This is a genomic window from Roseateles sp. GW821-FHT09H10, assembly GCF_059415865.1.
On the sequence record NZ_JBWKOB010000002.1, the window covers coordinates 1,277,688 to 1,333,797 of the forward strand.

Genomic DNA, 56,110 nt, shown 5'->3' on the forward strand with positions numbered 1-56,110 from the left:
GAGGCGGCCGCGCAGGCTGGCCAGCAGGCTCAGGATGACCAGCGGTTCGGCCAGCGTGCGCGCGGTCAGGAAGGGCTCGGTATAGCTGAAGACCCGCATGCCGCCATACATGGGCGACAGCACGGCGACGGCCAGCAGGCCCCAGGGAGCGCAGGCCTTCAGGCCGAGATCGCGCAGCAGAGCCAGCAGGGCGAGGGCGGTGGCAGCCAGCCCCAGCAGCAGCAGGGCCTGGTGGACGAAGGGCAGGCCCCAGAGTTCGTAGAGGGGGGCGATGAGGGCGGAATAGACCGAGAACGAGTCCTGGGAGCCGCCGCTGAAAAAGGGGTCGGCGCGCAGGGCCGGCACGCGGCCGCGGATCAGCGCCTGGGCGCTGTACAGGATGCCGTCGTGCTGCAGGCCCTCATAGCCGCGGGCGAGCAGATACAGGGCCGAACTGGCCAGACCCACCACCAGCGCTGGTCTCGGGATTCTTTGCATCGCAGGAGTTGAGAGTGTGCTTGGCATCCGGCAAAAAAAAACAGAGGCCGAAGCCTCTGTTCCGTCTGCTTCAGCAGATCAAGAGTACGAGTTCTTCTCGATGGCCTGCTTCAGCACGGGGGCGGTCACGTCGGTCGTGATCGTCCAGTTGACGGCGGAGTTGCCCAGCGTCGGCGTGAAGGTGATGGTCTTGCCGCCCAGGTCGTTGCCGACCTTGGTGGCCGACTCGAAGGTCAGCAGGATGACGCCGTCACCGGTGATGGTGGCGCTGGTGACTTCGTTGGTCTTCGTGAACGTGGCGGCGCTGAGGATGCCGGCGTGGTTGCAGTTGGTCAGCGCACCTTCTTCCTGGCCGCACAGCGCGATCGCGTTCTTGAACGAGTCAATGGCGACGATGGCGTTGCCGACCTTGGCCTTGGCCGTGTAGTCCTTGTATTGCGGAATGGCGACGGCAGCCAGGATGCCGATGATGGCCACGACGATCATCAGTTCGATCAGCGTGAAACCCTGCTGGGTGCGTTGCTTCAGATTCATTTATGACTCCCTGAGTTGGAATAGAGGGGAAAAGCCCCCCGAGTTCAACTGCAGGAGTCGTGCCAACTTGTTACGTTTGACCGAAGCACAGAAAACAAAACAGGGGCCGAAGCCCCTGTTTTGGATCAGCTCAGGCAGATCAAGAGTACGAGTTCTTCTCGATGGCCTGCTTCAGCACGGGAGCGGTCACGTTGGTCGAGATCGTCCAGTTGACGGCGGAGTTGCCCAGCGTCGGCGTGAAGGTGATGGTCTTGCCGCCCAGGTCGTTACCGACCTTGGTGGCTGCTTCGAAGGTCAGCGTGATAACGCCGGCACCGGTGATGGTGGCGGTGGTGACTTCGTTGGTCTTGGTGAACGTGGCGGCGCTCAGGATGCCGGCCTGGTTGCAATTGGTCAGGGCGCCTTCTTCCTGGCCGCACAGCGCGATGGCGTTCTTGAAGGAGTCGATGGCGACGATGGCGTTGCCGACCTTGGCCTTGGCCGTGTAGTCCTTGTATTGAGGAATGGCGACGGCAGCCAGGATGCCGATGATGGCCACGACGATCATCAGTTCGATCAGCGTGAAGCCTTGTTGGGCGCGTGCTTTCAGGTTCATGTCAGTACTCCAGCGAAAAGGGGTGTGAGGGAGGAGGGCACTCCCCCTGAATGCAGGGGGCGTGCCAGCTTTTCGAGCACTCCCAAGCGTGCAAAAACGCACGGCAGCGGGGGTTTGGCGCCTTGATCTGACAAAAAACGTCACTTCCGGCTGACGCGTTCTGTCATCAAGACCAGGCTGGCCGAGAAACGTCAGGCAAAAAAATGGCGCCCGGAGGCGCCAGTGGCATCAGAAATCAGGGTCAGAGTGCCATTTCCTGGCCGGCCTGCAGGGCGCTGATGCGGTGCGGGCTGGCCAGGGCCTGCACGCCCTGCATGACGGCCTCGACCTCGCCGGGCTTGATGTGGGTGATGCGCACATCGACGCTGCCGGCCAGCTGGGCCAGTTCATGGCCCAGGTCGGTCGGGCACAGATGCTGGCTGACATGGGCGACCTCGGCCTCGTCGTCGCTGAAGGCGGTCTCGATGACGAGATGGGACAGGCGCAGGTCGGCCAGGCGGCGCCACAGGGCCGGGTTGGGGCCGGTATCGCCGGTGAAGACCCAATGGGCATGGCCGCTGGCCGGGCCGCCATCGACCGCAAACCCCACGGCGGGCACGGTGTGGGCGGCCGACAGCACCTCGATGACGCGGCCGCCCAGGTCGAGGCGGTCGCCGATCTGGAAGGCATGCAGGCTCAGCACCGGGGCTTCGCGGCTGGGCAGGGCGGTGAAGTCGGGCCAGATGACGCCGTTGAAGATGTGCTGGCGCAGGGCCGCCAGCGTCTCGGGCAGGGCGTGGACCTGGATGGGCGGGCGGCCGGCGGCGGCACGCAGGCGCAGCACGGCGTCGGCGAGCAGCGGGATGCCCAGCACATGATCCAGGTGGGAATGGCTGAGCAGGATGTGGTCGATGGCGGCCAGGGCGTCCAGGGGCAGGTCGCCCACGCCGGTGCCGGCGTCGATGAGGACATCGTCGTCGAGCAGGAAGGCGGTGGTCTTGTACCCGGCGGCAATGGCGCCGGAGCAACCCAGGACGCGGATGTTCATGCGGTGCGTGGCTCGGAATTAGGTGCCACGCGTCAGGCGGGGCAGAGCCAAGAATGTACGCACCCGTCCCTGGGGTCGGACGGTCGGATTACCGAGTTGGGGGTGCCGCTATCGTGAGGAAGTCACAGCAGCCGCGAGGCCCGCGGCCGGCGTGAACTTCGGGCGCTCAACCCTGGATGAACTGCATCTGCGTGCCGGCCAATTCGATCAGATCGCCGGTGCGCAATGCAATCGATTCGCCCGTCAGCGGGATGCCGTTGACGCTGGGGCGCTGGCCGCCTTCGACGTGGGCAAAGACGTAGCCGGTGGGGCGCTTGGTGATGGAGGCGACCTGCACGCCGGGCTTGCCCAGCGTCGTGACGACCTTGGTCAGCGCGACCTCGCGGCCGGCGGCGGCGCCGGTCAGCACCTTGATGGAAGCCGGGCCGACGGTCGCGGCACCCAGCCCGCCGAAGGAAGAGCCCAGGCCCAGGTTCGGCGGTGCCGAGCCGGGCTTGAGGATCATGGTCTTCTCGTAGTCGCCACCGTCGTTCAGCAGGAACTTGATCTTGTACTTGCCGATCTCGACGGTGTCGTTGTCAGCCAGCAACTGCTTCTTGATCGCCTTGCCGTTGATGTAGGTGCCGTTGGTGGAGTTGAGGTCTTCGATGAAGACGTCGGCGCCGACCATCTGCAGCACGGCGTGCTCGCCGCTGACCGCGAGATTGTCGATGACGATGTCGTTGTAAGGACGCCGACCCAAGGTGGTCTTGTCCTTGGTGATCTGCACCTCCTTGATCACGACGCCGTCGAGCGAAACCACCAGTTTGCCCATTTATGACCTCAAGTTCTGTTGTTCGTGCCGTGACTCTGCATGCAGGAGCAAATCAATTGCCGCCGCGTCGACCGAAGGGCCACCAGCCCCGCCCTTCGGCACGCTGGCGGCCTTCTGCGCGGGCCAGGATGAGCGCGATGTTATCGCGCCCGCCGGCGTCATTGGCTGCGTTGATCAGCGCACGTGCAGCCTCGGGCAAGGCCGGATTGCCGTTCAGCAGGTTGGCGAGGCTGTCATCGTCCAGCATGTCGGAGAGGCCGTCGGAGCACATCAGATAGGTGTCGCCGGGCTGAACCTCATGCAGATGCAGCTCCATCAGCACCGTGTCTTCGACGCCGACGGCACGGGTGACGAGGTTCTTGTTGCTGGAAAACGCGGCCTCTTCGACGGTCAGCAGGCCGGCGTCGATCTGCTCCTGCAGCAGGGAATGGTCGCGCGTGATCTGCATCAGGCGGCCGGCGCGCAGGCGGTAGGTGCGCGAGTCGCCGACGTGGCCGAGCAGCAGGCCCTCGGGGCGGAAGACGCCCAGCACCAGGGTCGTGCCCATGCCGGCATAGCGCGGGTTGGTGTTGGCGGCATTGAAGATGGCGCGGTTGGCGTTGTCCACGCAGATGTCCATGGCGCGCTTGACCTCGCCGGCCCGGGCCTCGCGGCCGGCGTCCTTGAGCCAGCGGCCCAATTCAGAACTGACGAAGCTGGTCAGCATCTGGCTGGCCACCTCGCCGGCGTTGTAGCCGCCCATGCCGTCGGCCAGCACGGCCAGGCCGGCGGCCTCGTCCAGGGCAACCGAATCTTCGTTGTTGTCGCGCGCACGTCCCACGTCGGTGGCGCTGAAGAACTCCAGGGTCATGGGGTTTGCGGGGGCTCGTGGGGCTCGACGGAAGAGCGGGGATTCTGCCCTGCTTCCCCGGGCGTCAAGCGCAGTGTTTGTGCGAAGGCCGCATCCTGGGGGGTGGTCTCGGGAGGGGCGGGCTCTTCCGCCTGCATGCCCAGCACGAGGATGGCCTCCAGGTCGCGGGCCATCTGCTCGCCACTCGGGTAGCGCAGCTCGGGGCGTTTCTCCAGGGACAGGGCCAGCACCAGGGCCAGGGGTTCGGGCAGGCTGGGGCGGTGGATGCGGATGTCGGGCGCGGGCTCGGTCGCAATCTGTTGCATCAGCCGCGCCATCGACTCGCTCTGGTGCGGCAGGGTGCCGCAGAGCAGCTGGTAGAGCAGCACGCCCAGGGAGTAGAGGTCGCTGCGGCCATCCACCGTCAGGCCGGACAGCTGCTCGGGCGACATGAAGGAGGGCGTGCCCAGGACCAGGCCGGTCCGCGTGCGGCTGCCGTCGCCGACCCGGGCGATGCCGAAGTCCATCAGCTTGAGGCTGCCGTTGACGCGGTCCAGCATGACGTTGGCGGGCTTGATGTCGCGGTGCACCACCCCCTGGCTGTGGGCATAGGCCAGGGCCCGCGCCAGGCGGGCGCCGATCTGCACCACCTCGCGGGCGGGCAGCAGCTGCCCGGCGCGGGTGAAGCTGCTGAGGTCGCGGCCGAGCACGTACTCGAGGGCCAGCCAGCTGTCGTTGCCGTCCTGGCCGGCATCGACGACCTGCAGGATGTCAGGGTGCTGGAGCTGGCCTGCCGCGCGGGCCTCGCGCATGAAGCGCTCGCGCACGTCGGCCAGGTCCTCGGCCGAGAACTCGCGGCTCAGCGCCAGGCGCTTGATGGCGACCTGCCGGCCGGTGGAGCGCTGCGTGGCCTTGTAGACGACCGCCATGGCGCCGCGGCCGATCTCCGCGCCGAGTTCGAAATCGTGCAGATCGGGCGGCGGCGGCACCGCCCTGGCCTGCGGGGACGAGGCGCCCGGCGCCTGGGTCTGCTGCACGGTGGGCAGGGTCGACAGCTCGCTGGGCGGCGCGTCGTCGGCGACGCGGCCGATGAGACGCTGCCAAAAGCCTCCGGACTTGCCGGGTTTGCCGCTGCTAGCCATGCCGCCGATCTTAGGGGGAGGAGCTCTGTCGCGAACGCATCAATCCGATGGCAACCACCAACACGGCGCTGGCAATGCCCACCGTGTAGGCCAGGTCGTGCAGATTGGCGTCGAACCAGCCCTGCAGGGCGGTGTCGGTCACGGCCATCTCGCCGGCCACGAAACCGAGCAGGGCCGCGCCCAGGGTGATGATGACCGGGAAGCGCTGCATCAGCTTCAGCAGCAGGGTGCTGCCGAAGATGATCAGCGGAATGGACAGGCCCAGGCCGATGAGCAGCAGGATGGGCCGCATCGGCGCCGCCGCGGCGCTGGCGGCGGCGGCGATGGCGACGACGTTGTCCAGGCTCATCGCCAGGTCGGCCAGCAGGATGGTGCGCACGGCGGCCCAGAGGCCGTCCACCTCGCCGACCTCGGCCTCCTCGTCGGCCTGGTTCATCAGCTTGACGCCGATCCAGACCAGCAGGGCGGCGCCGATCAGCTTCAGATACGGCAGCTGCAGCAGCTGGATGGCGAACAGCGCCAGGATGACCCGCATCAGGATGGCCGCCGCGGCGCCGCCGATGATGGCGCGGCGCTGCTGCCTGGGCGGCAGCTTGCGCGTCGCCAGCGCGATGACGACGGCGTTGTCGCCCGACAGCAGGATGTCGGCCCAGATGATCTTCAGCAGGGCGAAGAAGAAGGCGGCGTCGAGATGTTCCATCGCGGCAAATGAAAAAGCCGCCGGAGTTGACCCGGCGGCTTGTGTTTCGGGGCTGGCCCGGATTACAGCAGGCCCTTGAGCAGCTTGCCCATTTCGGACGGATTGCGCGTGACCGTGAAGCCGCACTCTTCCATGATGGCGAGCTTGGCATCGGCCGTGTCGGCGCCGCCGGAGATCAGCGCGCCGGCATGGCCCATGCGCTTGCCCGGAGGGGCGGTGACGCCGGCGATGAAGCCGACGATGGGCTTCTTCATGTTGGCCTTGCACCAGCGGGCGGCTTCCGCCTCGTCGGGGCCGCCGATCTCGCCGATCATGATGACGGCGTCGGTGTCCGGGTCGTCGTTGAAGGCCTTCATCACGTCGATGTGCTTGAGGCCGTTGATCGGGTCGCCGCCGATGCCGACAGCGCTGGACTGGCCGAGGCCGATCTCGGTCAGCTGGGCCACGGCTTCATAGGTCAGCGTGCCCGAGCGCGACACGACGCCGATGCGGCCCTTCTTGTGGATGTGGCCCGGCATGATGCCGATCTTGATTTCTTCCGGCGTGATGAGGCCGGGGCAGTTGGGGCCCAGCAGCAGCGTGCGCTTGCCGCCGGCGGCTTCCTTGGCCTTCATCTTGTTGCGCACTTCCAGCATGTCCCGGACCGGGATGCCTTCCGTGATGCAGATGGCCAGGTCTAGGTCGGCCTCGACGGCTTCCCAGATGGCGGCGGCAGCGCCGGCGGGCGGCACATAGATGACGGAGACGGTCGCGCCGGTCTGGCCGGCGGCTTCCCTGACGGTCGCGTAGATGGGGATCTCGCTGAACTTCTCGCCGGCCTTCTTGGGGTTCACGCCCGCCACGAAGGCGTTCTTGCCGTTGGCATAGGCCTGGCAGCCCAGGGTGTGGAACTGACCGGTCTTGCCGGTGATGCCCTGGGTGATGACCTTGGTGTCTTTGTTGATGAAGATGGACATGTCTGATTCCTCTGGGCTGGCTTAGGCGACGGCGGCGACGATCTTGGTCGCGGCTTCGGCCATGGTGTCGGCGGCGATGATGGGCAGGCCGGATTCGGCCAGCATCTTCTTGCCCAGTTCTTCGTTGGTGCCCTTCATGCGGACGACCAGCGGCACTTGCAGGTTCACGGCCTTGCAGGCGGTGATGACGCCTTCGGCGATGGTGTCGCACTTCATGATGCCGCCGAAGATGTTGACCAGGATGCCCTTGACGGCCTTGTTCTTCAGCATGATCTTGAAGGCCTCGGTGACCTTCTCGGCCGTGGCGCCGCCGCCGACGTCCAGGAAGTTGGCCGGCTCGCCGCCGAACAGCTTGATGGTGTCCATGGTGGCCATGGCCAGGCCTGCGCCGTTCACCAGGCAGCCGATGTTGCCGTCCAGGCTGATGTAGGCGAGGTCGAACTTGGAGGCTTCGATCTCGGCCGGATCTTCTTCATCGAGGTCGCGGTAGGCGACGATCTCGGGGTGGCGGAACAGCGCGTTGGAATCGAAGTTGAACTTCGCGTCCAGGGCCATCAGATTGCCCTTGGAATCGCAGTTCAGCGGGTTGATCTCCACCAACGAGGCGTCGGTGTCCATGTAGCACTTGTAGAGCTTGGCGAAGATGTCGACGGCCTGGTCGACAGTCGCACCGGTCAGGCCGATGGCGCCGGCGATCTTGCGCGACTGCGCTTCGGTCAGGCCGGTCAGCGGGTCGATCATCTCGGTGATGATCTTCTCGGGCGTGCTGTGGGCCACCTCTTCGATGTCCATGCCGCCTTCGCTCGACGCGATGAAAGCGACCTTCTGCGTGCCGCGGTCGGTCACCAGCGAGACGTAGAGCTCGTTCTTGATGTCGGCGCCGTCCTCGATGTAGAGGCGGCGGACCTTCTGGCCTTCAGGGCCGGTCTGGTGCGTCTTGAGCTGCATGCCCAGGATGCCTTCGGCCTTTTCCTTCAGGTCATCGATGCTCTTGGCGACCTTGACGCCGCCGCCCTTGCCGCGGCCGCCGGCGTGGATCTGGGCCTTGACGACCCAGACCGGGCCGCCCAGCTTCTGGGCAGCCTCAACGGCCTCCTGCACGGTGAAGGCCGGGATGCCGCGCGGCACCGGCACGCCGAACTGGCGCAGGATTTCTTTGCCCTGGTATTCGTGGATTTTCATGGCTGGGTCTCTCGGGTCGGGAAGTCAGGATTCGGAAACGGCCGGCTCGGCAGCAGCCTGGGGCTGGTGCCAGCGCGGATAGAACTGGGCCACGGTCGCGCTGTCGCGGCGCAGCGCATGGCAGCGGTCGAGCTGGAAGGGCGGGTTGCCGGCGGCATCGCCCTCACGCGTGTCAATGACCGAGCCGGCCATGGCCTGGATGACGGCCGTGGGCAGGATGGTGCAGAGCTCGGTGAGGTGGGTGCAGCCGCGCGTGCCGCCCAGGCGTTCGCCGACGGCCTGGCGGAAGCCCTTCATCAGGTTCAGGCCGATGAGCTGGCGGTAGGCGTTGCCGTGCTCGTTGCAGGCACCGGGGTAGGGCATCCAGAGCGTGTCGGAAGCGGCGGCGGTGATGGTCAGGGTCGCATCCACGGTCAGATGCAGGTGCATCTCGTGAATGGGGTCGCCGGCCTTGCGCGGCACGCCGGCCAGCGGCACATCGTGCGTCTTGGTGTCGGTCAGGCTGGCTTCGACATCGAACAGGCCGTCATCGCGCGCGAACACCTGCACATCGAGGGCGCGGCGATGCAGCGGGCGGCGCGTGATGGACGGGTGGACGGCAGGCATGGAACGGGGGAATGGCGAATCACCCCGGCCTGTGCCGGGACGGGGTCAGCCCGGCTTTTGCAGCGCTGCGCCAGAGGGGCAAAAGCGCTTGTAACCGGGTGAACCCTCGTTTTAGGGCAGGCGGCAATGTAGCACGGAGGGTGAAAACTCCCCCTGCGCACTCGGTCAAGCAGCCCTTAGGCCCTCAGCAAGCGGCGCACCATTTCAGGGGAAAACCCGCGGGCCAGCAGGAAACGCATCTGGCGCGCCTGCTCGGCGGCCTCGCGCGAAGGCTCGGTGCCAAAGCGCTTGTGCCAGACCTCGCGGGCGCGTTCCAGTTCGGTTTCACGCAGATGGGCCTGCTGGCTGGCATCCAGCTTGAGCCCGTGCTGGGCCAGTTCCTGCTGGATGCGCTGGGTGCCGAAGCGGCCGGCGCGCAGATGCAGCCGGGACTCGACGAAGCGGCCTTCGTTCAGATAGCCGGCGGCAGCGAGGTCGTCGAGCAGGGCGTCGACGGTAGCCGCGCCGGCGCCGGCCTCGCTGTCGACATCATCCTCATGGATGAAGCCCGACCCGCCCATCCCCGGAGCCGTCTCGGCAGCCGCCGCCTTCGTGGCCGCGCGCTCGCGCTGCTGGCGCTCGATGCGCAGCAACTTGCGCCGCAGCTCCGTGCGGCTGTGCTCGCGCTGGGCCAACAGGCCGATGGCCCGGGCCTTCAGCGACAGCGGCCCGCGGGTGGCCATGCCTGCCGGATGCGTGCCGGGCCGGTAGCGGCTTACTCCGCGTCGCCGGCGACGTCGCCCAGGGCGGCAACGCCGACCGTTTCGCGGATCTTGTTCTCGATCTCGCGGGCGATGTCGGGGTTCTCGCGCAGGTATTCGCGGGCGTTGTCCTTGCCCTGGCCGATCTTGTCGCCGTTGTAGGCATACCAGGCGCCGGACTTGTCGACGATCTTGTGGACGACGCCCATGTCAACGATCTCGCCCTCGCGGCTGATGCCCTCGCCATAGAGGATGTCGAACTCGGCGGTCTTGAACGGGGGGCTGACCTTGTTCTTGACGACCTTGACCTTGGTCTCGGAGCCGATGATCTCCTCGCCCTTCTTGATCGAGCCGATGCGGCGGATGTCCAGGCGCACCGAGGCGTAGAACTTCAGCGCATTGCCGCCGGTGGTCGTTTCGGGCGAGCCGAACATGACGCCGATCTTCATGCGGATCTGGTTGATGAAGATGACCGTGCAGTTGGTCTTCTTGATGGTGGCGGTCAGCTTGCGCAGGGCCTGGCTCATCAGGCGGGCCTGCAGGCCGGGCAGCTGGTCGCCCATCTCGCCCTCGATTTCGGCGCGGGGCGTGAGGGCTGCGACCGAGTCGATGACGATGAGGTCCACCGAGCCGGAGCGCACCAGGGAGTCGACGATCTCGAGGGCCTGTTCGCCGGTGTCGGGCTGGCTGATCAGCAGGTCCTGCAGGTTCACGCCCAGCTTCTGGGCGTACTGGATGTCCAGGGCGTGCTCGGCGTCGATGAAAGCGCAGGTGCCGGCGAGCTTCTGCATCTCGGCGATGACCTGCAGCGTCAGCGTGGTCTTGCCGGAAGACTCGGGGCCGTAGATCTCGATGACGCGGCCACGCGGCAGGCCGCCGACGCCCAGGGCGATGTCCAGGCCCAGGGAGCCGGTGGAGACGACCTGGATGTCTTCGATGACCTCGCCTTCACCCAGGCGCATGATGGAACCCTTGCCGAATTGCTTCTCGATCTGGGCGAGGGCGGCCTGCAGGGCCTTGGCTTTTTCGGTGTTCAGGGCTTTGACGGGGGCGTCCATGCGGTTCTCCAAAGGAATGTCTGAATTATGGGGCAATCTGTATGTTTGTACAGTGGTTTTGACCCTTGGCCCGAGGCCGCAGCGACCTCAGTGTTGATGAGATTCTGCGGGCCAGGTGGCTCATGGCGTGAGCCAGCCGGCCACCGCCTAACATCGGCGGTGGAGACAAAAGAGCTATGCGCATCCTGATTGCCGAAGACGACCAAGTGCTGGCCGATGGCTTGTTGCGCGCCCTGCGCGCCTCGGGCTATGCGGTGGACCGTGTCAGCTCGGGCACCGAGGCCGACACGGCGCTGGCGACGCATGAGTTCGACCTGGTCATCCTGGACCTGGGCCTGCCGCGCCTGCATGGGCTGGAGGTGCTGCGCAAGCTGCGCGCGCGGGGGTCGACCATGCCGGTGCTGATCCTGACGGCCGCCGACAGCGTCGAGCAGCGCGTCAAGGGGCTGGATCTGGGCGCCGACGACTACATGGCCAAGCCCTTCTCGCTGCAGGAGCTGGAGGCGCGCGTGCGCGCGCTGACGCGCCGCGGCCTGGGCACGGCGAGCAGCCTCATCAAGCATGGCCCGCTGACCTTCGATGCGACGGGCCGCGTGGCCTATATCAATGAGCAGATGCTGGAGCTGTCGGCGCGCGAGCTGTCGCTGCTGGAGGTGCTGCTGCAGCGCGCCGGCCGCCTCGTCAGCAAGGACCAGCTCGTCGAGCGCTTGTGCGAATGGGGTGAGGAGGTCTCGAACAACGCCATCGAGGTCTATATCCACCGGCTGCGCAAGAAGATCGAGCAGGGCCCCATCCGCATCGCGACCGTGCGCGGCCTGGGCTACTGCCTGGAAAAGATCAACTCGTGATGGGGCACCCCGCCGGCCGGGTACAGCCGTCGACCCTCCGTGAGGGTCGGACCTTGCTCGGGAGCGGCCCAGCGCTGCGGCAAAACATGGGGCACCCCGCCGGCCGGGTACGGCCGCCGACCCTCCGTGAGGGTCGGACCTTGCTCGGGAGCGGCCCAGCGCTGCGGTCCGCGTAAATGCCAACCAAGGAAGGCGCCAGCCCCCAGCAGGGCTCGCTGTTCGGCGAGATCCTGGACTGGATGCTCGCCCCGCTGCTGCTGATCTGGCCGATCAGCGTGGCCCTGACCTGGCTGGTGGCCCAGGGCATTGCCAGCCGGCCCTATGACCGCGAGCTGGGCGAGATGGCGCGCAGCCTGGGCCTGCAGGTGGCGGCCACCGAGGCGCCGAGCAAGGGACGGGACCGCTATGCGCTGGCGCCCGAGGCGGCGGCCCTGCTGCGCGCGGACGCCTCCGACACGGTCTTCTATCAGGTCCTGGGCCTGCGTGGCGAGCTGCTCAGCGGCGACGCGACGCTGCCGGTGCCGACCGAGGACGCGCCCGTCGTGCCCTGGGAGCTGCATTTCCGCGACGACGAGGTCGGCACGGACGCGGTCCGCGTCGCCTATCTGTGGATCTCGCCCGAGGGCCAGGCGGGCTCGACCCGGACCATGCTGGTGCAGGTGGCCGAGACCCTGGGCAAACGGGCGCGGCTGACCAACGAGATCATCAAGGGCGTCATCCTGCCGCAGTTCGTCATCCTGCCGCTGGCCGTGCTGCTGGTGTGGCTGGCGCTGGCGCGCGGCATCTCGCCGCTGAACGAACTGCAGCGCCGCATCCGCTCGCGCGAGAGCTCCGACCTGTCGCCCATCGACGAGCAGCGCGTGCCCGACGAGGTCGCGCCGCTGGTGCAGGCCATCAACGATCTGCTGGCGCGGCTGGACTCGTCGATGAGCCGGCAGAAGCATTTCCTGGCCGACGCGGCCCACCAGCTGAAGACGCCGCTGGCCGGCCTGCGCACCCAGGCCGAGCTGATCCAGCGCGAGATTGACGCCGGCCGCGCCTCGCCCGACGAGCTCAAGCGCTCGCTGGCCCAGATCGCCCGCGCCAGCGAGCGCGCGGCCCACATGGTCAACCAGCTGCTGGCCATGGCGCGCGCCGAGGATGCCGAGCAGGCCATGAAGCGCGAGCCGCTGAACCTGGCCGAGATCGCCATCGACACCGTGCGCGATTTCGTGCCGCGGGCGCTGGAGCGGCGCATCGACCTGGGCTATGACGGTGTCGTGCCCGACGACGGCCGGCTGCGCGTGCACGGCCAGCCGGTGCTGATCGGCGAGCTGATCCGCAACCTCGTCGACAACGCGCTGCTCTACACGCCGGCCGGCGGTCTCGTGACCGTGCGCGTCGTCGAGGACCCCTTCGGCCAGGTCGTCGTGCTGCAGGTCGAGGACACCGGGCCGGGCATCGCGCCCAATGAACGCGAGAAGGTCTTCCAGCCCTTCTACCGCTCGCTGGGCAGCGGCGTGGAGGGCTCGGGCCTGGGCCTGGCCATCGTGCGCGAGATCGTGCAGCAGCACGAGGCCGAGCTGACGCTGGACGACACGCGGCTGCGCCGCGCGGCGGGTGGCGAATCGCCCGACGGCCAGGGGCCGGGGGCGCGGTTCACGATCCGTTTTCCGGCTTCGACGCTGGAGCCCAACGCTTCCTGAACAGGGCCTGGACCGGATCGGGCGAGCGCAGCGCCGCTTCCAGCTCGGCGGCGGTCTGCAGGATTTGCGCGCGCCGCTGCGGGTCCGTGATGTCTGACAGGTCGTCGTAGCGGTAGCTGCATGCGCCGGCCATGAAGCAGCGGAATGCGAGGCGGATGTCCTGATCGGCCGGCCCGCCGTCGGGTGCCGTGAAGCGCAGCTCCGCAATCCTCGCTGCGCGCAGACCGTCTTCGGTGGCTTGGGGAGCGACCAACGCACGCCAGGCTAGAGAGATCTGGGTGGCTTGGTACAGCTTGAGCATCGCCTCGGGATGCCCCTGCCTGACAACCTCGGCCAGCGCCTCGCCCAACGCCTCGGCCGACTTGCCCCTGGGATCCTGCAGCTTCAGATAGGCCTGAATGAATTTCTGCCCCTCGGTATCGCCCGCGCCAACGCCCAGGAGCGTCGCGCCGCCCCCTCCTGCTGTCATGTGGCCGCAGCGCGCCATGATCAGCTCGCGAGCGGCCAGACGCCTGGCGTGGTCCGGATGGTTCACATCGGCACGGGTGAGCGGATCCCGGTCGGGATAGAAGGACCAGGAAGTGGCCTCCACGCAAGCCTGGTTGAGCGCACGCACTGCCGCATAGCCACCGATGCGCCGCGCCTGATGAAGTTGCAGCAGCTGCGGAAAGAGGTCAGTCGCGGCGTAAAGATTGCGCCACGACGGAGCGTCGTCGCGGCGCTGGGCCGCATCGCCATTCGCCAGCAAAACTGCCGCCGATGCGGGCGTGCTCGCGGCAACCGGTGCCGGCGCAGGGGCTGCGTGGCCAACCGAACCGTTCGCCGGCAGGGCGTCAATGGACGAGATGTCGGCCGGCCAGTTCGCCCACAACAAGCCGGCTCCCGCCAAGCCTGCCAGAACCCACAGCACCGTCCCGCGCAACTCCGCCATTCCACCCCTTCCGCCTGAACGCCATGACCGTCATGACGTTAGCTGCTGGGTGAGGCGGGGCTGGCTTGGCCCCCATGTGCCTATTCACCTGCGCGTCTGCGCAGGCGTCAGGTCTTCACCAGCTTCTTGACCCGCGCAATCGACATCAGCAGCCCCAGGCTCAGCCCCAGCGTCACCATGGCAGTGCCGCCATAGCTGATGAAGGGCAGGGGCACGCCGACGACGGGCAGGATGCCGCTGACCATGCCCATGTTGACGAAGACATAGGTGAAGAAGGACAGCGTCACCGCGCCGGCCATCAGCCGGGTGAACAGGGTTGGCGCGTCGGAGGCGATCATCAGCCCGCGCAGGATCAGGGCCGTGAAGCCGCCCAGCAGCGCCAGCGCGCCGAGGAGGCCGAACTCCTCGCCGAAGGCCGCGAAGATGAAGTCGGTGGTGCGCTCGGGGATGAATTCCAGGTGGGTCTGGGTGCCCTGCATGAAGCCCTTGCCCGTCATGCCGCCCGAGCCGATGGCGATCTCGCCCTGGATGATGTGGAAGCCCTTGCCCAGCGGGTCCTTGGACGGGTCCAGCAGCGTGCAGATGCGGTGCTTCTGGTATTCCTTCAGCACCGGCCATTTGAGGTCGGGCTGGCAGATGGCGTCCTCGCTGAGTACCAGGGCGGTCGCGCCGGCGGCGGCCAGCACGACGGCCGGCACGATGAGCTTCCAGGGCAGGCCGGCGAAGAAGATCACGTACAGGCCCGCGGCCAGTACCAGGATGCCGGTGCCCAGGTCGGGCTGCTTGGCGATCAGGAAGAAGGGCAACAGCAGCAGCGCGAAGGCGGCGATGAAGTCGGGCCAGCGCAGCAGGCCCTCGCGCTTCTGGAACCACCAGGCCAGCATCAGCGGCGTGGCCAGTTTGAGCAGCTCGGACGGCTGGATCTGCGTGATGCCGATGTTGAGCCAGCGCGTCGCGCCCTTCTTGGTGACGCCGAAGACGGCGGTGGCGATGAGCAGGCCGATGCCCAGCGCGTACAGCGGCACGGCCAGGGCCATCAGCTTGCCCGGCGGCACCTGGGCGACGATGAACATCAGGCCCAGGGCCAGCACCATGTTGCGGGCATGGTCGACGAAGCGGGTGCCGTGGTCATAGCCGGCCGAGTACATGCACAGCAGGCCCCAGCCGCACATCCACAGCATGGCGATCAGCAGCGGGATGTCGAAGCCGCTGAACCAGGGCCGCAGCCGGCTCATCAGCGGCGGGCGTTCGATGACGGTCATTTCGAAGCTCCCGAAGCGGGTGCAGGCGCCGAAGCGGGCTGGCCGGGCAGGGGCACGTCGGCGACCTTGCGCGGCGTGCCGATGGGCGCGAAGGTCTGGCCCAGCTGGGTCTTGGCGATGTCGTCCTCGCTGGGGTACTGGCCCACCAGCAGGTAGTCGAACACCCGGCGCGCGATCGGCGCGGCGGAGGAGGAGCCCCAGCCGGCGTTCTCGACGATGACGGCCAGGGCCACGGTCGGCTGCTCCAGCGGTGCGAAGGCCACGTACAGCGAATGGTCGCGCTTGCGCTCGTCGGCCTTGATGCTGCTGTACTTCTCGCCGGCCTTCAGGCCCACGGCCTGGGCCGTACCGGTCTTGCCGCCGCTCTGGTAGCCGGCGCCCATGAAGACCTGGCGCGAGGTGCCTTCCAGCGTCACGCCGTTCATCGCATTGCGGATGACGTCGACGTCAGCGGGCTTGAGCGGCAGCGGCTCGCGCGCGTCGCTGGCGATGCGGCGCTGCTCGTGCCTGACCACATCCTCGATCTCGCGCACCAGGCGCGGCTTGTAGCGCTGGCCACCCGAGGCGACCGTCGCGTAGGCATTGGCCATCTGCAGCATCGTGAAGCTGTTGTAGCCCTGGCCGATGCCCAGCGAAATGGTCTCGCCGGCGAACCACTTCTGGTTGGCCGGGCTCTTGCGGAAGTAGTTGCGCTTCCACTCCTGCGAGGGCAGCACGCCGCTGACCTCGCCCTGCACGTCGATCTCGGTCCGGCGGCCCAGGCCGAAAGGCGCCAGCTGGTCGTGGATGAGGTCCACGCCCATCTCGTTGGCCAGGCTGTAGAAATAGACGTTGGACGAGGACACGATGGCCAGGCGCATGTCCTTGGGGCCGGGCCTGTCGGTCTCGGGGCTGCCGAAGGTGCGGCCGCCGAAGCTGTAGGTCAGGTTGTCCATGACGATGGTGCCCGGCGCGCGCTTGCCGCTGTTCAGCGCGGCCATGGCCATCAGCGGCTTGAAGGTCGAGCCCGGCGGATAGGTGCCGCGCAGGGCGCGGTTCAGCAGCGGCTTGTCGATGTCCTCGTTGAGTTCGCGCCAGGAGTCGGCGTCGATGCCGTCGACGAAGAGGTTGGGGTCGAAGCTGGGCTTGGAGACGAAGGCCAGCACCTCGCCGTTGCGCGGGTCGATGGCCACCAGCGCGCCGCGGCGCTCGCCGAAGAGCTGCTCCACCAGGGCCTGCAGCTTGATGTCGATGGACAGGTTCAGCGTGTTGCCGGGCGTCGGCGGCTTGTGGTCCAGGCGGCGCACGGCGCGGCCGCCGGCGCTGGTCTCGACCTGCTCGAAGCCGGTCATCCCGTGCAGCTCCTTCTCGTAGGCCTGCTCCAGCCCCAGCTTGCCGATGTACTCGGTGCCGCGGTAGTTGGCGAGATCCTCCTCCTCCCAGTCGTCCATGGCCTTCTTCTCGGCCGTGTTGATGCGGCCGATATAGCCGATCAGGTGGGCGCCGACGTCGCCGAGCGGGTAGGAGCGGAACAGCCGCGCCTTGATCTCCACGCCGGGGAAGCGGAAGCGCTGGGCGGTGAAGCGGGCCACCTCTTCGTCGCTCAGCTTGGTGCGGATGGGCAGGGAGTCGGTGTGCTTGGCCTCTTCCAGCAGGCGCTTGAAGCGGCGCTTGTCGCGGGCCTGGATCTCCAGGACCTGGGACAGGGCCTCGATGGTGGCATCCAGGTCGGTGACCTTCTCTGGGTTGATCTCGAGCGTGTAGGCCGAGTAGTTGCTGGCCAGCACGACGCCGTTGCGGTCCTTGATGAGGCCGCGGTTGGGCACGATGGGCACGACGGCGATGCGGTTGGTCTCGGCGCGCTCGGCGAAGCTGTCGTACTGGACGACCTGCAGCCAGACCAGCCGCGCCACCAGCAGGCCGAAGCAGAACAGCACGAAGGCGACCGCGGCCAGCACGCGCATCCGGAAGCGCGCCAGCTCCTGGTGGAGGTTCTTGAGGACGACCACGGGTGTCTAGAGAGGTCGATGGGCGTCGCGGTCCGGCGCACGTCGTTGCGGCGCCAGCAGCAGCAGGCTGGCGACCGGCCACAGCGCGGCCTCGAAGACCGGCGCCAGCAGCACGCCCCAGCCGGGCCACATGCCGCCCACCAGCATGCGCACGATCAGCGCCAGCGCATGCGCGGCCAGGAAGAGCGGCAGCACCTGCACGGCCTGGGCGAACAGCGGGAACCAGGTCAGGCGGCGGTGCAGGGTGATGGCGCCAAAGCTCAGGCCGCTGTAGGCCAGGGCATGCTGGCCGAGCAGGGCGCCGTCATGCACATCGACGGCCAGGCCGAAGATGAAGGCCCACAGCACGCCGATGCGGCGCGGCTGGTGCACGCCCCAGAAGACCAGCACGACGGCCAGCACGTCGGGCATGCCCGCGATGCGGCCGGCCGGCACCATGTCGATCATCAGCGCGACGACCAGCGTGAAGCCGATGAACCATGGGTTGGCCGGCAGCAGCAGCTGGTCGGCGGCGCGCGGCATGATCATTGGGACGCTCCCGAAGCCTTGGTGGCGGCTTTCTCCGCGGCCTTGGCTGCGCGTTCTTCCTTCTTGGCGGCGCGCACGGCGGCCTTGGTGGCAGCGGCCGATGCAGCCTCCTCCGCCACGGCGACCTCGGCCTCCTTCTTGGCCGACAGGTGGCGGTCCTGCGGCAGCAGGATCAGCACATGGCGGGCGCTGTCGGGCTGGGCGATGGGCGCCAGCAGCACCTGGGCGAAGCTGGAGTCGCCGCGGCGTTCGACGACGCTGACCTTGGCCACCGGCAGGCCGGGCGGGTAGACGCCGTCCAGGCCCGAGGTCGTCATCAGGTCGCCCACCTTGATGTCGGCATTGGCGGCCAGGAAGCGCAATTCCATGCCCGAGCCGTCGGAGCGGCCGGCGGCGGCATTGCGCATCTGCGTGCGGGCGTTCAGCAGCGGAATGGCGGCGTCCTTGTCGGTCAGCAGCGTGACCTCGGCGGACAGCGGATAGACCCGCGTCACCTGGCCCAGCACGCCGGCCTCGTTGATGACCGGCGAGCCGGCCGCGACACCCAGCGTGGCGCCGCGGTCGATGACGACGCGGCGCGAGAAGGGATCGGGGGCCTCGAACAGCACCTCGGCCGGCAGCGACGGCACATTCAGCGAGGGCTTGAGCCCCAGCAGCTTGCGCAGGTGGTCGTTCTCGGCCTGCAGGGCCTCGGCGCGCGACAGCCGCTCGGCCTGGGCGCTGAGCTGGCGGCGGGCCAGGTCCTCGGCCTCCATGGCGCGCTTGGTGCCGCGCAGGTAGTCACCGGCCGTCTCCCAGGCATCCACGGGCGTCAACAGCAGGCGCTGCACCGGGTGCAGCACCAGGGCGAAGGTGGCGCGCACCGGCTGCATCAGCTTGAAGCGGGCGTCCGCCACCATCAGCAGCAGGGCCAGCGCCGAACACAGCGCGAGCTTGGTCAGCGCCGACGGACCTTGGCGGAAGAACGGCGGGGGTGTGCGGTCTAGGGTGCCGAGGGGCATGGCGCGCGCGGCGCTTTAAGGGCTTATTCCGAGGTGAAGATGGAACCCAGGCGCTCCATGCGCTCCAGGGCCATGCCGCAACCCCGCACGACGCAGGTCAGCGGGTCTTCGGCCACCAGCACCGGCAGGCCGGTCTCCTCGCCCAGCAGGCGGTCCAGGTCGCGCAGCAGGGCGCCACCACCGGTCAGCATCATGCCGCGCTCGGCGATGTCGGCGCCCAGTTCGGGCGGCGTCTGCTCCAGCGCGTTCTTCACGGCGGAGACGATCTGGTTCAGCGGGTCGGTCAGGGCTTCCAGGATCTCGTTGGACGAGATCGTGAAGCTGCGCGGCACGCCTTCGGAGAGGTTGCGGCCCTTGACCTCCATTTCCTTGACTTCGCTGCCAGGGAAGGCCGAACCGATGTTCTTCTTGATCGCCTCGGCGGTGGGCTCGCCGATCAGCATGCCGTAGTTGCGGCGGATGTAGTTGATGATGGCTTCGTCGAACTTGTCGCCGCCGACGCGGACCGAGCCCTTGTAGACCATGCCGCCCAGCGAGATGACGCCGACTTCCGTCGTGCCGCCGCCGATGTCGACGACCATGGAGCCCGAGGCCTCGGCCACCGGCAGGCCGGCGCCGATCGCGGCGGCCATGGGTTCCTCGATCAGGTAGACCTCGGAAGCACCCGCGCCCAGCGCCGATTCACGGATGGCGCGGCGCTCGACCTGGGTGGAGCCGCAGGGCACGCAGATGATGATCCTCGGCGACGGCTTGAACGTCTTCGAGTCGTGGACCATCTTGATGAACTGCTTGAGCATCTGCTCGGTCACCGTGAAGTCGGCGATGACGCCGTCCTTCATCGGGCGGATGGCCTCGATGTTGCCGGGCACCTTGCCCAGCATGGCCTTGGCCTCGCGGCCGACGGCCTGGATGGTCTTCTTGCCGTTGGGGCCGCCCTCGTGGCGGATCGACACCACCGAAGGCTCGTCGAGGACGATGCCCTTGCCACGCACGTAGATCAGGGTGTTGGCGGTGCCGAGGTCGATGGCGAGGTCGGTGGAAAAGTAGCGGCGCAGGGAGGCGAACATGGTGTGGCGCGGAGAGCCTCGCCGACGGGGGCGCGGCTCGAAAACGGGGGGCTGAATAAGCATCGAGGCCGCCCGGCCGGCGACAAAATCCGTCGCTGAAGGGGCAGCCTCGAAGGCCATGAAGATGGGCGGCGATAATAACCGATCACCCCCTTCTGAGGCCCGCCAACACTGGCTTTCTGGCTTCAGGCTTACATCTGAAAACCCTTCATGAGCCTCACCCCTGACGACGTGAGCCGCATCGCCAACCTGGCCCGGCTGGAACTGCAACCGGCCGAGTCCGAGGCGCTGCTGGGCAACCTGAACGACTTCTTCAAGATCGTGGACCAGATGAGCGCCGTCGACACCGCGGGCGTCGAGCCCCTGTACACGCCGCTGTCGGCCATCCAGCAGGTGCAGCTGCGCCTGCGCGAGGACGCCGTCACCGAAAGCAACCAGCGCGAGCTCAACCAGCGCAGCGCCCCGGCCGTCGAGGACGGCCTCTTCCTCGTTCCCAAGGTCATCGAATGAAGCCCGTTCACGACATGGGCGTGGCCGAGCTGGCCGCCGCCCTGAAGAACCGCGCCGTTTCCAGCCGCGAAGCCACACAAGCCCTGCTGGACCGCATTGCCGCCCAGGACAAGGCGCTGGGCGCCTTCCTGCACGTCGATGCCGACGGCGCCCTGGCCCGTGCGACCGCGGCCGATGCGGCGCTGGCGGCCGGCAACGGCGGCGCGCTGACCGGCATCCCGCTGGCCCACAAGGACATCTACGTCACGGCCGACATGCCGACGACAGCCGGCTCCAGGATCCTGGCCGGCTACCGCAGCCCCTTCGACGCCACCGTCGTCGCCCGGCTGAACGCCGCTGGCACGGTGTCGCTCGGCAAGCTGAACTGCGACGAGTTCGCCATGGGCTCGGCCAACGAGAACAGCGCCTATGGCCCGGCCCACAACCCCTGGGACGTCTCACGCGTGCCCGGCGGCTCCTCGGGCGGCTCGGCTGTGGCCGTCGCGGCCCGCCTGGTACCGGCCACGACAGGTACCGACACCGGCGGCTCCATCCGCCAGCCAGCCAGCTTCACCGGCATCACCGGCATCAAGCCGACCTACGGCGTGTGCAGCCGCTACGGCATGATCGCCTTCGCTTCCAGCCTGGACCAGGCCGGCCCGATGGCCCGCTCCGCCGAGGACTGCGCCCTGCTGCTGTCCGCCATGAGCGGCTTCGACGAGCGCGACGCCACCAGCGTGCAGCAGCCGCCCCAGGACTTCCACGCCCAGATGCTGGCCGCCCGTGAAGGCGCCGCGGCGGGCAAGCCCCTGGCCGGCCTGCGCATCGGCCTGCCCAAGGAGTTCTTCCCGGCCGGCCTGTCCGCCGACGTGAATGCAGCGGTTCGTGCCGGTCTGGCCGAGCTGGAGAAGCTGGGCGCCACGCTGGTGGACGTCAGCCTGCCGCGTACTGAACTGGCCATTCCGGTCTACTACATCATTGCCCCGGCCGAGGCGAGCTCCAACCTGAGTCGCTTCGACGGCGTCAAGTTCGGCCATCGTGCAGCCAAGTACGAGGATCTTCTCGATATGTACAAGAAGACGCGTGCCGAGGGCTTCGGCCCCGAGGTCAAGCGCCGGATCATGATCGGCTCCTATGTGCTGTCCCACGGCTATTACGACGCCTATTACCTGCAGGCCCAGAAGCTGCGTCGCATGATCGCGGACGACTTCCAGCAGTGCTTCTCGCAGTGCGACCTCATCGCCGGCCCGGTGGCACCCACCGTCGCCTGGAAGCATGGCGAAGGCAAGGACGACCCGACCCAGGCCTATCTGGCCGACATCTTCACGTTGCCCGGCTCGCTGGCCGGCCTGCCCGGCATGAGCGTGCCGGTGGGCCTGGGTGCCGGCGGCATGCCCGTCGGCCTGCAGCTGATCGGCAACTACTTCAAGGAAGGCCAACTGCTGCACACCGCGCACGCCCTCCAGCAAGCCACCGACTGGCACCAAGCTGCCCCGGCGGGGATCTGATATGCCTACATCCAAGCTCATCCGCGGTTATGAGGTCGTCATCGGCCTCGAAAACCACGTCCAGCTCTCCACGCAGAGCAAGATCTTCAGCGGCAGCTCGACCGCTTTCGGCGCCGCGCCCAATACCCAGGCTTCGCCGGTGGACCTGGCCCTGCCCGGCACGCTGCCGGTCCTGAACCGCGCCGCCGTCGAGCGTGCCATCCGCTTCGGCCTGGCCGTCGGCGCCAAGGTGGCGCCGTTGTCCATCTTCGCCCGCAAGAACTACTTCTACCCCGACCTGCCCAAGGGCTACCAGATCAGCCAGTTCGAGATCCCGGTGGTGCAGGGCGGCGCGGTCGAGTTCTTCGTCGGCGACGTCAAGCACAAGGTCAACCTGACCCGCGCCCACCTCGAGGAAGACGCGGGCAAGAGCCTGCACGAGGCCTACCTCGGCCAGTCGGGCATCGACCTGAACCGGGCCGGCACGCCGCTGCTGGAGATCGTCTCCGAGCCGGAAATGCGTTCGGCTCAGGAGGCTGTTGAGTACGCCAAGACGCTGCACGCGCTGGTGATGTGGCTGGGTATCTGCGACGGCAATATGCAGGAAGGCAGCTTCCGCTGCGACGTCAACGTGTCGGTGCGCAAGCCCGGCGAGCCCTTCGGCACGCGCCGCGAGATCAAGAACCTCAACAGCTTCCGCTTCCTGGTCGACGCGGTGAACTACGAGGTCAACTGGCAGATCGGCGAGATCGAGGACGGCCGCAAGATCCAGCAGGCTACGGTGCTCTATAACCCCGACACCGGCGAGACCGACGCGATGCGCAGCAAGGAAGACTCGGCCGACTACCGCTACTTCCCCGACCCCGATCTGCCGCCGCTGGTCATCGCGCCGGAATGGGTGGAGCGCGTCAAGGGCGAGATGCCCGAGCTGCCGTCGGTGATGGCGGCGCGCTTCGAGAGCGTCGATGGCCTGCCGGCCTATGACGCGACCATGATGACGCAGAGCCTGGCCACGGCGCGCTACTACGAGGCCGCCAAGGCCGCGGGTGCGGTGCCCAAGCTGGTCGCCAACTGGGTCATGGGCGAGATCAGCAAGCGGCTGAACGCCGATGGCGGCGAGATAGCCGCGGCGCCGGTTGGCCCCGAGCTGCTGGCCAGGCTGATCGGCCGCATCTCCGACGGCACGATCTCGAACAACGCCGCCAAGCAGGTCTTCGAGTCGCTGTGGAGCGGCGAGGCGAGCGACGTGGACGCCGTCATCGAGTCCAAGGGCCTGAAGCAGGTCAGCGACACCGGCGCCATCGAGGCCATCCTCGACGAGGTGCTGGCCGCCAACCAGAAGTCGGTGGACGAGTACCGCTCGGGCAAGGACAAGGCCTTCAACGCCCTGGTCGGCCAGGCCATGAAGGCGACCAAGGGCAAGGCCAATCCGGCCCTGGTCAACGAGCTGCTGAAGAAAAAGCTCGGGTAAGGGAGTTCGGCCTCAGGGTTTTTCTGAGGCCGATTTCAGCGCTTGGGCGTCGGCGGCGGTGCCGTCGGCGGCAGCTCGCCCAGCGGCGGCAGCGAGCCCGGCGTGGCGCCGGCCCAGAGCTTCTTCAGGCGGGACAGTTCGGCATCGAAGCTCTTGTTGATGCGCACCAGCTCCGCCTTCTGGTTCTCGATGAGCACTTCCTGCGCCTCGATGCTGGCGTCATTGGCGTCCAGGGCTTGCTTGAGCTTGCCCGGCAGCGGCTTGCCCTTGTAGAACTCGGCCTCGTCCAGCAGCGGCTTGCGCTCGACGTTGAGGTCCTTGATGCGGCGCTCCGAGCTGCGCATGGCCTTGTTCGAGTCGTCCAGGGCGGCATTGCGCGCGCGCTGGTGGGCGGCCTCGTTGGGGTAGCGCAGCATCAGCGTGCGGTCGCGGCGGATGGCGTCCTGCTGGGCGAGGCGGTCGGCGGCCGCGCGGCGGTCGGCGGCTTCCTTGGTGGCGCGGTCCTCGGGGCTGAGGAAGGGCGGCAGCGTGCTGCGCTGCGAGCCGTCGGGATTGAGGACGCGCTGTTCACGCGCCACGCATTCGGGAATCGGGCGGTCGCCCGTCAGCTTGCGGCCGTCGGCCGTCGTGCAGGTGTAGATGCCCTTGCCCACAGCGCCCTCCTGGGCCTGGGCGAAGGTGGCGATCAGCAGTCCGACGGCGACGGTCAGTTGGCGCATCAGACCCCGTAACGCTCTCGATAGGCCAGCACGGCCGGGCGATGGGCGGCCAGCTCGGGCGCGCCCTCCAGGAAGGCCAGCAGGTCGGCCAGGCCCGCCACGGCGACGACCGGCAGGCCATAGCGCTGCTGCACCTGCTGCACGGCCGACTGCGGGCTGTCGACACCGCCCTCCGCGGCCTTCTCCTGGCGGTCCAGCGCGATGCTGACGCCGCAGGGCTTGGCGCCGGCGGCTTCGATCATCTGGATGGATTCGCGCACCGAGGTACCGGCGGAGATGACGTCGTCGATGATGAGGACGCGGCCCTTGACCGGCGCGCCGACCAGGGTGCCGCCCTCGCCATGGTCCTTGGCTTCCTTGCGGTTGTAGGCGAACGGCACGTTATGCCCGCGGCGCGCCAGTTCCATGGACACGGCGGCGGCCAGCGTGATGCCCTTGTAGGCGGGGCCGAAGATCATGTCGAACTGCAGGCCCGAGGCGATCAGGCGCTCGGCGTAGAAGCCGGCCAGCGTGCCGAGCTTGGCGCCGTCATCGAAGAGGCCGGCATTGAAGAAGTAGGGGCTGAGGCGGCCGGCCTTGGTCTTGAACTCGCCGAAACGCAGCACGCCCGCCTCCACGGCGAAGGCGACGAAGGACTGGGCGAGGGAGTCGGTGGGCGCGGCAGACATGTAGCAAAGATTCTAGGGGTCAAAAAAACAGGCCCGACCCCTAGAAGGGGCCGGGCCGTGCGTGGTTTTCACCAAGTCGCGGGCGGGGCCCGCTTGTCGTCTTGCGGGTCGCCAACCCGCTGAGTCAGGTGACGGTCAGAAATTGGCCTTGAACTGAACGCCGTAGCTGCGGGGCTCGTTGACGATGCCGGTCAGGTTGTTGAAGTCGATGGCGGCAACGACCTGGCGGTGGTCGGTGATGTTGCGGCCATAGGCGGCCACCTCGTACTTGCCGTTGGCCCAGCCGTAGCCGACGCGCAGGCCGCCTTCCAGGGCCGACTTGGCCTTGTACTCCACGGCCTCGTACAGGAACATGTTGTACTTGTCCTTGTAGGCCCAGTCGGTCAGCACGGTCAGTTCGCCGTTGCCGATCTCGGTGCTGTACTTCAGCGTCCAGTTCCACACCACCTTGGGCGCGCGCGGCAGGTCGTTGCCGTTGATGCTGACCGTGCCCGGCAGCGGGCCGGCCGGGTCACGCACCGTGCAGGCGGCGCCGCAGGGCGCGACGAACAGGCCGGGGTCCTTGATCTGCGTGTCGTTGTACGAGAAGCCCAGCGTCGTGCGCCAGTCGCGGGCAATGATGGCCTGCGCATCGAGCTCGAAGCCCTGACCTTCGGCCTTGGCGGCGTTGACGAGGCGGTTCTGGTTGGTCGTGCCCGAACCTGCGGTCAGCTGCATGTCCTTCACGCGGTACTTGAAGACCGTGCCGGTCACGCGCGCCGTGTTGTCCAGCAGATCGGCCTTGAAGCCGGCCTCGACGGACAGCACCTTCTCGGAGTTGGCCACCGAGATGGTGTCGCCGAACAGCACGCGGCCCTGGATGGACGGTGCGCGATAGCCGGTGGCGACGCGCGCGAACAGGCTGGTCGTCTTGCTCAGCGCATAGTTGCTGCCGACGTCCCAGCTCCAGTTCGTCGACTTCGGATTGGCCAGCAGCGGGCCCACGTTCGCGCCGCCGAACGGCGTCTGCGTGCGCGCGGCGTCGAAGTCCTTCTTGTCGTTGGTGTAGCGCAGGCCGGCCGTCAGCTTCAGCTCGGGCGTGAGCGCGTATTTCACGTTGCCGAATGCGGCCCAGGACTTGGCGTTCTGGTGCTGCACGGCGTAGCCGTTCTGCGTGTCGCCCGCGTTGAAGCTGTCGAAGTTGAAGCTGTCGACCTGCAGCTTCTCGTTGAAGTAGTACAGGCCGGCGATCCACTGCAGCGGATCATTGGTGTTGGACTGCAGCCGGAACTCCTGCGTGGTCTGGCGCAGGTAGGGGATGCCGTCGGCGGTCTGGGCGTCGAACGGGATGTTGGCGGGCTGGTTGCCGTAGTTGGGGCCCGACGGCGGCGCATAGGGAGCGCCGAAGCCGCCGTCGACGTCGCCGCGGCTGTAGAACTTGGCGCGGGCGTGCGACGTGATGGAGTACAGCGACACGCCGGTGAAGTCCCAGCGCAGGCGTGCGCTGACCTCGCTGGACTTCAGCGTCTGCGAGTTGTAGCCGTCGGTGGGGTAGTAGGAGTCGTCGTAGCCGTCGACGAGGTCGTTGGTGCCCTTCTTGATGATGTTGGCGCGGAAGGTGGTGGCCGTGCCGTCGTAGTCGCGGGCCTGGACCTTGAAAAGACCCTCGAAGCCGGCCGTCTTGTACAGCGCCTGCACGCGCACGGCCTTGTCGGTGTAGCCCTCGAGGTCAGCGGTCGCGCCCAGCGTGGCGGCCATCGGGTTGTGCACGCGGTCGTCCTGGCGCTGCACGAGGCCGGCGACGCGCAGCTGCAGCTCGTTGCTGACGGGCACGTTGACGGCGGTTTCCAGGTTGGTGGACTTCCAGCGGCCAAAGCCGATGTTGGCGTAGCCCTCGAACTTCTTGGTCGGCTTGGCCGAGTCGAACTTCATGACGCCGGCCGGCGAGTTGCGGCCGAACAGCGTGCCTTGCGGGCCGCGCAGCAGTTCCACCTGCGCCATGTCGAAGACCGGGAAGCCCTTCAGCGCGATGCTTTCCTGCACGACGTCGTCATAGACCAGGCCGACCGGCTGGGAGGCGTTCATGTCGAAGTCGGTATTGCCCAGGCCGCGCACGTAGAAGCGCGGGAAGGTGCGGCCGAAGTCGGATTCGATGTTCAGGCTGGGCACCTTGCCCGACAGCGCACGCACGTCCTGGCCGCTGGCGTTGTAGGTGTCCAGTTCCTCGGCCTTGATGGCCGAGATGGACAGCGGCACGTCCTTCAGGTTTTCGGCGCGGCGGCTGCCGGTCACGATGACGGCCTCCAGCTGGCTGACGTCCTTCTTGGCCTCGGGCGCCGGCGCGGCCTGGGCAAAGGCGGCCTGCATCGGGAAGGCCGCGCCCAGCGCAAGCGCGAGCAGGGTCAGGGTGGTGCGTTGGTTCGGCATGAGAAATCCTCGGGTTGGCGGGGGGAAAGGCATGCGGGGACGAAAAAATGGGCGTTCGTAACGCCTCTGATTCCTACGGGATCGTAAAGATCACATGACCGTTTGATGATGAAAGCGTGCGGGGGTGTTGTGCATTTGCTGCACTGCGATACTTCCCCAGGTCAACCCTCTCCCTAAATCCGATGCGCTTCATCACGGCCAACCTCAACGGCGTGCGTTCCGCCGCCAGCAAGGGCTTCTTCGAGTGGCTGGACCAGCAGCAGGCCGATGCGGTCGGCGTCCAGGAGCTCAAGGCGCAGGCCGACGTCGTGGAGGCCAAGTTCCGCCACTGCGACAAGCTCGCGGGTCATTTCCATTACGCGGAGAAGAAGGGCTACTCGGGAGTGGGCCTGTACACCCGGGAGGAGCCCAGCGACCTGATCACGGGCCTCGGCATCACCGAGTTCGACAGCGAGGGCCGCTGGGTCGAGAAGCGCTTCGACAAGCCCGGCCGCAAGCTCAGCCTGATCAGCGTCTATTTCCCCAGCGGCACCAGCGGCGAGGAGCGCCAGGCGGTCAAGTACCGCTTCCTGGCCGCCATGCACCCGCATCTGATGGCGCTGAAGGCCGAGCGCGAGTTCATCCTGGTGGCCGACGTCAACATCGCCCACAAGGAAATCGACCTGAAGAACTGGCGCGGCAACCAGAAGAACAGCGGCTTCCTGCCCGAGGAGCGCGCCTGGCTGACGACGCTGTTCGACGATGGCGGCGTCGTCGACGTCTTCCGCACGCTGAACGACAAGGCCGAGCAGTACACCTGGTGGAGCGCCCGCGGCGCGGCGCGCGCCAACAACGTCGGGTGGCGGCTGGACTACCACCTGGCCACGCCCGGCATCGCCGCGCTGGCCAGGACCGAGGCCATCTACACCGGCCAGATGTTCAGCGACCACGCGCCGCTGACCATCGACTACGACTTCAAGCTGTAACGAATACACGGCGTAACCGGCCGCTACGGACTGAGGGTGCCTCCTACATGAGATGACGCTCGACGCCGACGCCGGGCGCGCAGTCAGGGCCATAGAGTGGATTCAGCCGCGGTGGAAATGCCCGGCACCCGCCGGTCGGCATTGCTAGTCGGCCACTGCACTGACTGAAAAGGAGCTTCCCATGTCCACCATCAAGACCGTGACCAGCGCACTGACCGCCGCCTTCCTCGTGACCGGCATCGGCCTCGCTGTCGCCCAGACCGAAGACCAGCAGCAGCCGACGGATCCCGTGGCCGCCGCGACCGCAACGCCGCTGAGCGAGCAGACCCCGGCCGATCCGAACGCCGCACCCGTGGATCCCAATGCCGCGATGCCTGCCGACAGCACCGCCGCCGTCGCCGAGCAGCAGCCCGCCGACGATCCGGCCAAGGTGACGCCGCCGGTGGAATCCACCACGACGACGACGACCGACACGACCACCACGACGACGACGCCCAGCCCGTCCTACGACTCGACGGCTCCGGCTCCTCGCGCCGACCGCCACTAAGCCGCATCGGCTGAGCGCTTCCTCCGTCATCGATCATGCGTTTCGGAGATCGCGCTGAACGCGAAGCCGAAGTCCGGCGTCGCGACATCCTCATCGGCCTCGGCCAGGGCGGCCTGATCGCTGCCCTGGCCCTGGCCGTCTTCTTCACGGTCTCGGGCAGCTTCAAGCGCAAGCCCGCAGCAACAACCGCCCAGCGCCCCGTCGCTGCCGCGGCGGCGCCTGCCCCGACACCCCTGCCCGCGCCGGCCATCGATCGCCAGCTCGACTTCGGCAAGGTCCGCGCGCCCCTGGACGTGACCCGCGTCGCGACCTGGGCCGTGCGCGAGGCCGACAACGGCAGCAGCGCCTTCGCCATCGTCGACAAGCGCCGCGCCCAGGTCTATGTCTTTGCCCCGAGCGGCCGCCTGATCGGCACCAGCCCCGTGCTGCTCGGCTATGCGGCCGGCGACAACACCGTGGCCGGCATCGGCCAGAAGGCGATCGAGGAGATCAAGCCGCAGGAGCGCACCACGCCCGCCGGCCGCTTCGTCTCGGCGCCCGGCCGCAACGCCGACGGCAAGGAGGTGGTCTGGGTGGACTACGACGCGGCTGTTTCCATGCACCGCGTCATCAACAGCAACCCCAAGGAGAGGCGCCTGGAGCGCCTGGCCAGCAAGACGGCGGCGGACAACCGCATCAGCTGGGGCTGCATCAATGTGCCAGTCGAGTTCTTTGAACGCACCGTGCTGCCCAACCTGGGCCAGCGCCGGGGCGTGGTCTATGTGCTGCCGGAGAAGCAGCCGCTGACGGCCTTCTTCCCGGCAGCGGCGCCACCGCAGATGCTGGCCCAGGCCGGCTCACGGCGAGGTAACAACGCCAAACCGTGAACTCCTTGTCTGTTGGTTACAAGACGCTTTTCCTAGACTGCCCGCCAAGGCAGGCGCGATGGTTGCGCCGCCTGGGACAAGGGGCGTCGAGTGGGCAGCAGTTGGGCAGATCGGGCCAGGGCCGTCATGGGTGGCATCGCTGCGGTGGCCGGCCTTGTGGCGGCCAATGCCGCGCAAGCGCAGGTCATCTCGCGCCCGGTCGCCAGTGACGCGGACGACAGCCGCCCTTTCGCCATCGTCGACAAGCGCCAGGCGACGCTGTCCGTCTATGCCGCCGATGGTCATCTCGTCGGCCGCGCGCCCGTGCTGCTCGGGCTGACGCCCGGCGACCAGGAACCGCAGAGCTCGCGCGGCAAGGATCCGTCGGCGCTGAAGGTCAATGAACGCGTGACGCCGTCCGGCCGCTTCGAAGCCCAGCCGGGACGCAACCTGAGCGGCGAGCGCATCGTCTGGTTCGACTACGAGGCCAACCTCGCCATCCACCGCCTGCGCCCGGCGCCGGCCAGCCAACGCCGCTCTGAGCGCCTGGCCTCCGCCAATCTGCAGGACCGCCGCATCACGCTGGGCTGCGTCGTCGTCGACCCGGCCTTCTTCGATCAGGTCGTGCTGCCGACGCTGGGCCAGGGCAAGAGCCTGGTCTACATCCTGCCGGAGCGTGAACCTCTTCTCGCCGGCGCCGGTGGCGCGGCCCACGCTGCCTCGCCCTGAGCTCGCGGGTCATGCGGCCAGGCCCTAGGATGCGGCCGCATGACCCTGATCAGCATCGTCACCAGCTGCCTGAACGAGGCCGACAACGTCGTCGAGCTGCACCGGCGCATCAAGGCCCAGTTCGAGGCGGGCGGGCCGGCGGCTGATTTCGAGTTCGAGCACATCTATGTGGACAACGGCTCCACCGACGGCACCGTCGCCCAGGTGAAGGCCATCGCCGCGGCCGATCCGCGCGTCAAGCTCATCGTCAACGCGCGCAATTTCGGCCATGTGCGCTCGCCGCTGCACGGCATGTACCAGGCCAGCGGCCAGGCCATCATCTGCATGGCCTCCGACCTGCAGGACCCGCCCGAGCTGATCGGCCGCTTCATCGACCACTGGCGCGCCGGCGAGCTGATCGCCCTGGGCGTCAAGCCGAACTCCCGCGAGACCTGGGCGATGTCGGTGCTGCGGCGCGCCTATTACCGCGCCCTGGGCCGCATGGCCGACGTGCCGCTGATCGCCAACTTCACCGGCTTCGGCCTCTATGACCGTTCGGTCGTCGACATGATCCGCGGACTGGGCGACCCCTACCCATATTTCCGCGGCCTCATCGCCGAGCTGGGCATCCGCTACGCGACGGTCGAGTTCGAGCAGCCGGCGCGCGTGCGGGGCATCACCAAGAACAACTTCTACACCCTCTACGACCTGGCCATGCTGGGCCTGACGAGCCACTCCAAGCTGCCGCTGCGCCTGGCCACGCTGGCCGGCTTCACGCTCAGTGCGCTGAGCCTGCTGGTGTCGCTGGGCTATCTGGTCGCCAAGCTGCTGTTCTGGCAGCAGTTCGCCATCGGCACGGCGCCGGTCGTCATCGGGCTGTTCTTCTTCGCCGCGGTGCAGCTGTTCTTCATCGGCATCCTGGGCGAATACGTGGCGGCCATCCACACCCAGGTCAGCAAGCGGCCCCTGGTGGTGGAGAAGGAACGCGTGAACCTGCCGCCGGGTGACGCGCTGCCGCGCCATTCCGGCGCGCCGCGGGAATGACCGAGGCGCGTGCCGGCCGCGCCGTCGGCTGGCTGTTCGGGGCCTATCTGGCCTGCGTGCTGCTGACCATGGCCGTATCGGCGCGGCTGTGGTGGCAGTCGCCGCTGCAGCTGATGCCCCATGAGTTCGACTATTTCCTCGGCCTGTTCGACGCCGAGGCCCCGCGCGTCGCCGCCCAGCGCGTGCTGCAGGGGCGTGCCCTGCACCTCGCGCTGTTCGTGCTGCTCGGTGCGCTGTATGCGGCCCTGTTGCTGAAACTCAGCCGCCAGCCCGATCTCGCGTCGCCCCGGCGCGTCGCGGGCGCCTGCGGCCTGGTCGCCATCGCCTTCGCCATCGGCATGCCCTGGGTCAGCCCGGACGTGTTCTTCTACATCGGCACCGGCTGGGTGGATGCGCATTACGGCCTCAACCCCTACCAGCAGCCGATGGGGCAGATCCCGGGCTTTGCGAACGACGCGATGTTCGCCAACGTGCACCCGCCCTTCCTCGAGGGCACGACCTCCTACGGTCCGCTGTTCCAGAAGATCGCCGGCGGCATCGCCGCCCTGTCCGGTGGCAGCGAGAAGCTGGCCCTGGCCCTGCACAAGCTCTTCTACCTGGGCCTGCATGCGGCGGCCACCGCCATGGTCTGGCGGCTGGCGCCACCGGCCTGGCGCCAGGCGGCGCTGTTCGGCTATGGCGCCAACCCGCTGATCCTGTTCAGCGTGCTGACCTGCGCACACAACGACCACCTGATGAACGTCTGCATCCTGGCCGCCCTGTGCCTGCTGCAGCGTCGCCACCTGCTGGCCGCCGGCCTGGCCCTGGGCACCGCCTTCAGCCTGAAGTACTTCCCGCTGGTCTTCCTGCCCATCATGGCCGCCATGGCCCTGCTGCAGGGCGCGGACGGGCGACTGCAATGGCGCTCCGCGGCCCTGCTGGTGGCCGGCTTCGGCCTGGCCCTGCTGGCTTGGCAGCAGCTCTATCCGAAGTCGACCGAGCATGTGGCGCACCTGCTCAGCACCGGTGTGCATGTCTACCGCAGCAGCGTCTTTTCTCTGATCGACGCGATGACGCGGCACGTGCTGCCGGCGCTGTTCGGCCTGCCGCAGGCCCTGATCACGCGCGAAGACCTGGGCGGCGTGCTGCGCCTGGCCTATATGGCCGCCTATGCGGCGCTGTGCTGGCGCTACTGGCCGCGCCTCAAGCGCGAGCCCTTCAACGCCGGCGTCGAGCTCTGCCTCATCGCCACGCTGCTGTATTTCGTGCTCGTCAACACCTCCAACCAGGAGTGGTACCTGACCTGGCTGATGGGCTTTGCCTTCGTGCTGCCGAGCGCGGCGGCGCGTTGCCTGGCGCTGTGGCTGTCGGTCGCCTATGTGCCGCTGGTCATCTACACGGTGAAGGGCGAGCGTCCGGTGCTGTTCGCGGCCAACCTGGCCCTCTATCTGCTGCTGCTGGCCTCGACCTGGCTCTATATGCGCCGCCAGCTTGCGGAGCCGCGGCCATGACGCTGGCCGTCGAGGCCCGCTGGGCCTTGCTGACGCGTGCCACCCAGGGCCTGGGCGCCTTGCTGGCGGTGGCCTGCGTGGTGCGCGGCTATGGCGTCGAGCTGCAGGGCCTGTTCTTCGGCTTCCTGAGCCTGGCCGCGCTGATCCAGCTCGGGGACTTCGGCGTCGGCTATGCCAGCCTGCAGATGGCTGGCCATCTGCGCGCGAAGGGTGACGCGGCCGCGGCCGCCCAACTGCGCCGCCAGGCCCGCCGCCGTGGCCTGGCCTGGCTGACGGGCACTGGCCTGCTGGTGGGTGGCGTCGTCGCCCTGTGGCTGCCGGCTGCCGCGGTGGCGCCCTGGTGCGCGCTGGCCCTGGCCGCCGCGACCCTGCAGTGGGCGCAGCTGGAGCTGGCCTGGCTGGAGGGCGCGCTCTCGGTCGGCCTGGCCTGGCGCCTGCGCTTTGTGCAGGAGGTGCTCGGCGCCTGCGGCTTCGTGGGCAGCTTGCTCGCGGGCGCAGGGTTGTGGAGCCTGGCGCTGTACTTCGGAATTCGCGCGGCGGTGCCGCTGCTGTGGGAGCTGGTTCGAGGCGCAGGCGATCAGGCGACTGCCGGTTCGGCGGCCGGGTTCTCCTGGGCGAACCAGCTGTGGCCCTTCCAATGGCGCATCGGCCTGAGCGCCCTGGCGGGCTTTCTGGTCTTCCAGGCCCTCAATCCCCTGCTGCTGCTCAGCCAGGGCGCGCCGGCCACGGCGCGTTTCGGCATCGCGCTGGCGATCATGAACATGCTGCTGCTGCTGTGCACCGCCTGGCCGCTGAGCCAGGCCGCGCGCTTTGCCGGCCTGCTGGCGCATGGCGACGGTGCCGGCGTGCGCCAGCGGCTGAAGCGGATGCTGGGGTGGTCGCTGGCCCTGGCCCTGCTGACGGCGCTGGGCGCGCTGGGCCTCGTGGCCGTGCTGCTGCAATGGATGCCCGCGCTGGCCGAGCGGCTGCCGGACCTGCTCACGCTGGTCCTGCTGCTCGCGGCCGGCCTGGCCCACCACGCCACCGCCTGCTACGCGGTGGTGCTGCGCGCCGAGCGGCTGGAGCCGCTGCTGCGCCTGAGCGTCATCGGCGGCCTGGCCAGCCTCGCGCTGATCGCCGCCGTCGCGCGCGTCGCCGGCCTGCCGGCCATTGCCGCGGCGCATCTCGGCTGCACCCTGATCGGCCTGCTGCTGGCCCGCCGGCACTACCAGCGCCTGCTGCAACGCCTGCCGTCGACGCCATGATCCGCCTGAGCATCGTCATCCCCACGCTGAACCGTTTCGCGCTCGTGAAGCGGGCGCTGGAAAGCGCGCTGGCCCAGACCCGCGACGACATCGAGATCCTGATCTCCGACAACGGCTCCAGCGATGGCACCGCGGCCTGGCTGGCCGGCATCAGCGACTCGCGGCTGCGCAAGTTCCGCCACGAGCAGACCATCAGCGTGCAGGACCACGGCAACTTTCTCATCGAGCAGGCGCGGGGCGACTACTTCGTCGGCTTGTCCGATGACGACTGGCTGGAGCCCGACTTCGCGGCCGAGGTGCTGGCCCTGCTGGACCGCCATCCCGGCCTGCCCTTCGTCTACACCGGCTGCCTGACCCATTACGCCGAGGCCGCCGTGCCGGCGCTGTGCGGGCCTGAGCGCGAGTCCGGCAGCGACTTCCTGGCCGCCTTCTTTGCCGGCCAGCGCGAGGTCTGCTGGTGCGCCGCAGTCAGCCGCATGGCAGACATGCGGGCCATCGGCCCCATCCCGCCCGGCCGCATCTTCGGCGACATGTATCTGTGGACGCGGCTGGCGCGGCTTGGCGATGTCGGCTGCGTCGCGCGGCCGCTGTCGCACTACCGCTTCGTCACCGAGGACAACCTGTCCACCGGCACGCCCGTGACCGCCTGGGCGCTGGAGACCCGCCTGCTGGCCGACGAGGTGCTGCAGGCCTGGCCCGAGACCGATCGCGCGCGCCTCATGGCCGTGCAGCAGGACATGGCCGCCTTCGTGGCGCGCTCCACGGCCAACCAGTTCGTCTGGAATGCCGTGCGCGGCGTGTCCCGCGCGCAGCTGCTGCGCAGCCTGCGGCCGCTGTGGCCGCTGCTACGTCTTTCGGCGCGCGTATGGCCGCGGCTGCTGGTGGCGCTGGCCCTGCCCCAGCGCTGGACGCGCGGCCTGGTGCTGGCCGCGGCCGGCCGGCGCGTGCGTCAGCGCTGACGCTGGCACAGCAGGCCCAGCGCCTGCGCCTGGCCCGCCAGCGTCAGCCGCGTCTCGGCCTGCACTTGCAGGCCGCAGCGCTGCAGCAGGCGGCGCAGCGACTCGGCGCTGAAGAAGTTGATGTGCTCGTGCCAATGGCGCTTGCGCCGCCAGGCCGACGCTTCGGCCTCGGCGGCCTGCATCAAGGCCTCGAAAGGCACCTCGACATAGAGCCGGGTGGTTTCGCCCATCGCGCCCGCGACTTCGCGCAGCAGCGCATCCGGCTCGGGCACATGCTCCAGCACATGGGCCAGCACGATGAGGTCGTAAGACCCCTGCGGCGCAGCGACGGCGGTGGCGCCGGGCACCAGCGGACGGCCGGAGATGTCCAGCACGTCGTGGCGAGCGGCGCTGGCGCGCAGCGGCGTGTTCTGGCCGGTGTCGCCACCCCAGTCCAGCACGGTGGGCCGCGCCGGCAGCCAGGGGCGCAGGAAGGCCTCGACGGTGGGGATGTGTTCGTCGCCCGCCAGCAGGCGGCGGTTGCGTTCGGCGTAGCCGGGTTCCAGCCGCTCGCGCTGGGCCTCGTAGTCCGGGCCGCGATAGCCGGCATACAGGCGCCCCATCTCGTCGCCGTCGAAGCGCATGTCCAGGAAGAGGCAGCCGCAGGCCGGGCAATGCAGGCTGGTGCACAGGGCCTGGGCCCAGCCCGTCGGCAGGTCGCGCAGGCCCCATTCGGGCGTGATCTCGCAGGCCTGCCAGCCCAGGGCGCGTTCGGCGACGAAGGGCATCAGCACGGCGCCCTGGCGCTCCAGCGGGGTGGCATCGCAGCAGATGCAGCGGGTGGCGAGGCGCGGCATGGTCAGCTTCCCTGTTGATGCCAGGCTGCGGTGCGCTGCAGTGCCAGTGGCAAGGAGGTCCAGGCCTCGAGGCCGAGAGCGCGGGCGCGGGCGATGGCGGGCAGATAGTGGCGGCGCGGCTGGCCGGCTTGCGCGGGGCCCAGCTGCACGTCGGCTCCGGGGTTGAGCTCGTCACGGGCCAGCCGGGCGAGCTCGGCCACGCTCAAGCCGGCGTCGGAGCCGACATTGACGGGCCGCCCGGCCGGCGCGGCCTGCAGCAGGTGCAGCAGCCACCAGGCCAGATCGGCGCCATACAGATAGCTGCGCACCGCGGAGCCGTCGGAGGACAGCTTCAGCGGTCCGCCGGCCAGCGCGTCGCGGATGAAGTTGCCGATGGCGAAGTGGCCGTTGAGGTCCAGGCCCGGGCCGGCGAAGGCGAAGCAGCGCGTCGGGATCACGTCGAAACCGTGGCGCCCGGCCTGCAGGGCCGCCAGCAGTTCGGCGACGCGCTTGGCCTCGCCGTAGGCACTGCCGGCCTGGGTCGGGTCGCAGGCCAGCGCATGGTCCTCGTCCACGGCGCCGGCGGGCAGGGCGCCGTACTGCGCGCCGGAGCCGGTCAGCAGCAGCCGGCGCACGCCATGCGCGGCGGCGAAGGCGAGGGCCTGGCGCGTGCCGGCGACGACGCCGTCGAACACGGCCTGCAGGTCGGTGTGGGCGCTGGCGTGGGTGTCGGTGGCGGCGTGGATGAGGCCGTCAAAGGCGCCGTCGCCCGGCCAGGGCTCGCGGGCATCGCCGGGCAGCAGCGTCAGCCAGGGCAGCGTGGCGGCCCAGGGTTCCAGCGTGAAGAAGCGCTGCGGATCGCGGCTCAGGCCGACGACCTCGAAGCGCTGGCCGCGGCCGTGCAGCCAGGCCAGCAGGGCCAGCAGCTGCTTGCCGAAGAAGCCGGTGGCGCCGCTGAGCATCAGGCGCTGGCCGTCCAGGGCCAGCGGCGGCGCGGCGGCGGACAGCCTCTCGAAGTCGTCCGCGAGAAAGCTCGCGAAGTCGAGTCTCACAGGCCGCGGCCGTAGATCAGGTCGCGCAGCGCCGGCGTGGTGGCATAGGGGCTGTCGAGGTCGTCGATCATCAGGGCCGAGTCGGCCTTGAGTTCGCGCGTGGTGCGCTGGCCGTTCATGACCTCGCGGCAGGACAACTGGCCCTTCTGCAGCGGGATGGCCAGGTAGAAGTCGCGGTCCACGCTGGCGTGGTGGAACTCGTAGCCAGCGGGCAGGTCGCGCTTCAGGTAGACGCCGCGCACCAGCTGGTCCAGGTATTCGATCTCGCGGCGGCTGGGGATGCGCTTGCTCTCGCCGCTGGCGCCGCACATCTCGCGGGCCGTGTGGAAGGCCTTGAACCAGGTGTCGATCTGGTGGGGCAGCGAGCAGTAGGGCGAGACTGGGATGCCGCCGTCCTCGATGTCGATGTGGCGCTCCCAGCTGCGCGCGCCCTTGGCATAGGACATCAGCATGGAGGCCTGCCAGTCCCGGTACTCGTGGGTGGAGTGGCCGATGACGAGCTGCGGAAAGCGCTGGCGCAGGTAGTCGATCTGGTTGAGTTCCATCTCATCGTCCTCGGTCGGATAGAGGGAGACGCAATGGTTGAGCGACAGCGGGATGTGGCGGTTGCCGAAGAAGGTGACGAGGTCGTCCACGTCCTTCTCGGACGAGCCGCCGGTGGAGACGATGACGGGCTTGCGCGTCTTGGCGATGCGGTCGAGCAGGAACCAGTCGTTCAGGTCGGAGCTGGCCACCTTGATGAGGGGCAGGTCGAACTCCTCGCACAGGTCCACCGAGGCCTCGTCGAAGGCCGTGGCCATGGGGATGCAGCCCTGGTCGCGGATGGCGTTGATCAGCGTCGCGTATTGCTGCTTGTCGAGCTTGGTGGCCTCGGTCTTCTTGATGTAGCGCAGGTCCTCGCGGCCCTTGAAGCTCGGCGAGATGAAGTGGTCGACGTCGCGGAACTGCAGCTTGATGGCGGCGCGCACATTGTTGAAGCGCACCACCTGGGCGAAGGCGTTGATGATCTTGAGCCCGCGCTCGACGCTGCCCCAATGGTTGTTGGCGAGTTCGAGGACGAAGAGATTCTGGAAGATGGCGTCCATGGCGGGGGCCTCAGTAAGCGTAGAGAACGGTGTCGAAACTATTGTGGCCGTGCAGGCCCAGGCGCAGCCGGTAGCCCAGGCCGAGTTCGGCGATGAAGGCGGGCAGACGCCACAGATCGTCCCAGCGGTGATAGGCCGCGATGGCCATCGTCGGGCGTTCGCGCAGCAGGGTGCGGCGGGCGCCGGTCAGCGCCGCGAGTTCGTGGCCCTCGACGTCCAGCTTCAGGAAGTTGATGGGCGCGCCGTGCAGGCAGTCGTCCAGCGCGACGATGGGCGTGGGCCGGCCGCCATCGCCGCCGAAATGGCTGGCCTCGCCGGCGCCGGCCGCGAAGCCGGCCAGGCCGCAGTGATCGGACAGGCCGGCGGGGACGTGGACGACGGGCGCGGGCCAGTCCCGCAGCGCCGCGGCCAGCGCCGCGTAGTTGTCGGCATCGGGCTCGAAGCTCCAGGCCTGCTGGATGGGCATGCGCTCGGCAAAGGCCTGCAGGGTCTCGCCGCGGTAGGCGCCGCCGTCGACGAGGCGCAGGCCGTCGCTGCCGCTCAGATGCGCGGCCAGCCAGTCGGGCAGGTATTGCATGCCGGCATGCGGCGCGGGTGGCGTGTCATGCGCGTGGCGGCGGAAGGCCAGCAGCTGGTCCAGGACCGGACGGCTCTCGGCGTCGAACCACTCGCGGGCCTGGGCGATCTCGCCTTCGACCGTGGCATAGGCCTGCGGGTCGGCCAGCCAGAAGCGGAAGCCCAGGTGCTTGCCCAGCCGGCCATACAGCGACTGCGGCCAGACGAGCTGGACCTGGGGCGACAGCCCGCGCAGCCAGGTGGAGAGGCCTGCGTAGTCGCTGTGCGTCTCGCGGTTGAAGGCGCCGATGCAGACCGGCGCCCGTTGCAGCAGGGCCCTTGTTGCCGCCTGCACGGGCAGGCCGTCGAGTTCGGCAACGGCGGGTGTGGCCGAGGTCAGGAAGGCCAGCACCTGCTCGCCATCGGCCCGCAATGCCCTGGCGAGGTCGCGCGCAAAACCGCCGGCGCCGAAGACCTGCAGCGCCATCAGAGATCCAGCGCGCTGGCGCGCAGGGCCGCCAGCTCCTCGGGCGGCAGGAAGGGGTGCATGTCGTCCAGCTCCGGGGTCAGGAACTTGCCGTGTTCGTCGACGCGCGACTTCAGCTTCGGTGAAAAGCCCTGGGCCGGGTCGACATGGATCTGCACCAGCAGCGGGCCGGTCCCCTGGATCAGCTCGGGCAGCCGTGCCAGGTCTTGCGGCTGGGCGATGTCGACGGCTTCAATGCCATAGGCCCGCGCCAGCGCGACATAGTCCGGGCAGTCCACCCCCGAGGCCCGGTTGGCGCCGATGACGCGGCCGAAGAAGTTCTCGTGGCTGAGGCGGATGGACAGGTAGCCGTCGTTGGCCATGACGACGACGACGACATTGAGCTGTTGAGTCTTCAGCGTCTGCAGCTCCTGCACATTCATCTGCAGGCTGCCGTCGCCGGCCAGGCAGACGACACGCCGCTGCGGCGCAGCCGTCGACGCACCGAGGGCGGCGGGCAGGTCATGGCCCATCGAGGCCGAGCCCGAATTGCTGAACAGGCGCTGGCCGCGCCTCAAGCGGCTGATCTGGAAGGGCAGGATGCAGGCCGAGGCATTGCCGCTGGCGACGATGCCGTCGGCGGGCAGGGCCTGGAACAGCGCTTCGACGGCGCTGTAGGGGTTGATGACGCCGGGTTCGCTGACATTGCCGGCCTCCAGCGCGGGATAGCGGGCGGCGATGTCGCGGCACCAGGCGGCCCAGGGCGCGAAGGCCGGCGCCGTGATGCCGGCGCGCAGGGCCTGGATGAAGGCCCTGGCGTCGGCGGTGATGGCCAGCGTGGGCTTGACCAGGGGCTTGTCGAGCTCGGCCGCGTCGATGTCGACCTGCACGACGCGGGCACCCTTGGCGAAGCTGCCCCAGTTGTAGCTGACCTGGCGGATGTTGAGCCGCGAGCCGATGACGATGACGAGGTCGGCCGCCTGCAGGCAGATGTTGCCGGCGCGCGTGCCGATGGTGCCGGGGCGGCCGGCGAACAGCGGGTGGTCGCTCTCGATGAGGTCATGCGTCCAGGCCGTCGTCAACGGGATGCCGCTGGCTTCGACGAGGTCGCGCAGCTCGTCCACCGCGCCGGCCAGGCGCACGCCGGTGCCGCCGAGGATCAGCGGTCGTTTGGCTTCGCGAATCCATTGCAGGACGGTGCTGATGTCCGGCGCAGCGGGCGCTTGTGCTGGCGCAGGTTCGATGAATTCAAAAGCCTCGGTCGACGACTGCAGGTCGATCGGGATGTCCAGCCACACGGGGCCGGGCCGGCCCTCGGTGGCGAGTGCGACGGCTTCGGGCAGGGCGCGCGCCAGTTCCTCCAGCGAGCCAATCGCCCAGGCCTTCTTGACGATGGGGCCGATCATGGCGGTGATGGGCAGTTCCTGGTCACCCAGTTGGCGCAGGCCCGGCACGGGCGTGTGCGCCAGTGCCGTCACGCGCTTGACCTGGCCGGACAGCACGATCATCGGGATGGAATCGGTGAAGGCGCCGAACACGCCGTTCAGTGCATTCAGCCCGCCGGGTCCGGTCGTCACGTTGACGATGGCCGGCCGGCCATCGATGCGGGCATAGCCCTCGGCCGCCATCGCGCAGGCCTGCTCGTGGTGCATGAAGCTGCACTTGAGCCCAGCTTGTGTGGCCAGCGCCTGGTTCAGGAACATCGCGCCGCCGCCGGTGACGGCAAAGACCTGGGCCAGGCCTTTGGACGCGAGATAGGCGGCAATGCGCTCCGCCGCGTTCACAGGCCGCCTCCGACAAAGCCGGCGATCTCGTCGGCCGCGTAATCGAGCTGGTCGTCGGACAGGCCCGGGTAGAGGCCGATCCAGAAGGTGTCGTTCATGACGATGTCGGTGTTGGTCAGCGGGCCGGCGACGCGGTAGTTGCGGCCCTGCATATAGGGCTGGCGTGTCAGGTTGCCGGCGAACAGCAGGCGGGTGCCGATGCGCTTGCTGTCCAGATGCGTGAGCAGGTCGACGCGGCGCAGATTGGCCTCGGGCTTGATCGTGATGGGAAAGCCGAACCAGGACGGGTCGCTGCCGGGTGTGGCCTCGGGCAGCAGCAGGAATTCCTGGCTGCCCTGCAGCCTCTCGTGCAGGCGCGCGAAGTTGCGCTTGCGCGCGGCGATGAAGCCGTCCAGCCGGTCCAGCTGCGCCAGCGCGCAGGCGGCCTGCATGTCGGTGATCTTCAGGTTGTAGCCGAGGTGGCTGTAGGTGTACTTGTGGTCATAGCCCTCGGGCAGCTGGCCCAGCTTCCAGCAATAGCGCTTGCCGCAGGTGTTGTCCTTGCCGGGCGCGCACCAGCAGTCGCGGCCCCAGTCGCGCAGGGACTCGGCGGCGCGGCGCAGGTCGTCGTTGTTCGTGAACACCGCGCCGCCTTCGCCCATGGTGATGTGGTGGGCCGGGTAGAAGCTCAGCGTGCCGATGTCGCCGAAGCTGCCCACGAGCTGGCCGTTGTAGGTCGATCCCAGCGCGTCGCAGCAGTCCTCCACCAGCCACAGGCCATGCTGCTTGCACAGGCGGGTGATGGCGTCGAGGTTGTAGGGGTTGCCCAGCGTGTGGGCCAGCATGATGGCCTTGGTGCGCGGCGTGATGGCGGCTTCGAGCTGGGCGACGTCGATGTTGTAGGTCGGCAGGTGCACGTCCACCAGCACGGGCACGGCGCCGCATTGCAGGATGGGGTTGACCGTGGTCGGGAAGCCGGCGGCCACGCCGATGACTTCGTCGCCGGGCTTGATCGCGCGTTCACCCAGCAGTGGCGAGGTCAGCGCCGTGAAGGCCAGCAGATTGGCCGACGAGCCGGAATTGGTCGTCAGCACATGCTTTGGCCCCAAGCGCTCGCCCAGGCGGGCCTCGAAGGCGGCGTTGAAGCGGCCGGTGGTCAGCCAGGCGTCGAGCGACGCTTCGACCATCAGCTTCATCTCCGGCGCGCCGACCACCTTGCCCGAGGGCGGGATGACGGTCTCGCCGGGCTGGAAGGCGGCGGGCGCAGGCGCCGCGGCGGCGTACTGCTCGACGAGCTGCAGGATCTGATGGCGCAGCTTGATTTGGTCGGGGTTCATTCGGACTGAGAGTAAGAGTCGATCTGCTGCAGCGTCAGCGCCTGCAGGTCCTGGCCCGCGCGGTGGGCCTGATGCCATTGCCAGGTGAGGCGCAGCGCCTCCGACAGCGTCAGCCGCCCCTGCCAGCCAAGCTCCTTGGCGGCCTTGCTGGAGTCCAGCAGCAGCACGCCGGCCTCGTGCACGCCGCTGCCGTCGCCCAAGGTCAGTTCGGGCAGGTCGGCGCCGTCGGCGCGCGCATGGGCCAGCAGCAGGCTGGCCACATTGCGCACCGGCTGGCCTTGCCCGTCGGCGGGGCCGAAGTTCCAGGCGCCGCCGAAATCCCGGGCGTCCGCCAGCAGGCCCTCGGCCAGCTTCAGATAGCCCGCCAGCGGCTCCAGCACATGCTGCCAGGGGCGCACGGCGCCGGGGTGGCGCAGGTGCAGGGGCGTGCCGGCATCGATGGCGCGCAGCAGATCGGGCACGAGGCGATCCGTGCTGATGTCGCCACCGCCGATGACATTGCCGGCTCGCGCCGTGGCCATCGGCAGGCCATAGGAGGCCGCATAGCTGGCCGCGACGATCTCGGCGCCCGCCTTGCTGGCGCTGTAGGGGTCGTGGCCGCCCAGGGCGTCGGTCTCGCGGCAGGGCGGGCCGAGGTCGCGGTAGCACTTGTCGGTGGTGACGACGACGGTGGCGCGCACGCCGCCGTACTGGCGCACGGCGTCCAGCAGATGGGCCGTGCCCATCACATTGGTGGCGAAGGTGCCCAGCGGGTCGGCATAGGAGGCGCGCACCAGCGGCTGGGCGGCGAGATGGAAGACGACCTCGGGCTGGGCCGTGATCAGCGCGTCCAGCAGCGTCGGCGCGTCGCGCACATCGGCCACCCAGTCGGCCTGCAGCACCTGGCGCACGCCGGCCAGCTCGTGGAAGCCGCCGGCCTCGGGCGCCAGCGCATAGCCGCTGACCTGGGCGCCCAGGCGCTTGAGCCACAGCGCCAGCCAGCCGCCCTTGAAGCCGGTGTGGCCGGTGACGAAAACGCGCCGGCCGGCCCAGGTGGAGGGGGTCACCACGTTTTCCACGGCGCCCGGCCTTCGGCCCAAAGGCGCTCCAGATGGGTGCGGTCGCGCACGGTGTCCATGGGCTGCCAGAAGCCCGGGTGTTCGTAGACGCCCAGCTGGCCGCGTTCGGCCAGGGTTTCCAGCGGCCTGGCTTCCCAGGCGTCGGCATCGCCGTCGATGAGGTCCAGCACCTCGGGATTGAGCACGAAGAAGCCGGCATTGACGCCGGCGCTCTCGCTCTGCGGCTTCTCGCGGAAACGCCGCACCAGGCCGGTGTCGGGGTCCACATCCAAGGCGCCGAAGCGGGCCGGCGGGATGGCGGTGGTGATGGTGGCCGCCAGGCCGCGGGCGCGGTGCTGGGCGATGGCCGCGGTCACGTCGACGTCGGCCACGCCGTCGCCATAGGTGAAGCAGAAGTCGGTCTCGTCCTTCAGATAGGCCGCCACGCGCTTGAGCCGGCCGCCGGTGCCGCTGTCATGGCCGGTGTCCACTAGCGTCACGCGCCAGGGCTCGGCGTGGCGCTCGTGCACCTCCATGCGGTTGTGGGCCAGGTCGAAGGTGACGTCCGAGCTGTGCAGGAAGTAGTTGGCGAAGTATTCCTTGATGACATAGCCCTTGTAGCCGCAGCAGACGATGAAGTCCTGGATGCCGTGGGCGGCATAGATCTTCATGATGTGCCACAGGATGGGCTGGCCGCCGATCTCGATCATGGGCTTGGGACGCAGATGGGTTTCCTCGGCGATGCGAGTACCCAGTCCCCCGGCAAGGATCACGGCTTTGGTCATCGAACGAGTTTAGGTCGACCCAGGGCATACCCCAGGCCGTCCGTCCGTGGAAAACGCCCTGCCGGCGGGACAATTCCGGCCTTCCGCGCGGGCTACCGCCCGCTCCCCGGTTTCACCTGGAACGACTGACGTGACTACCACCTCCCCCGTGGCCAACCCGGCCACGGCCGGCCGGACGCCGACCACCGCGGCGACCATCCTTGGCCAGCCCAACCAGCTTTTCGTCCTCTTCTTCGCCGAGATGTGGGAGCGTTTCTCCTACTACGGCATGCGCGCCCTGCTCGTGCTCTTCCTCGTCACGGAGGCCGCCAAGGGCGGCTGGGGCTGGAGCCGCGCCGAAGCCACGACCCTCTACGGCTGGTACACCGGGCTGGTCTACCTGACCCCCATCCTGGGCGGCTATATCGCCGACCGTCTGCTGGGCACGCGCCGCTCGGTGCTGCTGGGCGGCTTCATCATCGCGGCCGGCCATATCGCGCTGTTCATGGACACGGTGCCGATGTTCTACGCAGGCCTGGGCCTGATCGTCGTCGGCACGGGCCTGTTCAAGCCCAATATCTCGGCCATCGTCGGCCAGCTCTACGGCCCGGGCAACGAGAACGCCCGTGACGGCGGCTACACGCTGTTCTACATGGGCGTGAACGCCGGTGCCTTCTTCGGCATCCTGCTGTGCGGCTACATCGGCGAGAAGATCTCCTGGAACCTGGGCTTTGGCCTGGCCGGCGTCTTCATGATCCTGGGCGCCATCCAGTTCTGGCTCAGCCAGGGCATGTTCGGCAGCATCGGCGACAAGGTCGATGCCGAGCGCAAGGCCGAGCAGGCCAAGGTGGACGACACGCCCAGCCATGTCGTGGCCGACCGCCTGAAGGCGATCTTCGTGTTCTCCTTCTTCACCATCTTCTTCTGGTTCGCCTTCGAGCAGGCCGGCGGCTCCATGACCATCTTCGCGGCCGACTACACCGACCGCACGCTGGTCGGCACGGCCGGCTTCGCCTTCAAGATCGTCAACACGGCGATGACGCTGATCCCGGCGGCCATCCTGTCGTGGCTGCTGTTCAAGCTCTACCGCTCGACGCAGGGCCAGTTCGCCATGGCCAATGTGTCGCTGGCGGTGGCTTTCGCCATCATCTGGGGCCTGAGCCTGTGGATGCTGGGCCGCGAATTCGCCCTCGACCAGACCGAGGTGCCCGCCACCTGGTTCAGCGTGCTGAACAGCCTCTTCATCGTCGTGCTGGCGCCGATGTTCTCCAAGATGTGGGAGAAGCACTGGAACCCGTCCGGCCCGGTCAAGTTCGGCGTCGGCCTGGTGCTGCTGGGCCTGGGCTTCGCCGTGCTGTCCTATGGCTCGGCCGGCATTCCGCAGGGCGCCAAGACGGCCCAGGTCAGCATGATGTATCTGAGCCTGGCCTATCTGCTGCACACCATGGGCGAGCTCTGCCTGTCGCCGGTCGGCCTGTCCTATATCTCCAAGCTGGCGCCGACCCGCCTGCTCGGCCTGATGTTCGGCGTCTGGTTCCTGAACACGGCCATCGCCAACAAGATCGCCGGCTCCACCGGCTCCTACATCGACCACATCTCCAACCAGTACTCGATGTCGGTCTTCTTCCTGATCTTCACGGCCATCCCGATCGGCGCCGGCGTCGTGCTGATGCTGATGAGCCCGCTGATGAAGAAGTGGATGCACGGCGTGCATTGAGCCGGCATCTGCAGGGGGTGTGAACCCCTTGCGTCACGACCGAAAGCCGCCCGGCCTGCGCCCGGCGGCTTTTTTCATGGCTGTGTCGTCCGTGCCACTCCGCAATAGTGTGGATGGCGGCCCCTTGCCGCCCACCCATGCTGGCGCCCTGTCCATAACTCAGGGAGTCATCTCATGCGCCACTTCATGCGCCATGGCCTGCCGGCCGCGATTGCCTTGCTGACGCCCCTCGCCGTCGCCGCGGCCGAGGTGGGAAAGCCGGGCGAAGTCGAAGAGCTTCGCGCCCAGGTTCGCGCGCTGCAGGCTGCACTCGAATCGGTGACCCGGCGTATCGGCGCCATGGAAGCTGCAGCCACGACCCAGCGCAGGGACGCGGAAGGCCCCATCTTCACCGTCAATGACAAGGCGGCGACATCGGATCTCATCAATCGCTCGCAGGAGGCGCAGAAGATCGTGAACGCCCTCCAGAAGACGTCCAAGGATGTCTTTGCGAAAACGGACCCTGCCGTGGCCGAGGCGTTGAAGCGCCTGCACGCCGATCGGACCGCTGACAAGCCCTTGAACGTCGCGGCCTGGGAGGATGCCAAGGCGGCACACAGGACAGCGCTCGAAATCTCCGGGCTGATCCGCGATGCGCGCGGGGATGCCAACGATGTGATCGGCACCGCGCTCGATCTGAGCAAGTGCACCGTGGGGCAGCGGTGTCCCGAGCCCAAGACGGGAAGTCTCGCTGACGCCAACAAACTCATGGATGGCCTGATGGATCGCAACAAGCGTGTCCCGGTACTGTCCGAGTCGGCTCTTCGCGCCGCCTACCGCTTCGACGAGCGGCTGGCGGGGGCGAAGAGCGAAGAAGAACTCGGCGAGCTCATCGAGTTCCTCGCCTTCCTGGACAGCAACACGGACGCCCAGTCCCTGTTTGGCGGCGACGCCGTCCGGTTCTCGGCCGGGGTCAAGGGCACGCAGGCCAATCTGCGGCTCTTCGCGCTGCACCGCCTCGATCGCCGGTTCACCAAGGACCATGTGCTCAACATCAGCACGACGGCCAACGACGACGGTCCGACGCGCTTCTATTCCGACAGCGACGGCATCGCCTCCTCCACCAAGCTCACCTACAGCTACACGCTGACGCGGGCCAAGAAAAAGTCTGACAGCGTCTTTGGCCGTATGACGCAGTGGGGTGTGAACCTGACGGCAGGCCATGACAAGTTCGCTTACACCGAAGGCAAGGACGGTGCCGAGCGCACCACCACCCGCACCAGCGGCTCCCTCGGCACCAACCTGCTGGTCTTTGGCTTCAAGAAGAATGATGTGCACACCGCGGCGCTCAACTACGACTACGCCCACAAGCTGCCCGACCCGGCCTACAGCGTGCCGACGGTCCAGCGCGGCTGGCGACTGGGCTATGAGTACCGCCGCATCGCCGAGAGCTACGGCTTCGCGGCGGGCCTGAGCTACCAGCATCGGGACCGCCTGCTGGAAGTCGCTTTGCCCTTCTACCTCTTCCGCGACAAGTCGGATGACAAGACCCCCTTCACCGGCGGTGTCAGCCTGAACCACAAGCGCACCATCGGCCATGTCGACAGGCCGCTGCGGGACACCTCGGTCAGCGTCTTCGTCGGCGCTGCGCTGAGCCTGCTGGATTGAAGGCGGCCGGGCTGCGCCGGGCCTAACGGAACCGCCTGCGGGCGGTTTTTTCGTTTTTGTTCACAGTTCCGGACTGTTGACAAGGAATGTCAGCAGCCTGGTCGGGCTTTAGGTTTCGGGGTAACAGTGGCGCGGCGATGTGCTTACAGTCGCCGGCTTGCATTCGGAGCCCCCCATGTCCAAGAAGAATCTGGCGCTGACCCTGAGTCCCGTCCTCCTCGCCCTGCTCGCCGCCTGCGGCCAGAAGCCCGACGGCGCCGGCGGCCATGGCGGTCCCGGCGGCCCGCCGCCGGTGTCGGTGGCGCCCGCCACCCAGCGCCAGGTGCAGGAATTCGACGAGTTCACCGCCCGCCTGGAGGCGCCGGACACCGTCGAGGTGCGCTCCCGCGTCGCCGGCACCGTGGACGCGGTGCGCTTCAAGGAAGGCCAGCTGGTCAAGAAGGGCGAGCCGCTGTTCACCATCGATGCCCGCGCCTTCAAGGCCGACGTGGCGCGGGTGGAAGCCCAGATCGCCGCCGCCAGGACCCAGGCGGAACTCGCCAAGGCCGACCTGGCCCGCTCCGAGAAGCTGGTCAGCATCAACGCCGTCAGCCAGCAGGAGATCGACCAGCTGCGCTCGGCCCTGCGCTCCGCCGAGGCCAACCAGAAGGCCGCCGAGGCCGCCCTGGTGCAGTCCCGCCTCAATGTCGAATACGCCAGCGTGACCGCACCGGTCAGCGGCCGCACCTCGCGCGCCAACGTGACGCCGGGCAACCTCGTCGGCGTCGGCGACCCGGTGCTGACGACCGTCGTCTCCAGCGACAAGGTCTATGCCTACTTCGACGCCAGCGAGGCGACCTATCTGAAATACATGCGCGCCGCCCGTGACGGCAGCCGCCCCTCGTCGCGCGATACGCCCAATGCGGTGCAGATGGGCCTGTCCAACGAGCAGGGCTATCCGCACACCGGCAAGATGGACTTCGTCGACAACCGCCTGAATCCGGCCACCGCCTCCATCCGCGGCCGCGCCGTGTTCGACAACAAGCAGGGCCTGTTCACGCCGGGCCTGTTCGCCCGCATCAAGCTGATCGGCAGCGGCAGCTACAACGCCGTCGTCGTGCCCGACCGCGCGATCTCGACCGACCAGACCCGCAAGGTCGTCCTCATCGTCGGCGCCAACAACATCGTGCAGCCCCGCCCGGTCACGCCGGGCGCGCTGATCGACGGCATGCGCGTCGTCGAGGGCGTCAAGGCCGGCGAACTGGTCATCGTCGACGGCCTGCTGCGCGCCTTCCCCGGCGCCCCGGTCACGCCCCAGGTGCTGAAGGTCGATGCCAACGGCATGCCCATCCCGGCCGCCCCCCCGGGCCAACCTGGCGCGGCCCCCGCTCCGGCATCTGCTCCGGCCTCCGCCGCCTCGAAGTAATCCCAAGGCGGTAGCCCATGGACATCTCACGCTTCTTCATCGACAGGCCGCGCTTCGCGACCGTGTTGTCCCTCTTCATCTTCCTCATCGGCGCGCTGGCCATCCCGCTGCTGCCGATCTCGGAATACCCCGAGGTCGCACCGCCCCAGGTCGTCGTGCGCGCCCAGTACCCGGGCGCCAACCCGCGCGTCATCGCCGAGACGGTGGCCACGCCGCTGGAAGAGCAGATCAACGGCCTCGAGAACGTGCTGTATTTCGACAGCCAGGCCACCGGCGACGGCGGCATGACGCTGACGGTCACCTTCAAGATCGGCACCCACCCGGAAGCCGCCGAGACGGCGGTGCAGAACCGCATCAACCGCGCGCTGCCGCGCCTGCCCGACATCGTGCGCCAGATCGGCGTGACGACCGAGAAGGCCGCGTCCAACCTGACCATGGTGGTCCACCTGGTCAGCCCCGACAACTCGCGCGACGCCCTCTACCTGCGCAACTACGGCACGCTGAATGTGCGTGACGACCTGCTGCGCGTGCCCGGCATGGGCTCGGTGCTGAGCTTCGGCGCGGGCGACTACGCCATGCGCATCTGGCTGGACCCGCAAAAGCTGGCCGCCCGCAACCTGACGGCCGGTGAAGTCGTCGGCGCCATCCGTGAGCAGAACACCCAGGTCGCCGCCGGCGTGCTGGGCGCCTCGCCCTCGCCCAAGGGCACCGATTTCCAGCTGTCCATCAACGCCCAGGGCCGCCTGGCCACCGAGGAAGAGTTCGGCAACATCATCGTTCGCAGCGAGCCCAAGACGGGCGCCATGGTGCGCGTCAAGGACCTCGGCCGCGTCGAGATCAGCGCCAACACCTATGCGCTGCGCAGCCTGCTGAACAACAAGGAAGCCGCGGCCATCGCCGTCTTCCAGGCGCCCGGCTCCAACGCGCTGGCCATCTCGAACAACGTCCGCGAGACGATGGAGCGCCTCAAGCCCAGCTTCCCCAAGGGCGTGGACTACGACATCGTCTACGACCCGACGCGCTTCGTGCAGACCTCCATCGAGAAGGTCGTCAGCACGCTGTTCGAGGCCGTCGGCCTGGTGGTGCTGGTCGTCATCATCTTCCTGCAGACCTGGCGCGCCTCCATCATCCCGCTGGTGGCCGTGCCGGTGTCCATCGTCGGCACCTTTGCCGTGCTGCTGTTGCTGGGCTTCTCCATCAACACGCTGACGCTGTTCGGCCTCGTCCTAGCGATCGGCATCGTGGTGGACGACGCCATCGTGGTGGTCGAGAACGTCGAGCGCAACATCCAGGACGGCCTCACGCCGCATGCGGCGACGGTCAAGGCCATGCAGGAGGTCTCGGGTCCCATCATCGCCATCGCCCTGGTGCTGTGCGCGGTCTTCATCCCGCTGACCCTGGTGCCGGGCCTGTCGGGCCAGTTCTACAAGCAGTTCGCCGTCACCATCGCCATCTCGACGGTGATCTCGGCCTTCAACTCGCTCACACTCTCGCCGGCCCTCGCGGCCATCCTCTTGCGCCCGCATGACGCGCCCAAGGACGCGCTGATGCGCGGCATGGACAAGGTCTTCGGCCGCTTCTTCCACTGGTTCAACTGCTTCTTCCAGCGCCGCTCGTCGGACTATGGCCGTGGCGTCACCGGCATCCTGAAGCGCAAGTCGCTGGCCCTGATCGTCTATGCGCTGCTGCTCGGGGCCACGGCCCTGCTGATGGCGCGCATCCCCAGCGGCTTCGTGCCGGCGCCGGACAAGCAATACCTGATCGGCATCGCCCAGCTGCCGGCCGGCGCCAGCCTGGACCGCACCGAGGAAGTCATCCGCCGCATGAGCGAGATCGCGCTCAAGGTGCCGGGCATCAAGGACTCGGTAGCCTTCCCCGGCCTGTCGGGCGCCGGCTTCTCGGCGGCGCCCAATGAGGGCATCGTGTTCTTCGGCCTGGAGGACTTCGACAAGCGCACCTCGCGCGACCTCAGCAAGGAGGCCATCCTCGGCAAGGTCAATGGCGCCATCCAGGAGATCCAGGGCGCGCGCATGTTCGTCGTGCCGCCGCCGCCGGTCGACGGCCTGGGCATTGCCGGCGGCTTCAAGGTGCAGGTGCAGGACCGCAGCAGCCAGGGCGAGCAGGCCCTGTACGGCGCGGTCTGGGGCACGCTGGGCCAGGTCTATGGCAACCAGAACACCAGCATCGGCACGCCGTATTCCAACTACGACATCAATGTGCCCCAGCTGTTCGCCAACGTCGACCGCGTCAAGGCCAAGCAGATGGGCGTGCCGCTGGCCTCCATCTATGACACGCTGCAGATCAACCTGGGCTCGCTCTACGTCAACGACTTCACCAAGTTCGGCAAGACCTACCAGGTCATCGTGCAGGCCGACGCGCCCTTCCGCGCCAAGGCCGAGGACATCACGCAGCTGAAGACCCGCAACGAGGCCGGCGAGATGGTGCCGCTGGGTTCGCTGATGAGCGTCGAGCCGACCTTCGGCCCGACCCGCGTCACGCGCTACAACGGCTTCCCGTCGGCCGACATCAACGGCGCGCCCAAGCCCGGCTTCTCGTCGGGCCAGGCCGAGGCCGAGATCGAGCAGTTGCTCAAGACGCTGCCGCGCGGCTTCGGCTACGAGTTCACCGAGCTCAGCTACCAGGACCGCCTGACGCGCGACGTGACCGTGCCCGGGCTGAACATCAAGGTGCCGACGCTGGCCGCCGTGCTGGCCTTCTCGGTGCTGCTCGTCATCCTCGTGCTGGCGGCGCAATACGAGAGCTGGAGCCTGCCGCTGGCCATCATCCTGATCGTGCCGATGTGCATCCTGTCGGCGCTGTTCGGGGTGTGGATCTCGCACTTCCCGCCCTTCGCGCAGGCGGGGGACCTGAACATCTTCACCCAGGTGGCCTTGGTCGTGCTCGTGGGGCTGGCGTGCAAGAACGCCATCCTGATCGTCGAGTTCGCCAAGGAGCTGGAGGAGCACGGCAAGTCGGTCTACGACGCCGTCATCGAGGCCTGCCGCCTGCGCCTGCGCCCCATCCTGATGACGTCCATCGCCTTCTGCGCCGGCGTCATCCCGCTGATCCTGGGCAGCGGCGCCGGCAGCGAGATGCGCCGCGCCATGGGCATCGCCGTGTTTGCCGGCATGCTGGGCGTGACCTTCTTCGGCATCTTCCTGACGCCGGTCTTCTACACGCTGCTGCGCAAGGGCACCGAGAAGCGCCGCGCCCGCGCCGCCGCGCTGCGCGCCCAGGTCGAGGCCTCGGCCCATGCCTTCCATCCTGGCATCGACGATGCCGCCCCCAAGAAGGAGGGCCACTGAAATGCTGGTCCGTCTGACCCCCCTCGCTTTCGCCGTCGCACTGGCCGGCTGCGCGGCCCCCGGCCTGTCCAAGGGACCGGCCAACCTGGCCCCTGAGAAATTCGCCCAGCTGCCGGCCGCCAACCCCGGCGCGGCGACGATGACGCAGGCCTTTGTCGACAGCGCGCAATTGCAGCGCGTCGTCGACGAGGTGCTGGCCAACAACCGCGACCTGCGCGCCTCGGCCGCCCGCCTCAAGCAGGCCGAGGCCCTGGCCACGGCCGCTGGCGCCCAGCGCCTGCCCGCCGTCGGCCTGGGCGCCAGCGCCAGCCGCCAGCGCGCGCCCAACGAACAGGGCCAGTTCAACAACTTCACCAGCTACGGCGTCAATGCGACGGCGGCCTGGGAGATCGACCTGTGGGGCCGCGCCGCCGCCAATGCCCAGGCCGCCAGCTACGACGCGCAAAGTGCCGCGCTGGACCGCGACGCCGCCCAGCTCAGCCTGGCCGGCACCGCGCTCAATCTGCAGACCCAGCTCATCGGCCTCGGCCATCGGCTCAAGCTGGCCAAGGAGACCGTGGTCGTGCAGAACCAGCTGCTCGATCTGGTGAAGGCCCGCGTCGGCGCCGGCCGTGGCACGGCACTCGACCAGGCCCGCGCGGAGGCGCTGGTGGCCCAGACCTCGGCCAGCGTACCGGCCCTGCGCAATGCCGCCTGCCTGACCCGCCTGCAGCTCGACGTGCTGCGCGGCCAGCCGCCGGCCGATTGCGACAAGGCCGACAGCGACCCGCTGCCCGCCATGCCCGAGCCCCGCCTCGTCAGCCTCGGCACGCTGCCCGATCCGGCCGGCCTGCTGGCGCAGCGCCCCGACGTGAAAGCCGCGGCCACGCGCGCCCAGGCGGCCGCCTCGCGCGCCCATGTCGCCTGGGCCGCGCGCTGGCCCAGCATCGGCCTGACCGGCCAGATCGGCTGGAGCGCCGGCAGCGCCTCAGACCTGTTCAAGAGCGGCACGCAGATCCACAGCATCGCGGCGGCGCTGAACTGGAACTTCCTGGACTTCGGCGCCCGCAAGGCCGAGGAGAGCGCGGCCCGCGCCGGGTTTGAAGCGGCCGTCGCGAACGCCGAGCAGGCCCAGCTGGTGGCTCTGCAGGATGCCCAGGGGGTCCTCTCCACGCTGCGCGAGACCGAGCTGCAGGCCACGGCCCAGGCCACGGCCGCGGACGCGACCGTGCGCGCCCGCGAACTGGCCCTCAAGCGCTTCGATGCCGGTGTGACCGACTTCTATGCCCTGCTCCAGGCCGAGCAGGACCGCCTCGCGGCGGCGGATGCGCTGATCCAGGTGCAGACCCAGCGCGCGGCTGCGCTGCTGGGCGTGCACAAGGCGTTTGCGGCCCGCCTCACGGCGTCCGCGCCCTAGGAAGCCGCGACGATACGTGCCGCCAGCTGCATGACGCTGCGGCGGTAGGTGTCGGCCAGCGCATCCGCCTGCAGGCTGCAGGGCAGGCTCAGGTCGGCCGAGCCGGGCGCCGGCAGCGTGGTGTCGCGCGGCGCTTGCAGCGGCAGCCAGTGCCAGCGGGCGCGCAAGCGCAGCTGCAGCCCGGCGCCATCGGGCCGGGCCAGCCATTCGTCCACCTGCACGACGAGGCGCAGCGACTCGCCGTCGGGCGTGTTCTGCTTGCCGACGGTGACGGGGTAGGGCTGGCGCAGCCGCCACAGGTCCTCGGCCAGCAGCCGCGGCAGCGCCTCGCGCAGCGGCTCGGCCCAGCGTGCCTCGGGCAGGGGACGCAGGCCGGCACTGCCTTCGGCAACCAGGATCTCGTCCCGGTCCAGCAGGTCGGGCAGGGCCAGCTGCGGGCTCAGCACCCAGGCACGGCTGTCCTGGCCGGGCTTGGCGTCCGGCGGCAGCGGCGGCGTGCCGGTCAGGCCATAGAGGCGGCGCGGCGGCGTGTTGCGCGTCGAGCAGCCGGTGATGAAGGTCGCGGCGGCCAGCATCAGCAGGCCGCGGCGGCGCGGGTCCAGGGCGGTCGTCGTCATTTGGCAGCCTCCGGCGCGGCGGGTGGGGGAGCATCGGGCTGGCGGCCCAGCAGCAGCTGCTGCGGCTGGGCATCCAGCGAGCGGGCCAGCTGGCGCAGCGCCCGCGCCGCCTGCGACAGCTCGCGCATGGTGCGTTCGGTCTGCTGCAGCAGCGGGCCGTCGCCGTCGGCGGCTTCGCGCAGCGAGGCGCTGGCCTGGGCCAGCTCGTTGACGGCGCGCTGCACGTCGCGCACGGTCGGTCCCTTGGGGTCGAGCAGCTCGCTGGCGCGGTCGGCGCCGGTGCCGAGCTTGTCGGCGGCACTCGACACCTTGTCGCCCGCGCGGTCCACGCTGGCCATCGCGCTCTCGGCGCTGCGCGTCAGCGGCGCGGCGCGGCGGTCCAGCTGGGCGGCCAGGCTGCGGGCATGGGTGGCGGTGGCGGCGAAGTCCTTCAGGCCCTGCTTGAGTTCCGGTGCCGCGATCAGCTGGCGCGCCGAGTTGGCGATCTGGCTGAGGTCGTCGACGATCTTCCTCAGGTCCACGCTCTCGAGCTGGTCCTTCAGCGCCTGGAAGGCCGTCGCGCTGGTCGGGATCTCGGTGGCGTCGCCCTTGTAGCCGCCGTGCAGCTTGCCGGCTGGCTTGGTGCGGAAGTCCAGGTCGATGTAGAGCTGGCCGGTCAGCAGGCTTTGCGTGCCGAGCTGGCCGGTCAGGCCGCGTTTGATCAGCGTGGGCAGGGCGTGGCCGATGTCGTCGTTGCCCATGCGACCGTCCAGGCCGCGCACGGCGTCGGCGTCGAGGTCGGCGATGACGGGGATGGCGAAGGTGTCGGACTTGCTGTCGTAGTGCACGGTGATGTCGGTGACGTCGCCGATGCGCACACCGCGGAAGACGACCGGCGCGCCCTTCTGAAGCCCGAAGACCGAGCCGGAGAAGAACATCACGACGCGCTCCGGCTGCTTGAACCAATGCCGGCCGGGCAGGGCGATCAGCGCGATGGCCAGCAGGGCCAGGGCCGACACGACGAAGGCGCCGATGACCAAGGGGCTGGCGCGGCGGCGTTTGGACGTGCTCATGCCGCCTTCCTTTCGGTGTCGGCCTGGCCGCGGGTCAGGAACTCGCGCACCGCGTCCGGCCCGTGGTCGCGCAACTCGGCGGGCGGCCCGAGCGCCGTCGCCGTGTGTGCCTCGACATCGAGGAAGAGCACGCGGTCGGCAACCGCGAACAGGCTCTCCAGCTCGTGCGTGACCAGCACGATGGCGCGGCCGAGTTCGTCCTTGAGCTTCTTGATGAGGCCGTCCAGCCGCGCCGAGGTCAGCGGGTCCAGGCCGGCCGAGGGTTCGTCCAGGCACAGCAGCGGTGGGTCCAGCATCAGCGCGCGAGCGATGGCCGCACGCTTCCTCATGCCGCCCGACAGCGCGGCCGGTTCGGCGTCGAAGGTGGCGGGGTCGTCGAGGCCGGCCAGCGCGAGCTTGAAGCGTGCCTGGCGCTCGCGCTCGGCTTCGTCCTGCTCGGTGTAGAGCTCCAGCGGCAGCATCAGGTTCTCGCCGACCGTCATGCTGCTCCACAGCGCACCGGCCTGGAAGGCCACGCCGATCTCGCGCCGCGGCGGGTCGTCGCCATGCACGTCGCGCTCCTCGCCATTCGCCGTCCACAGCACGCGGCCGGTGCGCGGCGTCTGCAGGCCGATCATGTGGCGCAGCAGCGTGCTCTTGCCGCAGCCGCTGGCGCCGACGATGGCCAGCACCTCGCCGGCCTTGACCTCGAAGTTCAGGCCGTGCTGCAGCTCCCTGCCGCCGGCATGCAGGCTGAGGTTCTCGACCTTCATCAGCACTTCGTCGGCCATCACACGTCCAGACGTTGGAAGATGACGGTCAGCAGCGACGCAGCGATGACCATCCACACGATGGCCTGCACGACGGCTGCCGTCGTCGCCTCGCCCACGGCCTGGGCACTGCGGCCGGCATTCAGGCCCTGGCGGCAGCCGGCCAGGGCGACCAGCACCGCATAGACGCTGCCCTTGAGCAGGCCGACGAAGAGGTCCCAGCCCGCCAGCGCCTCGCGCGTCGTTGCCAGATAGGCGGCCGGCGGCACGTCGTAGAGCACGACGGCTACTGCCCCACCCACGGCCAGGCCGGCCACGCCGGCGCACAGCGTCAGC

General features: G+C 68.6%; 52 protein-coding genes (2 of these 52 only partly in view). 18 read left to right on the top strand and 34 right to left on the bottom strand.

The window, feature by feature from the left end:
- The 13 genes from AC07OY_RS13980 to recA form a co-directional block, all read right to left on the bottom strand.
- Window positions 1-477 carry the 5' end (the start) of a hypothetical protein gene (locus AC07OY_RS13980; RefSeq protein ID WP_495043198.1) on the bottom strand. 1,404 nt of this gene lie to the left of the window's left edge, so 477 of the gene's 1,881 nt are visible here — the first part of the coding sequence; the start codon lies at window positions 475-477; its stop codon lies off the left edge, out of view.
- A 78-nt stretch (window positions 478-555) separates the two neighbouring features.
- Window positions 556-1,011: a pilin gene (locus tag AC07OY_RS13985; RefSeq protein ID WP_495043199.1), complete on the bottom strand. Its 456-nt coding sequence runs from the start codon at window positions 1,009-1,011 to the stop codon at window positions 556-558.
- 139 nt (window positions 1,012-1,150) lie between these two features.
- Complete coding sequence (locus tag AC07OY_RS13990; protein WP_495043200.1) at window positions 1,151-1,606, bottom strand: pilin; 456 nt, start codon at window positions 1,604-1,606, stop codon at window positions 1,151-1,153.
- A 241-nt stretch (window positions 1,607-1,847) separates the two neighbouring features.
- A complete protein-coding gene (locus AC07OY_RS13995) occupies window positions 1,848-2,633 on the bottom strand; it encodes an MBL fold metallo-hydrolase (RefSeq protein ID WP_495043201.1) in 786 nt (261 codons plus the stop codon).
- 166 nt (window positions 2,634-2,799) lie between these two features.
- On the bottom strand, window positions 2,800-3,447 hold the full coding sequence (locus tag AC07OY_RS14000; RefSeq protein WP_495043202.1) for an FHA domain-containing protein: 648 nt from the start codon (window positions 3,445-3,447) through the stop codon (window positions 2,800-2,802).
- 52 nt (window positions 3,448-3,499) lie between these two features.
- Window positions 3,500-4,297: a Stp1/IreP family PP2C-type Ser/Thr phosphatase gene (locus AC07OY_RS14005; RefSeq protein WP_495043203.1), complete on the bottom strand. Its 798-nt coding sequence runs from the start codon at window positions 4,295-4,297 to the stop codon at window positions 3,500-3,502.
- Window positions 4,294-5,418, bottom strand: a complete 1,125-nt coding sequence (locus tag AC07OY_RS14010) for a serine/threonine-protein kinase (RefSeq protein ID WP_495043204.1) — start codon at window positions 5,416-5,418, stop codon at window positions 4,294-4,296. The genes AC07OY_RS14005 and AC07OY_RS14010 overlap by 4 nt, the downstream gene beginning before the upstream one ends.
- Window positions 5,419-5,428: 10 nt before the next feature.
- A complete protein-coding gene (locus AC07OY_RS14015; RefSeq protein WP_495043205.1) occupies window positions 5,429-6,118 on the bottom strand; it encodes a TerC family protein in 690 nt (229 codons plus the stop codon).
- Between the two features lie 62 nt (window positions 6,119-6,180).
- Window positions 6,181-7,074 (bottom strand): succinate--CoA ligase subunit alpha, encoded by an 894-nt coding sequence (gene sucD / locus AC07OY_RS14020; protein ID WP_495043206.1) that lies wholly within the window; start codon window positions 7,072-7,074, stop codon window positions 6,181-6,183.
- Window positions 7,075-7,095: 21 nt separating this feature from the next.
- The gene (sucC, locus tag AC07OY_RS14025; protein WP_495043207.1) at window positions 7,096-8,256 is read right to left on the bottom strand and encodes an ADP-forming succinate--CoA ligase subunit beta; all 1,161 of its coding nucleotides are present in this window, start codon (window positions 8,254-8,256) and stop codon (window positions 7,096-7,098) included.
- Between the two features lie 24 nt (window positions 8,257-8,280).
- Window positions 8,281-8,862, bottom strand: coding sequence for a DUF2889 domain-containing protein (locus tag AC07OY_RS14030; RefSeq protein WP_495043208.1), 582 nt, complete (start codon window positions 8,860-8,862; stop codon window positions 8,281-8,283).
- Window positions 8,863-9,038: 176 nt separating this feature from the next.
- Entirely contained in the window at window positions 9,039-9,584 is a 546-nt protein-coding gene (locus AC07OY_RS14035; protein WP_495043209.1) for a regulatory protein RecX, read from the bottom strand.
- Between the two features lie 32 nt (window positions 9,585-9,616).
- A complete protein-coding gene (recA, locus tag AC07OY_RS14040) occupies window positions 9,617-10,660 on the bottom strand; it encodes a recombinase RecA (RefSeq protein WP_495043210.1) in 1,044 nt (347 codons plus the stop codon).
- Window positions 10,661-10,836: 176 nt separating this feature from the next.
- Between recA and AC07OY_RS14045 the strand changes: the two genes are divergently transcribed.
- A complete protein-coding gene (locus AC07OY_RS14045; RefSeq protein WP_495043211.1) occupies window positions 10,837-11,508 on the top strand; it encodes a response regulator in 672 nt (223 codons plus the stop codon).
- Between the two features lie 176 nt (window positions 11,509-11,684).
- Entirely contained in the window at window positions 11,685-13,193 is a 1,509-nt protein-coding gene (locus tag AC07OY_RS14050) for a sensor histidine kinase (protein WP_495043212.1), read from the top strand.
- On the opposite strand, the gene AC07OY_RS14055 is transcribed toward AC07OY_RS14050, so the two are convergent.
- From AC07OY_RS14055 to AC07OY_RS14080, 6 genes are all read right to left on the bottom strand, one after another.
- Window positions 13,147-14,124, bottom strand: a complete 978-nt coding sequence (locus AC07OY_RS14055) for a hypothetical protein (protein WP_495043213.1) — start codon at window positions 14,122-14,124, stop codon at window positions 13,147-13,149. The two genes, AC07OY_RS14050 and AC07OY_RS14055, sit on opposite strands and share 47 nt — an antisense overlap.
- A 107-nt stretch (window positions 14,125-14,231) precedes the next feature.
- Entirely contained in the window at window positions 14,232-15,386 is a 1,155-nt protein-coding gene (gene rodA / locus AC07OY_RS14060; protein WP_495043214.1) for a rod shape-determining protein RodA, read from the bottom strand.
- Window positions 15,383-17,374 (bottom strand): penicillin-binding protein 2, encoded by a 1,992-nt coding sequence (gene mrdA / locus AC07OY_RS14065; RefSeq protein WP_495043215.1) that lies wholly within the window; start codon window positions 17,372-17,374, stop codon window positions 15,383-15,385. Before mrdA ends, rodA begins: the two co-directional genes overlap by 4 nt.
- Before the next feature lie 6 nt (window positions 17,375-17,380).
- Window positions 17,381-17,902 (bottom strand): rod shape-determining protein MreD, encoded by a 522-nt coding sequence (gene mreD, locus AC07OY_RS14070; RefSeq protein WP_495043216.1) that lies wholly within the window; start codon window positions 17,900-17,902, stop codon window positions 17,381-17,383.
- Window positions 17,899-18,903, bottom strand: coding sequence for a rod shape-determining protein MreC (gene mreC, locus AC07OY_RS14075; protein ID WP_495043217.1), 1,005 nt, complete (start codon window positions 18,901-18,903; stop codon window positions 17,899-17,901). Before mreC ends, mreD begins: the two co-directional genes overlap by 4 nt.
- 23 nt (window positions 18,904-18,926) lie before the next feature.
- Window positions 18,927-19,970 (bottom strand): rod shape-determining protein, encoded by a 1,044-nt coding sequence (locus AC07OY_RS14080; protein ID WP_056191483.1) that lies wholly within the window; start codon window positions 19,968-19,970, stop codon window positions 18,927-18,929.
- A gap of 210 nt (window positions 19,971-20,180) precedes the next feature.
- Here AC07OY_RS14080 and gatC point away from each other — a divergent pair, with 210 nt between their 5' ends.
- From gatC to gatB, 3 genes are read left to right on the top strand one after another with little or no spacing between them, the layout of a single operon-like run.
- Window positions 20,181-20,480: an Asp-tRNA(Asn)/Glu-tRNA(Gln) amidotransferase subunit GatC gene (gene gatC / locus AC07OY_RS14085; RefSeq protein WP_119040417.1), complete on the top strand. Its 300-nt coding sequence runs from the start codon at window positions 20,181-20,183 to the stop codon at window positions 20,478-20,480.
- Window positions 20,477-21,967 (top strand): Asp-tRNA(Asn)/Glu-tRNA(Gln) amidotransferase subunit GatA, encoded by a 1,491-nt coding sequence (gene gatA / locus AC07OY_RS14090; protein WP_495043218.1) that lies wholly within the window; start codon window positions 20,477-20,479, stop codon window positions 21,965-21,967. Before gatC ends, gatA begins: the two co-directional genes overlap by 4 nt.
- A 1-nt stretch (window position 21,968) precedes the next feature.
- A complete protein-coding gene (gene gatB, locus AC07OY_RS14095) occupies window positions 21,969-23,417 on the top strand; it encodes an Asp-tRNA(Asn)/Glu-tRNA(Gln) amidotransferase subunit GatB (protein WP_495043219.1) in 1,449 nt (482 codons plus the stop codon).
- Between the two features lie 35 nt (window positions 23,418-23,452).
- Here the strand turns inward: gatB and AC07OY_RS14100 are convergent, their stop codons facing one another.
- The 3 genes from AC07OY_RS14100 to AC07OY_RS14110 form a co-directional block, all read right to left on the bottom strand.
- The gene (locus AC07OY_RS14100; protein WP_495043220.1) at window positions 23,453-24,136 is read right to left on the bottom strand and encodes a hypothetical protein; all 684 of its coding nucleotides are present in this window, start codon (window positions 24,134-24,136) and stop codon (window positions 23,453-23,455) included.
- Window positions 24,136-24,804, bottom strand: coding sequence for an orotate phosphoribosyltransferase (pyrE, locus tag AC07OY_RS14105; protein ID WP_495043221.1), 669 nt, complete (start codon window positions 24,802-24,804; stop codon window positions 24,136-24,138). The genes AC07OY_RS14100 and pyrE overlap by 1 nt, the downstream gene beginning before the upstream one ends.
- Window positions 24,805-24,939: 135 nt before the next feature.
- Window positions 24,940-27,210: a TonB-dependent receptor gene (locus tag AC07OY_RS14110; protein WP_495043222.1), complete on the bottom strand. Its 2,271-nt coding sequence runs from the start codon at window positions 27,208-27,210 to the stop codon at window positions 24,940-24,942.
- Window positions 27,211-27,392: 182 nt separating this feature from the next.
- On the opposite strand from AC07OY_RS14110, the gene AC07OY_RS14115 reads away from it, so the two are divergent.
- The 8 genes from AC07OY_RS14115 to AC07OY_RS14150 all read left to right on the top strand — a co-directional run bounded on the left by AC07OY_RS14115 (window position 27,393) and on the right by AC07OY_RS14150 (window position 35,012).
- A complete protein-coding gene (locus tag AC07OY_RS14115) occupies window positions 27,393-28,175 on the top strand; it encodes an exodeoxyribonuclease III (RefSeq protein WP_495043223.1) in 783 nt (260 codons plus the stop codon).
- Between the two features lie 181 nt (window positions 28,176-28,356).
- On the top strand, window positions 28,357-28,722 hold the full coding sequence (locus AC07OY_RS14120) for a hypothetical protein (protein ID WP_495043224.1): 366 nt from the start codon (window positions 28,357-28,359) through the stop codon (window positions 28,720-28,722).
- 35 nt (window positions 28,723-28,757) lie between these two features.
- Entirely contained in the window at window positions 28,758-29,588 is an 831-nt protein-coding gene (locus AC07OY_RS14125; protein WP_495043225.1) for a hypothetical protein, read from the top strand.
- A 126-nt stretch (window positions 29,589-29,714) separates the two neighbouring features.
- Window positions 29,715-30,296 (top strand): L,D-transpeptidase, encoded by a 582-nt coding sequence (locus AC07OY_RS14130; RefSeq protein WP_495043226.1) that lies wholly within the window; start codon window positions 29,715-29,717, stop codon window positions 30,294-30,296.
- Window positions 30,297-30,335: 39 nt separating this feature from the next.
- The gene (locus AC07OY_RS14135; protein ID WP_495043227.1) at window positions 30,336-31,319 is read left to right on the top strand and encodes a glycosyltransferase family 2 protein; all 984 of its coding nucleotides are present in this window, start codon (window positions 30,336-30,338) and stop codon (window positions 31,317-31,319) included.
- Window positions 31,316-32,809, top strand: a complete 1,494-nt coding sequence (locus AC07OY_RS14140) for an MptA/MptB family glycosyltransferase (RefSeq protein ID WP_495043228.1) — start codon at window positions 31,316-31,318, stop codon at window positions 32,807-32,809. Before AC07OY_RS14135 ends, AC07OY_RS14140 begins: the two co-directional genes overlap by 4 nt.
- Window positions 32,806-34,053 (top strand): hypothetical protein, encoded by a 1,248-nt coding sequence (locus AC07OY_RS14145; RefSeq protein ID WP_495043229.1) that lies wholly within the window; start codon window positions 32,806-32,808, stop codon window positions 34,051-34,053. The genes AC07OY_RS14140 and AC07OY_RS14145 overlap by 4 nt, the downstream gene beginning before the upstream one ends.
- Window positions 34,050-35,012, top strand: coding sequence for a glycosyltransferase family 2 protein (locus AC07OY_RS14150; RefSeq protein ID WP_495043230.1), 963 nt, complete (start codon window positions 34,050-34,052; stop codon window positions 35,010-35,012). Before AC07OY_RS14145 ends, AC07OY_RS14150 begins: the two co-directional genes overlap by 4 nt.
- Here the strand turns inward: AC07OY_RS14150 and AC07OY_RS14155 are convergent.
- The 8 genes from AC07OY_RS14155 to rfbF are packed head-to-tail and all read right to left on the bottom strand — an operon-like array spanning window position 35,003 to window position 43,907.
- The gene (locus tag AC07OY_RS14155) at window positions 35,003-35,848 is read right to left on the bottom strand and encodes a class I SAM-dependent methyltransferase (RefSeq protein ID WP_495043231.1); all 846 of its coding nucleotides are present in this window, start codon (window positions 35,846-35,848) and stop codon (window positions 35,003-35,005) included. The two genes, AC07OY_RS14150 and AC07OY_RS14155, sit on opposite strands and share 10 nt — an antisense overlap.
- A 2-nt stretch (window positions 35,849-35,850) precedes the next feature.
- Entirely contained in the window at window positions 35,851-36,879 is a 1,029-nt protein-coding gene (locus AC07OY_RS14160; protein WP_495043232.1) for an NAD-dependent epimerase/dehydratase family protein, read from the bottom strand.
- Window positions 36,876-37,964, bottom strand: coding sequence for an N-acetylneuraminate synthase family protein (locus AC07OY_RS14165; RefSeq protein WP_495043233.1), 1,089 nt, complete (start codon window positions 37,962-37,964; stop codon window positions 36,876-36,878). Before AC07OY_RS14165 ends, AC07OY_RS14160 begins: the two co-directional genes overlap by 4 nt.
- A gap of 10 nt (window positions 37,965-37,974) precedes the next feature.
- Window positions 37,975-39,006 (bottom strand): FkbM family methyltransferase, encoded by a 1,032-nt coding sequence (locus AC07OY_RS14170; RefSeq protein WP_495043234.1) that lies wholly within the window; start codon window positions 39,004-39,006, stop codon window positions 37,975-37,977.
- The gene (locus AC07OY_RS14175; RefSeq protein ID WP_495043235.1) at window positions 39,006-40,769 is read right to left on the bottom strand and encodes a thiamine pyrophosphate-binding protein; all 1,764 of its coding nucleotides are present in this window, start codon (window positions 40,767-40,769) and stop codon (window positions 39,006-39,008) included. The genes AC07OY_RS14170 and AC07OY_RS14175 overlap by 1 nt, the downstream gene beginning before the upstream one ends.
- Window positions 40,766-42,085 (bottom strand): lipopolysaccharide biosynthesis protein RfbH, encoded by a 1,320-nt coding sequence (rfbH, locus tag AC07OY_RS14180; protein ID WP_495043236.1) that lies wholly within the window; start codon window positions 42,083-42,085, stop codon window positions 40,766-40,768. Before rfbH ends, AC07OY_RS14175 begins: the two co-directional genes overlap by 4 nt.
- Window positions 42,082-43,131 carry a CDP-glucose 4,6-dehydratase gene (rfbG, locus tag AC07OY_RS14185; RefSeq protein ID WP_495043237.1) on the bottom strand — a complete coding sequence of 350 codons (1,050 nt, stop codon included), beginning with the start codon at window positions 43,129-43,131 and terminating at the stop codon, window positions 42,082-42,084. The genes rfbH and rfbG overlap by 4 nt, the downstream gene beginning before the upstream one ends.
- Window positions 43,128-43,907 (bottom strand): glucose-1-phosphate cytidylyltransferase, encoded by a 780-nt coding sequence (gene rfbF, locus AC07OY_RS14190; protein WP_495043238.1) that lies wholly within the window; start codon window positions 43,905-43,907, stop codon window positions 43,128-43,130. The genes rfbG and rfbF overlap by 4 nt, the downstream gene beginning before the upstream one ends.
- Window positions 43,908-44,037: 130 nt before the next feature.
- On the opposite strand from rfbF, the gene AC07OY_RS14195 reads away from it, so the two are divergent.
- The 5 genes from AC07OY_RS14195 to AC07OY_RS14215 all read left to right on the top strand — a co-directional run bounded on the left by AC07OY_RS14195 (window position 44,038) and on the right by AC07OY_RS14215 (window position 53,356).
- Complete coding sequence (locus tag AC07OY_RS14195) at window positions 44,038-45,603, top strand: peptide MFS transporter (RefSeq protein WP_495043239.1); 1,566 nt, start codon at window positions 44,038-44,040, stop codon at window positions 45,601-45,603.
- Between the two features lie 174 nt (window positions 45,604-45,777).
- Window positions 45,778-47,250 (top strand): hypothetical protein, encoded by a 1,473-nt coding sequence (locus AC07OY_RS14200; RefSeq protein ID WP_495043240.1) that lies wholly within the window; start codon window positions 45,778-45,780, stop codon window positions 47,248-47,250.
- Window positions 47,251-47,425: 175 nt separating this feature from the next.
- A complete protein-coding gene (locus AC07OY_RS14205; RefSeq protein WP_495043241.1) occupies window positions 47,426-48,655 on the top strand; it encodes an efflux RND transporter periplasmic adaptor subunit in 1,230 nt (409 codons plus the stop codon).
- A 17-nt stretch (window positions 48,656-48,672) separates the two neighbouring features.
- Window positions 48,673-51,960, top strand: a complete 3,288-nt coding sequence (locus tag AC07OY_RS14210) for an efflux RND transporter permease subunit (RefSeq protein WP_495043242.1) — start codon at window positions 48,673-48,675, stop codon at window positions 51,958-51,960.
- 1 nt (window position 51,961) lies between these two features.
- Window positions 51,962-53,356, top strand: a complete 1,395-nt coding sequence (locus AC07OY_RS14215; protein ID WP_495043244.1) for an efflux transporter outer membrane subunit — start codon at window positions 51,962-51,964, stop codon at window positions 53,354-53,356.
- On the opposite strand, the gene AC07OY_RS14220 is transcribed toward AC07OY_RS14215, so the two are convergent.
- The 4 genes in view from AC07OY_RS14220 to AC07OY_RS14235 are tightly spaced (each overlapping or abutting the next) and all read right to left on the bottom strand, a layout consistent with a single transcriptional unit that may run on beyond the window.
- Complete coding sequence (locus AC07OY_RS14220; RefSeq protein WP_495043245.1) at window positions 53,353-53,973, bottom strand: PqiC family protein; 621 nt, start codon at window positions 53,971-53,973, stop codon at window positions 53,353-53,355. The genes AC07OY_RS14215 and AC07OY_RS14220 overlap by 4 nt on opposite strands.
- Window positions 53,970-55,025: an MlaD family protein gene (locus tag AC07OY_RS14225; RefSeq protein ID WP_495043246.1), complete on the bottom strand. Its 1,056-nt coding sequence runs from the start codon at window positions 55,023-55,025 to the stop codon at window positions 53,970-53,972. The genes AC07OY_RS14220 and AC07OY_RS14225 overlap by 4 nt, the downstream gene beginning before the upstream one ends.
- Window positions 55,022-55,795, bottom strand: coding sequence for an ABC transporter ATP-binding protein (locus tag AC07OY_RS14230; protein ID WP_495043247.1), 774 nt, complete (start codon window positions 55,793-55,795; stop codon window positions 55,022-55,024). Before AC07OY_RS14230 ends, AC07OY_RS14225 begins: the two co-directional genes overlap by 4 nt.
- Window positions 55,795-56,110, bottom strand: the end of a protein-coding gene (locus tag AC07OY_RS14235; RefSeq protein WP_495043248.1) for an MlaE family ABC transporter permease. 809 nt of this gene lie beyond the right edge of the window; the window shows 316 of its 1,125 coding nt (coding positions 810-1,125); the start codon falls outside the window, past its right edge; the stop codon is at window positions 55,795-55,797. Before AC07OY_RS14235 ends, AC07OY_RS14230 begins: the two co-directional genes overlap by 1 nt.

Coding starts and splice junctions, on each gene's coding strand:
- AC07OY_RS14210 (WP_495043242.1), top strand. CDS start 48,673: ATGGACATCTCACGCTTCTTCATCGACAGGCCGCGCTTCGCGACCGTG.
- mreD (WP_495043216.1), bottom strand. CDS start 17,902: ATGATCATGCCGCGCGCCGCCGACCAGCTGCTGCTGCCGGCCAACCCA.
- AC07OY_RS14170 (WP_495043234.1), bottom strand. CDS start 39,006: ATGGCGCTGCAGGTCTTCGGCGCCGGCGGTTTTGCGCGCGACCTCGCC.
- mreC (WP_495043217.1), bottom strand. CDS start 18,903: ATGCCCCTCGGCACCCTAGACCGCACACCCCCGCCGTTCTTCCGCCAA.
- AC07OY_RS14035 (WP_495043209.1), bottom strand. CDS start 9,584: ATGGCCACCCGCGGGCCGCTGTCGCTGAAGGCCCGGGCCATCGGCCTG.
- sucC (WP_495043207.1), bottom strand. CDS start 8,256: ATGAAAATCCACGAATACCAGGGCAAAGAAATCCTGCGCCAGTTCGGC.
- AC07OY_RS14120 (WP_495043224.1), top strand. CDS start 28,357: ATGTCCACCATCAAGACCGTGACCAGCGCACTGACCGCCGCCTTCCTC.
- AC07OY_RS14155 (WP_495043231.1), bottom strand. CDS start 35,848: ATGCCGCGCCTCGCCACCCGCTGCATCTGCTGCGATGCCACCCCGCTG.
- AC07OY_RS14045 (WP_495043211.1), top strand. CDS start 10,837: ATGCGCATCCTGATTGCCGAAGACGACCAAGTGCTGGCCGATGGCTTG.
- sucD (WP_495043206.1), bottom strand. CDS start 7,074: ATGTCCATCTTCATCAACAAAGACACCAAGGTCATCACCCAGGGCATC.
- AC07OY_RS14135 (WP_495043227.1), top strand. CDS start 30,336: ATGACCCTGATCAGCATCGTCACCAGCTGCCTGAACGAGGCCGACAAC.
- pyrE (WP_495043221.1), bottom strand. CDS start 24,804: ATGTCTGCCGCGCCCACCGACTCCCTCGCCCAGTCCTTCGTCGCCTTC.
- AC07OY_RS13990 (WP_495043200.1), bottom strand. CDS start 1,606: ATGAACCTGAAAGCACGCGCCCAACAAGGCTTCACGCTGATCGAACTG.
- gatA (WP_495043218.1), top strand. CDS start 20,477: ATGAAGCCCGTTCACGACATGGGCGTGGCCGAGCTGGCCGCCGCCCTG.
- AC07OY_RS14145 (WP_495043229.1), top strand. CDS start 32,806: ATGACGCTGGCCGTCGAGGCCCGCTGGGCCTTGCTGACGCGTGCCACC.
- AC07OY_RS14050 (WP_495043212.1), top strand. CDS start 11,685: ATGCCAACCAAGGAAGGCGCCAGCCCCCAGCAGGGCTCGCTGTTCGGC.
- gatB (WP_495043219.1), top strand. CDS start 21,969: ATGCCTACATCCAAGCTCATCCGCGGTTATGAGGTCGTCATCGGCCTC.
- AC07OY_RS14225 (WP_495043246.1), bottom strand. CDS start 55,025: ATGAGCACGTCCAAACGCCGCCGCGCCAGCCCCTTGGTCATCGGCGCC.
- AC07OY_RS14100 (WP_495043220.1), bottom strand. CDS start 24,136: ATGCGCCAACTGACCGTCGCCGTCGGACTGCTGATCGCCACCTTCGCC.
- AC07OY_RS13995 (WP_495043201.1), bottom strand. CDS start 2,633: ATGAACATCCGCGTCCTGGGTTGCTCCGGCGCCATTGCCGCCGGGTAC.
- AC07OY_RS14220 (WP_495043245.1), bottom strand. CDS start 53,973: ATGACGACGACCGCCCTGGACCCGCGCCGCCGCGGCCTGCTGATGCTG.
- AC07OY_RS14115 (WP_495043223.1), top strand. CDS start 27,393: ATGCGCTTCATCACGGCCAACCTCAACGGCGTGCGTTCCGCCGCCAGC.
- AC07OY_RS14230 (WP_495043247.1), bottom strand. CDS start 55,795: ATGGCCGACGAAGTGCTGATGAAGGTCGAGAACCTCAGCCTGCATGCC.
- AC07OY_RS14055 (WP_495043213.1), bottom strand. CDS start 14,124: ATGGCGGAGTTGCGCGGGACGGTGCTGTGGGTTCTGGCAGGCTTGGCG.
- AC07OY_RS14165 (WP_495043233.1), bottom strand. CDS start 37,964: ATGGACGCCATCTTCCAGAATCTCTTCGTCCTCGAACTCGCCAACAAC.
- rodA (WP_495043214.1), bottom strand. CDS start 15,386: ATGACCGTCATCGAACGCCCGCCGCTGATGAGCCGGCTGCGGCCCTGG.
- AC07OY_RS14140 (WP_495043228.1), top strand. CDS start 31,316: ATGACCGAGGCGCGTGCCGGCCGCGCCGTCGGCTGGCTGTTCGGGGCC.
- AC07OY_RS14005 (WP_495043203.1), bottom strand. CDS start 4,297: ATGACCCTGGAGTTCTTCAGCGCCACCGACGTGGGACGTGCGCGCGAC.
- AC07OY_RS14080 (WP_056191483.1), bottom strand. CDS start 19,970: ATGTTCGCCTCCCTGCGCCGCTACTTTTCCACCGACCTCGCCATCGAC.
- AC07OY_RS14150 (WP_495043230.1), top strand. CDS start 34,050: ATGATCCGCCTGAGCATCGTCATCCCCACGCTGAACCGTTTCGCGCTC.
- AC07OY_RS14015 (WP_495043205.1), bottom strand. CDS start 6,118: ATGGAACATCTCGACGCCGCCTTCTTCTTCGCCCTGCTGAAGATCATC.
- AC07OY_RS14125 (WP_495043225.1), top strand. CDS start 28,758: ATGCGTTTCGGAGATCGCGCTGAACGCGAAGCCGAAGTCCGGCGTCGC.
- AC07OY_RS14030 (WP_495043208.1), bottom strand. CDS start 8,862: ATGCCTGCCGTCCACCCGTCCATCACGCGCCGCCCGCTGCATCGCCGC.
- recA (WP_495043210.1), bottom strand. CDS start 10,660: ATGGACGCCCCCGTCAAAGCCCTGAACACCGAAAAAGCCAAGGCCCTG.
- AC07OY_RS14215 (WP_495043244.1), top strand. CDS start 51,962: ATGCTGGTCCGTCTGACCCCCCTCGCTTTCGCCGTCGCACTGGCCGGC.
- AC07OY_RS14130 (WP_495043226.1), top strand. CDS start 29,715: ATGGGTGGCATCGCTGCGGTGGCCGGCCTTGTGGCGGCCAATGCCGCG.
- rfbF (WP_495043238.1), bottom strand. CDS start 43,907: ATGACCAAAGCCGTGATCCTTGCCGGGGGACTGGGTACTCGCATCGCC.
- AC07OY_RS14205 (WP_495043241.1), top strand. CDS start 47,426: ATGTCCAAGAAGAATCTGGCGCTGACCCTGAGTCCCGTCCTCCTCGCC.
- AC07OY_RS14200 (WP_495043240.1), top strand. CDS start 45,778: ATGCGCCACTTCATGCGCCATGGCCTGCCGGCCGCGATTGCCTTGCTG.
- AC07OY_RS14110 (WP_495043222.1), bottom strand. CDS start 27,210: ATGCCGAACCAACGCACCACCCTGACCCTGCTCGCGCTTGCGCTGGGC.
- AC07OY_RS14000 (WP_495043202.1), bottom strand. CDS start 3,447: ATGGGCAAACTGGTGGTTTCGCTCGACGGCGTCGTGATCAAGGAGGTG.
- rfbH (WP_495043236.1), bottom strand. CDS start 42,085: ATGAACCCCGACCAAATCAAGCTGCGCCATCAGATCCTGCAGCTCGTC.
- gatC (WP_119040417.1), top strand. CDS start 20,181: ATGAGCCTCACCCCTGACGACGTGAGCCGCATCGCCAACCTGGCCCGG.
- AC07OY_RS14010 (WP_495043204.1), bottom strand. CDS start 5,418: ATGGCTAGCAGCGGCAAACCCGGCAAGTCCGGAGGCTTTTGGCAGCGT.
- AC07OY_RS13985 (WP_495043199.1), bottom strand. CDS start 1,011: ATGAATCTGAAGCAACGCACCCAGCAGGGTTTCACGCTGATCGAACTG.